At 39.1% G+C, this 57,671-nt stretch carries 51 protein-coding genes and 1 pseudogene (2 of these 52 only partly in view); 25 read left to right on the top strand and 27 right to left on the bottom strand.

Going from position 1 to position 57,671, the window contains the following annotated elements; translation table 11 throughout:
• A protein-coding gene (locus C3V44_RS04320) for a Rossmann-like and DUF2520 domain-containing protein (RefSeq protein WP_106095655.1) crosses the window boundary here: on the bottom strand, nucleotides 1-346 show its beginning. 425 nt of this gene lie to the left of the window's left edge; the window shows 346 of its 771 coding nt (coding positions 1-346); its start codon is at nucleotides 344-346; the stop codon falls past the left edge of the window.
• A 534-nt stretch (nucleotides 347-880) separates the two neighbouring features.
• Between C3V44_RS04320 and C3V44_RS04315 the strand changes: the two genes are divergently transcribed.
• From C3V44_RS04315 to C3V44_RS04245, 16 genes are all read left to right on the top strand, one after another.
• Nucleotides 881-1,483, top strand: a complete 603-nt coding sequence (locus C3V44_RS04315; RefSeq protein ID WP_106095654.1) for an LUD domain-containing protein — start codon at nucleotides 881-883, stop codon at nucleotides 1,481-1,483.
• A 6-nt stretch (nucleotides 1,484-1,489) separates the two neighbouring features.
• Nucleotides 1,490-2,332, top strand: a complete 843-nt coding sequence (locus tag C3V44_RS04310) for a phosphatidate cytidylyltransferase (protein ID WP_106095653.1) — start codon at nucleotides 1,490-1,492, stop codon at nucleotides 2,330-2,332.
• A complete protein-coding gene (gene dapF / locus C3V44_RS04305) occupies nucleotides 2,332-3,126 on the top strand; it encodes a diaminopimelate epimerase (protein WP_009417502.1) in 795 nt (264 codons plus the stop codon). Before C3V44_RS04310 ends, dapF begins: the two co-directional genes overlap by 1 nt.
• The gene (locus C3V44_RS04300) at nucleotides 3,123-3,623 is read left to right on the top strand and encodes a GNAT family N-acetyltransferase (RefSeq protein WP_016478876.1); all 501 of its coding nucleotides are present in this window, start codon (nucleotides 3,123-3,125) and stop codon (nucleotides 3,621-3,623) included. Before dapF ends, C3V44_RS04300 begins: the two co-directional genes overlap by 4 nt.
• Nucleotides 3,624-3,631: 8 nt before the next feature.
• Entirely contained in the window at nucleotides 3,632-4,450 is an 819-nt protein-coding gene (locus C3V44_RS04295) for a ZIP family metal transporter (RefSeq protein ID WP_016478875.1), read from the top strand.
• Between the two features lie 103 nt (nucleotides 4,451-4,553).
• Nucleotides 4,554-5,828, top strand: a complete 1,275-nt coding sequence (gene glyA, locus C3V44_RS04290; RefSeq protein WP_106095652.1) for a serine hydroxymethyltransferase — start codon at nucleotides 4,554-4,556, stop codon at nucleotides 5,826-5,828.
• Nucleotides 5,829-6,038: 210 nt separating this feature from the next.
• On the top strand, nucleotides 6,039-6,821 hold the full coding sequence (locus tag C3V44_RS12195; RefSeq protein WP_254425473.1) for a hypothetical protein: 783 nt from the start codon (nucleotides 6,039-6,041) through the stop codon (nucleotides 6,819-6,821).
• A gap of 1,601 nt (nucleotides 6,822-8,422) precedes the next feature.
• Nucleotides 8,423-12,835, top strand: a complete 4,413-nt coding sequence (locus C3V44_RS04285; RefSeq protein ID WP_371411829.1) for a gliding motility-associated C-terminal domain-containing protein — start codon at nucleotides 8,423-8,425, stop codon at nucleotides 12,833-12,835.
• A 550-nt stretch (nucleotides 12,836-13,385) separates the two neighbouring features.
• Nucleotides 13,386-14,195 (top strand): twin-arginine translocase subunit TatC, encoded by an 810-nt coding sequence (gene tatC, locus C3V44_RS04280; RefSeq protein ID WP_002671220.1) that lies wholly within the window; start codon nucleotides 13,386-13,388, stop codon nucleotides 14,193-14,195.
• A gap of 8 nt (nucleotides 14,196-14,203) precedes the next feature.
• Complete coding sequence (locus tag C3V44_RS04275) at nucleotides 14,204-14,857, top strand: hypothetical protein (protein WP_009410049.1); 654 nt, start codon at nucleotides 14,204-14,206, stop codon at nucleotides 14,855-14,857.
• A gap of 6 nt (nucleotides 14,858-14,863) precedes the next feature.
• Nucleotides 14,864-15,607, top strand: coding sequence for an LPS export ABC transporter ATP-binding protein (gene lptB, locus C3V44_RS04270; RefSeq protein ID WP_009410048.1), 744 nt, complete (start codon nucleotides 14,864-14,866; stop codon nucleotides 15,605-15,607).
• 41 nt (nucleotides 15,608-15,648) lie between these two features.
• A complete protein-coding gene (gene pepT / locus C3V44_RS04265) occupies nucleotides 15,649-16,872 on the top strand; it encodes a peptidase T (RefSeq protein ID WP_106095651.1) in 1,224 nt (407 codons plus the stop codon).
• A gap of 90 nt (nucleotides 16,873-16,962) precedes the next feature.
• Nucleotides 16,963-18,156: a pyridoxal phosphate-dependent aminotransferase gene (locus tag C3V44_RS04260; protein ID WP_106095650.1), complete on the top strand. Its 1,194-nt coding sequence runs from the start codon at nucleotides 16,963-16,965 to the stop codon at nucleotides 18,154-18,156.
• Between the two features lie 147 nt (nucleotides 18,157-18,303).
• Nucleotides 18,304-19,284, top strand: coding sequence for a 6-phosphofructokinase (gene pfkA / locus C3V44_RS04255; protein WP_106095649.1), 981 nt, complete (start codon nucleotides 18,304-18,306; stop codon nucleotides 19,282-19,284).
• A 53-nt stretch (nucleotides 19,285-19,337) separates the two neighbouring features.
• On the top strand, nucleotides 19,338-20,336 hold the full coding sequence (gene gap / locus C3V44_RS04250; RefSeq protein ID WP_009410045.1) for a type I glyceraldehyde-3-phosphate dehydrogenase: 999 nt from the start codon (nucleotides 19,338-19,340) through the stop codon (nucleotides 20,334-20,336).
• Between the two features lie 82 nt (nucleotides 20,337-20,418).
• Entirely contained in the window at nucleotides 20,419-21,273 is an 855-nt protein-coding gene (locus C3V44_RS04245; RefSeq protein ID WP_002671235.1) for a hypothetical protein, read from the top strand.
• Between the two features lie 57 nt (nucleotides 21,274-21,330).
• Here the strand turns inward: C3V44_RS04245 and C3V44_RS04240 are convergent, their stop codons facing one another.
• Entirely contained in the window at nucleotides 21,331-21,945 is a 615-nt protein-coding gene (locus tag C3V44_RS04240) for a deoxynucleoside kinase (protein ID WP_002671237.1), read from the bottom strand.
• Between the two features lie 6 nt (nucleotides 21,946-21,951).
• A complete protein-coding gene (locus tag C3V44_RS04235; protein ID WP_106095648.1) occupies nucleotides 21,952-22,437 on the bottom strand; it encodes an Lrp/AsnC family transcriptional regulator in 486 nt (161 codons plus the stop codon).
• 673 nt (nucleotides 22,438-23,110) lie between these two features.
• On the opposite strand from C3V44_RS04235, the gene C3V44_RS04220 reads away from it, so the two are divergent.
• The 4 genes from C3V44_RS04220 to C3V44_RS04205 all read left to right on the top strand — a co-directional run bounded on the left by C3V44_RS04220 (nucleotide 23,111) and on the right by C3V44_RS04205 (nucleotide 28,793).
• A complete protein-coding gene (locus C3V44_RS04220; protein WP_002671241.1) occupies nucleotides 23,111-24,193 on the top strand; it encodes an AMP-binding protein in 1,083 nt (360 codons plus the stop codon).
• 1 nt (nucleotide 24,194) lies between these two features.
• The gene (locus tag C3V44_RS04215) at nucleotides 24,195-26,021 is read left to right on the top strand and encodes an ABC transporter ATP-binding protein (RefSeq protein WP_106095646.1); all 1,827 of its coding nucleotides are present in this window, start codon (nucleotides 24,195-24,197) and stop codon (nucleotides 26,019-26,021) included.
• A 220-nt stretch (nucleotides 26,022-26,241) separates the two neighbouring features.
• Nucleotides 26,242-27,537: a tyrosine--tRNA ligase gene (tyrS, locus tag C3V44_RS04210; RefSeq protein ID WP_106095645.1), complete on the top strand. Its 1,296-nt coding sequence runs from the start codon at nucleotides 26,242-26,244 to the stop codon at nucleotides 27,535-27,537.
• A gap of 86 nt (nucleotides 27,538-27,623) precedes the next feature.
• Nucleotides 27,624-28,793: a WG repeat-containing protein gene (locus C3V44_RS04205; RefSeq protein ID WP_254425470.1), complete on the top strand. Its 1,170-nt coding sequence runs from the start codon at nucleotides 27,624-27,626 to the stop codon at nucleotides 28,791-28,793.
• Nucleotides 28,794-28,895: 102 nt separating this feature from the next.
• Here the strand turns inward: C3V44_RS04205 and C3V44_RS04200 are convergent, their stop codons facing one another.
• The 9 genes from C3V44_RS04200 to C3V44_RS04165 all read right to left on the bottom strand — a co-directional run bounded on the left by C3V44_RS04200 (nucleotide 28,896) and on the right by C3V44_RS04165 (nucleotide 41,391).
• The gene (locus tag C3V44_RS04200; protein WP_009410036.1) at nucleotides 28,896-29,501 is read right to left on the bottom strand and encodes a YigZ family protein; all 606 of its coding nucleotides are present in this window, start codon (nucleotides 29,499-29,501) and stop codon (nucleotides 28,896-28,898) included.
• A 9-nt stretch (nucleotides 29,502-29,510) separates the two neighbouring features.
• Nucleotides 29,511-36,593: a cell surface protein SprA gene (gene sprA / locus C3V44_RS04195; RefSeq protein ID WP_106095644.1), complete on the bottom strand. Its 7,083-nt coding sequence runs from the start codon at nucleotides 36,591-36,593 to the stop codon at nucleotides 29,511-29,513.
• Nucleotides 36,594-37,220: 627 nt separating this feature from the next.
• Nucleotides 37,221-37,703 (bottom strand): cytidine deaminase, encoded by a 483-nt coding sequence (gene cdd / locus C3V44_RS04190; RefSeq protein ID WP_002671252.1) that lies wholly within the window; start codon nucleotides 37,701-37,703, stop codon nucleotides 37,221-37,223.
• Nucleotides 37,704-37,771: 68 nt separating this feature from the next.
• Nucleotides 37,772-38,386, bottom strand: coding sequence for a DUF4230 domain-containing protein (locus C3V44_RS04185; RefSeq protein WP_002671253.1), 615 nt, complete (start codon nucleotides 38,384-38,386; stop codon nucleotides 37,772-37,774).
• Between the two features lie 264 nt (nucleotides 38,387-38,650).
• Complete coding sequence (gene crcB / locus C3V44_RS04180) at nucleotides 38,651-39,025, bottom strand: fluoride efflux transporter CrcB (protein WP_034567851.1); 375 nt, start codon at nucleotides 39,023-39,025, stop codon at nucleotides 38,651-38,653.
• Between the two features lie 24 nt (nucleotides 39,026-39,049).
• Nucleotides 39,050-39,190, bottom strand: a complete 141-nt coding sequence (locus tag C3V44_RS12050; protein WP_164996607.1) for a hypothetical protein — start codon at nucleotides 39,188-39,190, stop codon at nucleotides 39,050-39,052.
• Nucleotides 39,169-39,483, bottom strand: coding sequence for a hypothetical protein (locus C3V44_RS04175; protein ID WP_016478860.1), 315 nt, complete (start codon nucleotides 39,481-39,483; stop codon nucleotides 39,169-39,171). The genes C3V44_RS12050 and C3V44_RS04175 overlap by 22 nt, the downstream gene beginning before the upstream one ends.
• A 14-nt stretch (nucleotides 39,484-39,497) precedes the next feature.
• The gene (locus C3V44_RS04170; RefSeq protein ID WP_106095643.1) at nucleotides 39,498-40,112 is read right to left on the bottom strand and encodes an endonuclease III domain-containing protein; all 615 of its coding nucleotides are present in this window, start codon (nucleotides 40,110-40,112) and stop codon (nucleotides 39,498-39,500) included.
• Between the two features lie 301 nt (nucleotides 40,113-40,413).
• Nucleotides 40,414-41,391, bottom strand: coding sequence for a hypothetical protein (locus C3V44_RS04165; protein ID WP_106095642.1), 978 nt, complete (start codon nucleotides 41,389-41,391; stop codon nucleotides 40,414-40,416).
• A 118-nt stretch (nucleotides 41,392-41,509) separates the two neighbouring features.
• Here C3V44_RS04165 and C3V44_RS04160 point away from each other — a divergent pair, with 118 nt between their 5' ends.
• On the top strand, nucleotides 41,510-42,748 hold the full coding sequence (locus C3V44_RS04160) for a ketopantoate reductase family protein (protein WP_106095641.1): 1,239 nt from the start codon (nucleotides 41,510-41,512) through the stop codon (nucleotides 42,746-42,748).
• Nucleotides 42,749-42,817: 69 nt separating this feature from the next.
• Here C3V44_RS04160 and C3V44_RS04155 read toward each other — a convergent pair whose 3' ends face one another.
• A complete protein-coding gene (locus C3V44_RS04155) occupies nucleotides 42,818-43,234 on the bottom strand; it encodes a nuclear transport factor 2 family protein (RefSeq protein ID WP_106095640.1) in 417 nt (138 codons plus the stop codon).
• Between the two features lie 134 nt (nucleotides 43,235-43,368).
• Between C3V44_RS04155 and C3V44_RS04150 the strand changes: the two genes are divergently transcribed.
• Complete coding sequence (locus C3V44_RS04150) at nucleotides 43,369-43,692, top strand: helix-turn-helix domain-containing protein (protein WP_106095639.1); 324 nt, start codon at nucleotides 43,369-43,371, stop codon at nucleotides 43,690-43,692.
• A gap of 68 nt (nucleotides 43,693-43,760) precedes the next feature.
• Here the strand turns inward: C3V44_RS04150 and C3V44_RS04145 are convergent, their stop codons facing one another.
• Nucleotides 43,761-44,306, bottom strand: coding sequence for an NAD(P)H-dependent oxidoreductase (locus tag C3V44_RS04145; protein WP_106095638.1), 546 nt, complete (start codon nucleotides 44,304-44,306; stop codon nucleotides 43,761-43,763).
• Between the two features lie 94 nt (nucleotides 44,307-44,400).
• Here C3V44_RS04145 and C3V44_RS04140 point away from each other — a divergent pair.
• Nucleotides 44,401-44,777, top strand: a pseudogene (locus C3V44_RS04140) (winged helix-turn-helix transcriptional regulator).
• A gap of 129 nt (nucleotides 44,778-44,906) precedes the next feature.
• Here the strand turns inward: C3V44_RS04140 and C3V44_RS04135 are convergent.
• The 9 genes from C3V44_RS04135 to C3V44_RS04095 form a co-directional block, all read right to left on the bottom strand.
• Nucleotides 44,907-45,356 (bottom strand): MarR family winged helix-turn-helix transcriptional regulator, encoded by a 450-nt coding sequence (locus C3V44_RS04135; RefSeq protein ID WP_106095636.1) that lies wholly within the window; start codon nucleotides 45,354-45,356, stop codon nucleotides 44,907-44,909.
• Entirely contained in the window at nucleotides 45,331-45,783 is a 453-nt protein-coding gene (locus C3V44_RS04130) for an EVE domain-containing protein (RefSeq protein ID WP_106095635.1), read from the bottom strand. Before C3V44_RS04130 ends, C3V44_RS04135 begins: the two co-directional genes overlap by 26 nt.
• 62 nt (nucleotides 45,784-45,845) lie before the next feature.
• Nucleotides 45,846-46,400, bottom strand: a complete 555-nt coding sequence (locus tag C3V44_RS04125; RefSeq protein ID WP_106095634.1) for an NAD(P)H-dependent oxidoreductase — start codon at nucleotides 46,398-46,400, stop codon at nucleotides 45,846-45,848.
• A gap of 168 nt (nucleotides 46,401-46,568) precedes the next feature.
• Nucleotides 46,569-47,255 carry a LytTR family DNA-binding domain-containing protein gene (locus tag C3V44_RS04120; protein ID WP_106095633.1) on the bottom strand — a complete coding sequence of 229 codons (687 nt, stop codon included), beginning with the start codon at nucleotides 47,253-47,255 and terminating at the stop codon, nucleotides 46,569-46,571.
• Nucleotides 47,252-48,331 (bottom strand): sensor histidine kinase, encoded by a 1,080-nt coding sequence (locus C3V44_RS04115; protein WP_106095632.1) that lies wholly within the window; start codon nucleotides 48,329-48,331, stop codon nucleotides 47,252-47,254. Before C3V44_RS04115 ends, C3V44_RS04120 begins: the two co-directional genes overlap by 4 nt.
• A 49-nt stretch (nucleotides 48,332-48,380) precedes the next feature.
• A complete protein-coding gene (locus C3V44_RS04110) occupies nucleotides 48,381-49,322 on the bottom strand; it encodes a DUF6268 family outer membrane beta-barrel protein (RefSeq protein WP_106095631.1) in 942 nt (313 codons plus the stop codon).
• A 126-nt stretch (nucleotides 49,323-49,448) separates the two neighbouring features.
• Nucleotides 49,449-50,087 (bottom strand): NAD(P)H-binding protein, encoded by a 639-nt coding sequence (locus C3V44_RS04105; RefSeq protein WP_106095630.1) that lies wholly within the window; start codon nucleotides 50,085-50,087, stop codon nucleotides 49,449-49,451.
• Between the two features lie 46 nt (nucleotides 50,088-50,133).
• The gene (locus C3V44_RS04100) at nucleotides 50,134-50,481 is read right to left on the bottom strand and encodes a hypothetical protein (RefSeq protein WP_106095629.1); all 348 of its coding nucleotides are present in this window, start codon (nucleotides 50,479-50,481) and stop codon (nucleotides 50,134-50,136) included.
• Between the two features lie 554 nt (nucleotides 50,482-51,035).
• Nucleotides 51,036-51,620, bottom strand: coding sequence for an NUDIX hydrolase (locus C3V44_RS04095; RefSeq protein WP_106095628.1), 585 nt, complete (start codon nucleotides 51,618-51,620; stop codon nucleotides 51,036-51,038).
• Between the two features lie 5 nt (nucleotides 51,621-51,625).
• Here C3V44_RS04095 and pyrE point away from each other — a divergent pair, with 5 nt between their 5' ends.
• Both pyrE and C3V44_RS04085 read left to right on the top strand, forming a co-directional pair.
• Entirely contained in the window at nucleotides 51,626-52,267 is a 642-nt protein-coding gene (gene pyrE, locus C3V44_RS04090) for an orotate phosphoribosyltransferase (protein ID WP_106095627.1), read from the top strand.
• Between the two features lie 18 nt (nucleotides 52,268-52,285).
• Nucleotides 52,286-53,005, top strand: coding sequence for a carboxypeptidase-like regulatory domain-containing protein (locus C3V44_RS04085; RefSeq protein WP_106095626.1), 720 nt, complete (start codon nucleotides 52,286-52,288; stop codon nucleotides 53,003-53,005).
• 50 nt (nucleotides 53,006-53,055) lie between these two features.
• On the opposite strand, the gene ftsH is transcribed toward C3V44_RS04085, so the two are convergent.
• The 4 genes from ftsH to C3V44_RS04065 all read right to left on the bottom strand — a co-directional run.
• Complete coding sequence (ftsH, locus tag C3V44_RS04080; RefSeq protein WP_009419393.1) at nucleotides 53,056-55,011, bottom strand: ATP-dependent zinc metalloprotease FtsH; 1,956 nt, start codon at nucleotides 55,009-55,011, stop codon at nucleotides 53,056-53,058.
• A 4-nt stretch (nucleotides 55,012-55,015) separates the two neighbouring features.
• Nucleotides 55,016-55,387 (bottom strand): ribosome silencing factor, encoded by a 372-nt coding sequence (gene rsfS, locus C3V44_RS04075; RefSeq protein WP_106095625.1) that lies wholly within the window; start codon nucleotides 55,385-55,387, stop codon nucleotides 55,016-55,018.
• A gap of 385 nt (nucleotides 55,388-55,772) precedes the next feature.
• Nucleotides 55,773-57,638, bottom strand: coding sequence for a hypothetical protein (locus C3V44_RS04070; RefSeq protein ID WP_106095624.1), 1,866 nt, complete (start codon nucleotides 57,636-57,638; stop codon nucleotides 55,773-55,775).
• A protein-coding gene (locus tag C3V44_RS04065) for a nucleoside deaminase (RefSeq protein WP_106095623.1) crosses the window boundary here: on the bottom strand, nucleotides 57,635-57,671 show its 3' portion. Its footprint extends 398 nt past the window's final position; only the last 37 of its 435 coding nucleotides appear in the window; its start codon lies beyond the right edge, outside the window — the gene reads right to left on this strand; the stop codon is at nucleotides 57,635-57,637. Before C3V44_RS04065 ends, C3V44_RS04070 begins: the two co-directional genes overlap by 4 nt.

The raw sequence follows: 57,671 nt of genomic DNA, 5'->3' as shown, positions 1-57,671 counted from the left end.
TGCTTTTTGAAAAGGATTGTAAAGGGTAAAACACGCCACGTCGGTTTTTGGGTGAGAGTACCTCCATAGGGGTATTGCCAGAGGTGTGCACTACCAATTGCCCCTCGAAAGGAAGGAAGGCTGAAACTTCACTAATAGCTTCGTCTTTCACGGCTATAATACATATATCGGTGGGGCGCAAGTCGGTAAGGCTGTGAATTTTATCTATCTGAAAATCATTAAACTCAGGGCTAAATTCACTACGGTTATACAACTGCCGAAGGTGCACCTCAGGGAGCTGATAGAGGGCTTTGGTGAGGTGATAAGCCACATTGCCTCCTCCTATGATACTAATATTAATAGCCATATTGACTGCAAAAAAAATGTTAAAAATTGCTTTTTCGCCAATATTCTTCAAAAAAAGACAAGGTTCTGTTTTTTCACCTCAAAAATACAAAAGGTTGATAATCAATGAATGTTTTTAGTTCTTATCTTTTACTTTACCTCTACTTTACTCGAACCTAAGACGAAGGTAAGACGAACCTAAGACGAAGCTAAGGCGAAGGAAAGAGGGTATTAAGCTGAATATCAAACGGAAAAAAGCTGCTTTTAGTTTATTGAGAAAAAAATGTTAAAATTGCGTTTTTGGCGAAAAAAACGCAAAAAAATAAATATTATATATTCAGTAAGGGCACAAAGGTAGGAAAATAAAAGCAAATGACAAATTTTATAGAAAAAGTATATAGATTCATTTATTTTGTATATATTTGCAAAAAAATAGGGCTCATTGTATTATCTGCTGGGCAGATATGAATAGAATAAAATACTTCTTTTGTTGATTTTCAATGGATAAGAAGATTAAGTATTAGTTAGATTGCCAATTGTAAAAAACGGATTGTCAATGAATTTATTTAGAAGATTATTTAAAGGGAATGATATAAAAAGTGAAGATGAAGTACGCAAGTTAAATGAACAGCTTCCTGCTGATGAGCAATTTGCGATGAACTTTACTAAAAATGGCGGAAGGTTTATTTATTGCACTACCGAAATACAGGTGCAAGAGGTTTTTCGGCACATACTGAAAGAGTTGGGCGTATATGTGAAGATGAGTAGTAATGCTTCTCACACTATTAAAACGATGTTTGAAGAACACACGCCACTGTTTACTGCTGATATCGAAACTTCGAACGTGTATTTGACGGATTGTGAGTATCTTATCACTACTTTGGGCGGGATTATGCTCTCTTCGCATCAGTTGAGGCATAAGAATATCAATGAATTACCTGAAATATTTATTGTCTTTGCCAAAACGAGTCAGATGGTGAGAGATATTCCTGAAGGAATGAGGGGTATAAAGAACAAATACCCGCAACAATTTCCTACGGGGCTCATTACGCTACAAAGTTTTACCGATGACCCTGAGAAGAATAGTATCAACTATTACGGCACGAGTTCTAAGAGGACGTACCTGATACTCTTAGAAGATTTACCTATTGATAAATAATAATTTATGAACGAACTCTTCAAAAGAACCATTACAGGCTTTATTTATGTTTTTCTATTGCTATCGGCAATTATGCTCAACGCTGATGCTTTTGACTTCTTGTTTTTATCCTTTGGTATTATTTGTTTATTTGAGTTTAAAAGGCTTATCAGATTAAAGGAATTGCATATATTTTTACTTTTTTTGTTGGTTTGGTGGCTGTTTATTCACTTAAAAACTTATCCTTTCTCGGTTTATATACTGCTTTTGGCTACTTTGCTTGCCAATATATACCTCACGATGATGCTTTTCAACGAAAAAACGCCTATCCGCAAGCAAAGTAACAATACTAAACTGCTTATTAGTCTACTGTATATAGGAGGAGGTTGTATATTTATGCCTCTGATTTACAAATATGAGAATAACCCGAACCCTAATTATTTTTATCAGAATATATTCAACAACGAGTCGCAAATTACGATGATAGGACTGTTGTGTATTATATGGGCGAGTGATAGTTTTGCGTACCTTACAGGCAAAGCCTTTGGCAAACACAAGCTCTTTGAGCGCATTTCGCCTAAGAAAACTATTGAGGGTTTTGTGGGCGGACTCATAGGGGCGATGCTTATTGCTACGGCTATTTCGTATTACAGTGGCAGACCACTATGGCAATGGCTTATGTTGGCAGTGATTTTGGTGGTTACCGGTGCGGTAGGCGACCTGGTAGAGTCTAGCTTTAAACGAACTGCTAAGGTAAAGGACAGCGGGACGATACTGCCAGGACACGGGGGTTTACTCGACCGCTTGGATAGCCTTATTTTTGCCTCGCCTTTTGCGTACTTAACGCTACTAATTTTTGACCTTTTTTGATGATGAAATTCTACAAATATCAAGGAACAGGGAACGATTTTGTGATGATAGACAATCGCAAAGGGGTATTTCCTAAAAATAACGAAACGCTTGTGGCACAATTGTGTCATAGGCGTTTTGGCATTGGAGCCGATGGATTAATATTGCTTGAGAACGACCCGCAGTATGATTTCCGTATGGTGTATTACAATTCTGACGGGCGTGAAAGTACGATGTGTGGCAATGGCGGGCGCTGTGTGGTGGCTTTTGCGAAACAATTGGGTATTATAGAACACGAAACACTATTTATAGCTGTAGATGGGGAGCATCGTGCTACGATTGAAGGGGATAGCTACGTGCGCTTGCAAATGAAAAATGTAACTAAGGTGGAAGAACACAAAGGCTACGTATTCTTAAATACAGGGTCGCCTCACCACGTACAATGGGTGGAAGAGGTAGATACCGTAGACGTGAAAAGCGAAGGAGCTACTATACGCTATGGAGAACTTTATGCTACTCAGGGCGGTAGTAACGTGAATTTTGTGAGCAAAGGAGAGAAAGGCTTTAAAGTGCGCACTTATGAGCGTGGAGTGGAAGATGAAACTTACTCTTGCGGTACAGGGGTTACAGCCGTAGCGATTGCTCTTTATCACATAGGAGAAACCGATGCACAACAGATTACCCTGCACACTCGAGGAGGTGACTTGCAAGTGGCTTTCGATAGAGTAGGAGAGGGGTATGAGAATATCTATTTGAGTGGTAGTGCTCAATTCGTGTTTGAAGGAACAATAGAGGAGTTAAAAGGTAAAGAATGATAAAGTTAAGAGCGTTAGAACCTGAGGATATAGATTTCTTGTATCAGTTAGAAAACGAAGAAGCCTTGTGGGAGGTGAGTGACAACCAATTGCCTTTTGCTAAGCATTTGCTACAAGATTATATACGGAATGCCCAACAGGATATTTACGAAGCTAAGCAGTATCGCTATGTTATAGCGTTTGAAGAGGGAACGCCTATGGGCTGTGTAGATTTATACGATTTTAGTCCGAAGCACCGTAGAGCAGCTGTGGGGATAGCTCTTTTGCCCGTCTATCGAGGGAAAGGTTATGCCAAAGAAGCCTTGCGACAGTTGATAGCTCATACGCAACAATACTTAGACTTACACCAACTGATTGCTTATATCCCTGCGGATAATGAGGTGAGTATACGCCTTTTTGAGGGAGTAGGATTTAGTTGCAGTGGTGTACAAAAAGACTGGCTTTACAGTCAAGGAGTTTATAAAGATATGTTATTATACCAAAATATTTTCAGATAAGTCATAAAATGATACAAGATATTATTACTTATTTAGAGACCATAAACCCTATACTTGCTGCCTTATACGCTACCATTTTCACGTGGAGCGTAACAGCTTTGGGGGCTGCAGTGGTATTCTTTTTTAAGAAAGAAAACAAGACCGTGTTAGATGGTATGCTAGGCTTTACAGGAGGGGTGATGCTGGCAGCCAGTGTGTGGAGTTTGATAATACCCTCTATTAATATGACAGAAGGTGAAGGCTTTATAAAGGTTCTACCTGCTACGGTAGGGATATTTATGGGAGCATTTTTTCTTTATGTATTAGATAAGTTATTACCACACTTTCACGCCAACTTCAAACAAACAGAAGGTATTAAAACCGATTGGCAAAAAACTACTTTACTTATTTTAGCTATCACCTTGCACAACATTCCCGAAGGATTGGCGGTAGGGGTACTCTTTGGAGGGGTAGCCGCTGGTATTCCCGAAGCCTCTATTGCGGGAGCGGTAACTCTTGCCATCGGTATTGGGTTACAGAACTTTCCTGAAGGAATAGCTGTAGCGATGCCACTCAGACGTATGGGTGTGGGTAGATGTAAGAGCTTTTTTTATGGGCAGCTTTCGGCTATTGTAGAGCCCATAGCAGGGGTATTAGGAGCTTTTGCAGTACTCTTTTTTACTCCGATACTTCCTTATGCCCTTGCTTTTGCGGCAGGAGCTATGATTTATGTGGTCATAGAAGAGGTAATACCTGAAGCCCAGCAAAATGAGAACACCGATGTTTCTACCATAGGCTTTTTAATAGGTTTTGTAGTGATGATGGCAATGGACGTGGTATTGGGCTAACAAATATTTCTTTACGGATGTTTGTGTGATACTGAAAAAAAAACATATATTTGCCCAGAAATAGAAGCAATGAGAAGAGTATTAAACATTAAATAATTTTAAGATGCAAAGAGACATTGATATTTTTGAACTAATTGAAGACGAAAGAGAGCGCCAAGAGTTGGGAATTGAGCTCATCGCTTCAGAGAATTTTGTGAGTGACCAAGTAATGGAAGCAGCAGGTTCGGTACTGACTAACAAATATGCTGAAGGTTATCCAGGTAAGCGTTACTACGGCGGTTGTGAAGTAATTGATGAAATAGAGCAAATAGCTATTAACCGCGCTAAAGTGCTTTTTGGTGCTAAATATGCCAATGTACAACCTCATAGCGGTTCGCAAGCTAATGCGGCAGTTTATGCTACTTGTCTTAAACCAGGTGATAAAATTCTCGGTTTCGACCTCTCACACGGTGGTCACCTTACACACGGCTCACCTGTGAATTTTTCAGGTAGATTGTACGAACCTGTATTTTATGGGGTAGAAAAGGAAACAGGAAGACTCAATTACAACAATATATTAGAAATAGCGGAACGAGAGCGCCCTAAAATGATAGTAGCAGGAGCTTCGGCGTATTCTCGTGATATCGATTTTAAATGCTTTAGGGAAATAGCCGACAAGGTAGGTGCTATCCTCTTTGCTGATATTGCACACCCTGCGGGGCTTATAGCCAAAGGACTCTTGAACGACCCTATCCCGTATTGTCATATTGTAACTACTACTACTCATAAAACACTGCGAGGGCCTCGAGGAGGACTTATCTTGATGGGTAAAGATTTTGAGAACCCTTTTGGTATAAAGACTCCTAAGGGAGAAGTGCGAATGATGTCGTCACTTATAGACAGTGCGGTATTCCCAGGTAACCAAGGAGGTCCTTTGGAACATATCATCGCAGCAAAAGCGGTTGCCTTTGGTGAAGCACTCTCTGATGATTTTCTCTATTACGCTATACAAGTGCAAAAGAATGCGCGTAAATTAGCATCTGTTCTTTTAGCAAAAGGCTATGATATCATCTCAAAAGGAACTGACAATCACCTAATGCTTATTGATTTGCGCAATAAAGATGTAAGTGGTAAAGAAGTAGAGGAAGCCCTTGGTAAAGCAGATATTACTGTGAACAAGAATATGGTGCCTTTTGATACTCGCTCGCCTTTTGTAACCAGTGGTATTAGGGTGGGAGTATCAGCAATCACTACTCGTGGACTGAAAGAAGCTGATATGGAACGCATTGCCGACTTTATAGACCGTGCGATTACTAATCGAGATAATGATGAAGTTCTTGAAGAAATAGCAGAAGAAGTAAATATGTTTATGGAAGATAGACCTTTGTTTGCATATTAGTAAATTATAGGCTACTTATATAAAGTATAAACATAGGCTCTTACTAAGTTTTTAGGACTTAGTAAGAGCTTTTTTGTTGTACAGTTTCGTAGAAAAAGTAACAATAGTTGAGAAGAAAAAGAAAATATTACTCAAAATATTTTGTATGTGAAAAATTTTCCCTACTTTTGCACCCCGAAAATCACTAACGAAACAATTATAAAACTCAAAATGTACAAACATTTAACTATTAAGTTATCGCTATTTATTTTACTATTTCTATTTGTAAAAGGACAAGCACAGTCGTGTGATGAAAACGTATTAAAAGGGTTGGAAAGAACCCGTATTTATTACCATAAAGAAGTAACCAAAGACAGTAATGCTTCATTCTTCATTAAAAACCCTCTGAAAGGTACTACCTATTCATTTATAGATAAGGCAACTGGTGTTGCTTATAGCAAACTTTACACAGGTATGCCTGAGGAACTCACTATTGAGATTCCAGTAGGGAAGGTAGCTACTGAGCAGAGCTTTATATTTAGGGCTACCAACGGCGATTGTGCTTATCAATCGTTGGACAATCGCGATGTTAATAAGCGATATTATGTAATTACCCCCAATACTCAACTCAAACTTTCTCTCAGTGTCGAACATGAATGGTGTGCACACTCAGGAGCAGTGCATATGAATATGGTGGGTGATGATAATGCCAATTACAATTTCTTCTTCAAAAAGCCTAATGGCAAATTTGAGCAATTGGCAGGACATTCTTATACTAGTTTAGATGCAGGTACCTACGAAGTAAAAGCGGTAAACAAGAATGACAGTAGTAAAACCTATACACAAAAAGTAAAAATAGAGAAGCTTACCAAACATGTCGATTTTCAATTGAGTAGTGTAGCCGATGTGTGTACTGGCAAAATGGCTATTTATGTAGATACTAAAAAAGGAAAGGCAGGAGGTTCAGTTGATAACAGTTATCCCCTATTTTTTACTTTGCTCAAAATAATGTAGAGATAAAAAATCAAACTTCTCCTATATTTAAAGATGTAGAAGAAGGAGCTACCTATGAAGTGCGTGTGTACGATGCCTGTGGTACCAGTGGTGGTAACTTTTCTACTCAAACTTACAAAGTCACCAAAAGATTAGGGTTCTTCAAGGTTACTAATCACAGTGGCTTCTCGCCTAAAGCCGACTGTCCTTATATGGTTTCGTTTACCTCGGAACTCTACGTGAAAGATGCAAGAGAAATGGTTGAAAAGAACTTGATTCCTTATCCACTTGCTTTTACTTTTGAGATGACTTCTCCTTCTAATAAGGTGTATCACTTCTCTTTTGTGGTGAATAACCAGCAAGAGTTAGAAGATACTTTTAATGTGAGTAGCAATAGTTTCGCACTAAGACCTCTCAAACTTTCTAACAACAACATTCCTTATGAGGCGGGCAAATGGAAACTTAAAGGGACTTATACTATTTGTGGCAAACAGAATGTTATCCCTGAAACTGAAAAAGAGGTCTTTTTGCCTATTACAGGGGTAGGGATAGGTACTGCTCAAGACGATTTGGCTATTAATTGTAGAAACCAAAAACTCGTTCTTACTAATAGTAATTATGTACAAACTTTAAAGAACTTCTATACAGTGTTAGAAAATGCTCCTGCTGGATTTGATTATCAGGCGGCGGGTTTTTATAAAATAACGACTTCTAATCCTCATTTGCAAAACAAATGGGTGAAATTCTTTGAAAGTGCTGATGGTAAAAAAACATTATTGCCTGCAAAGTTTGTAGAAGAAGGTAGTAATTACAAATTTAAAGTGGTAGACGAATGTACGAATACTACTAATGACCTCAGTTATACAGGTTACGCTACTAGTCAAGGGCGTTTTACATTAGAGGCTAAAACCTATGCTACTTGTAGTAGTCCTTCGGGAACTCCCGATGATAATTCTCTTTGGAAAGAAGTTGTACTCCAAAGGGGAAGTATTGCCGATGGTACCATTACCAAAGTCGAAATTATTTCCTATGAAAAAGATAGTCGCTTTGCCGACTATAGTGCCTTAATGCCTGTTACATTGCCTATCGATATTACTGAAGCCTATAGATCGGGAGCACAACAGTGGAGAATAAAGCTCCCCGCAGGAGTTTACAATGTGCGATGGTCGGGGTCGTGTAATAAAACAGAAACTCTAAAAGTGCAAACCGGAGGTACTGAGAGCACTACCTTTGAATGGCAAGACGGTTGTAATCCTAAATTGATAGTGAAAAGAAATACTTCTTATTCGCTTACAGAGGGAATACAGTATATTTTAGAACGCTATGAGACTAAAGAAAACCGATGGGCATCGGTTACTTATGGTTATTATGGAGGAGATACTTTTCTTGATGCGAGAAGAGATAGATTTGAGTTCAATATCCCGAATCCTCAACAAGGTAAATATCGCGTCTTACGCATTATACAACCCGATAGTAGAAATAGATTTAAAGAATGTACCCGTGTGGTAGCTGAACACGAATTTACCGAAGGTGAAATGCAACAGCCTAAAGGAGTACGTATGGATTGCTCGGCAATAGGAGGGACTCAAAAATATCATATAGCCATTATTCTACAAGGGGGAGTGCCTCCTTATACTTTTGAACTATCGGAAGCTGAGATAGATGGTAGCACTACGAATGCTGTGTATCAAAATAATGCCGATAACAATTTCTTTATCAATATAGATGCTTCTAAACCTCAGGCTCGCTATAAGTTTTTGGTAAAAGATTCTTGTGGCAAAGGGAAAGTGTATGAAGAGACTCTTTCACAAATTGCACCTCTTGCTGTACAGAAAAGTCAAGACTACTATTGTGTGGGCTCTAAAGGAGTACTATCAGTGCCACAAATAAGTGGCGTTAGCTATCAGTGGTATCGCAACGATCAGCCTACAACGGTGTTGAGTACAAACAATGAACTTGTTATAAACAACCTTACTCAAGCCGATCTCGACAATACTTTTAGCTTGAAGCTAACACTTACTCAAATTACCGACCCTAATGTAAAAAACTGTATAGAGCAAAATCTCAATGGTTTTGACACTATTCGTTTCAATGCTCACGCTCCTTATAGCCAAACTTATAAAGCTCCTGTAGCGGTTAATAGAGTGGAGTGTTTAGACGAAACAAATAATAGTGTTAATAACATTTACGATGTAAATAAGCTGTTTAAAAACGTTCCTACTTCTTTTGAAAGTGGCATTTCTTACGATATAATTGATAAGGATGGATTGATTTCTACTACCAAAATGGATTATGTGGGTATAAAAGATATGATTAAAATGAGTCCGGCACTTGTAGGGAAACATACTTTTATATACCGCATAAAATCAGCTTGTGGTTCTGTGATTACACAAACGGAAGCTACTTTAGAAGTAAAAACTTATAAAGGAATTCCTGCTACAAGTATAAATGTTTGTGAAGCTACCAAAACATTGGCTGAACTCGAAACGATTATTAAAAATACAAACGCAGGTATAACAACATCTATATTTGGTAATAACTTTGAGTTTCAGTGGTATCCTACTTCCGCAGATGCAATTAATGAAACGAATAGAATTACCGCTCCATCGCTGTCTCTATCCGAAGGGAATAATCAGTATTACATAAAAGGGAAACACGTAGGCGATAGTTTCTGTTTTTCATCTCCTGCACAAGTGAATATCACGCGTCTTTCCTCATCTTCTAAAGGTGATAAAACCATAACACTTTGTGAAGGAACTATCGTAACCGACTTGAAGAAAGAAATTGCTAAGCCATCTACTTCCGATGTAAATAAAATAGCTGTTTATAAGGGTACAACCCTACTTTCTAACGATGATGTGTTGCAAACAGGCATTCAGTATACTTATACGTATAAAGTGGGCACTTGTGAAACACCTTCGGCTAACATAAATCTCACCCTCACCCCTATAACTCCCATACCTCCAGTAGAGAGTGTAACAGTTTGTGATTACGAGGTGGAAAATCTATCTTATTATACTACTTATGCTGTGGTAATGAATTACCTTCAAACGAAGTATGCGGGTAAGACAGTTAAATTGTATCGAAGTTTTGGACCTAATTATATTCCTCAGGTAAAACCTACTGATAAAATATATCTGAATAATGATAGTTTTTCGTATACTTTGCAAGAAGCAGGAAAATGTGAATCAGCTAAACAGAAAATCATCGTTGTAGCCGATATTAATCGTGCTATAGCTACTTCGGTAGCTATAAGTGTGTGTGAAGAAGATAAAGTATCGGCTATAAGAGCTAAATTAACAGGAAATAATATCAAAATTTATAAAAGATTAAAGACAAACTCTCAGCAGGCTGTTCTATCTATGGAAGTTAATGACAATGATAATATAGATTGGACAGCAGGTATGGAATATTTCTATACTATAAAAAACACAGGAGATACTTGTGAAAGTAGAAAAGAAAGGATATACCTTTCAAAATCATTAGGAGGTAAAACTTTAGCACAGCCAGTCTCTTTATCATTGTGCAATAGCAATGCTACTATAGGGGATTTGAAAGTAGCCTTGCAGGGTAATGAAGTGAAAATCTATACACTTAATGGTCAAAATAAATATGTAGAGGAAGCAGATGCTACAGCTCTTAATGCTGTTACCAATTATTACTACACCCTTCGCGATATTGGGAAATGTGTGAGTGAAAAGGCTCCTATTACCTTTACACTTTTGCAGCGTCCTGTCACTCCTACAGTTACCCAAACTACCCAATCTTTCTGTAGTAATGCCACCATAGCTTCCTTGCAACCGCAAGGTGCTAATATAGTATGGTATGCTACAGCTACCAGCACAACACCTCTAGCAAATACAACACCTTTGGTAGCGGGTAGTACTTACTATGTAGCTCAGAGAAATGGCAGTTGTGAAAGTCTCCGTACAGCAGTGAATGTAGTCTATAGCAATACATTAAGCCTTACTGTACCAGCACCTTTAACCATTGCTTGCGATGATGCTAACATAGCAACAACTGTAGGCAATTGGCTCAACCAAGCTACAGTTACCGATACTTGTGGTACGGCTACCCTTACCCACAACTACACTGCGGTGAAACCGACGGATTGGTGTAACACTTCGATAGTAACTATTACCTTTGTAGGTAAAGACCCATTAGGCAACACCGTTACCAAAACAAGCACTATCAAAGTATTGCAAATTGATGCTGTAGACGATACGCATACGGGTATCATCAATGGAGCCAATGGTGCTAATGATGTGATTGATGTATTGCAAAATGATAGAGTAGGAGGTACACAAGCTACTATAAGCAATGTCCAGCTTACGATAGTAACCCCTGCTACTGGAGGAACCAATATATCTGCCCTTAATACCGCTACAGGTAAAATATCAGTCCCTGCAGGCACTAAATCGGGTACTTATACTATTCAGTACAAAATCTGCCATACCGAAAATAGTATAACTGTTTGCGACACAGCCACAGCTACTGTAAAAGTAGGCAGTACGCCAATTGTTGCCAAAGCCGATACTTATACAGTAACCAATGGTACTAGCACCACTACTACCACTGGTACGGTATTAGATAACGATAAACTCGGCACTAAAATTCCAACCACCACCGATGTGATTCTTACCGTAGTAACTACCGCCACCGATGTAGTAGGAGCGACTAAAACGCCTACGCTCAACAACAATGGTACTGTTACGGTACCTTCGGGCACTAAATCGGGTACTTACCATATAGTATACAGCATTTGTGAGCGTTTGAATCCAAACAATTGTGCAACAGCCACAGCTACTGTAAAAGTAGGCAGTACGCCAATTGTTGCTAAAGCTGATACTTATACGATAACCAATGGTACTAGCACAACAATTACCACCGGTACGGTATTAGATAACGATAAACTCGGCACTAAAACTCCAACCACTGTCGATGTGATTCTTACCGTAGTAACTACCACCACCGATGTAGTAGGAGCGACTAAAACGCCTACGCTCAACAACAATGGTACTGTTACGGTACCTTCGGGTACTAAATCGGGTACTTATGAGATAGTATACAGCATCTGTGAGCGTTTGAACCCTGATAACTGTGCAACAGCCACAGCTACTGTAAAAGTGTTTGTTCCTACTGTAGTAACGCCAACGACTATTGAAGCAGTGAACGATGGGGTAACTACGATTACAAGCACTATAGGTGGCACTACGCCAAGCGTTCTTACTAACGATAAACTCAATGGTGTACCAAATCCAAGTATCAGTTCTGTAACACTTACTTGGAATACAGCAACTCCTACGGGCTTCACCTTGAACCCTAATGGAACGATTACGGTAGCACCAAACACCCCTGTGGGTATCCATACGATAAGCTACACTATATGCGCCGTAGCAAGTCCTACGGTATGTAGCACCGCAAGTATTGTGGTAACAGTGAGTGGTACAACCACAAGCACCACCCCAGTATTGCCAATAGCAGTAGATGATCGTTCTACAACCACTATCAATACTCCAGTAGTGGTGAATGTATTGGGTAACGATATCCCTAATGGAGCAACAACTCCTAATGTGGTAGCCACCCCTGCTAACGGTACAGTAGTTGTGAATGTAGATGGTTCTATAGAATATCGTCCAAATACTAATTTTGAGGGCACTGATACCTTTGTGTATAAACTTTGCAACACCGATGGTTGTGCTTCAGCTACTGTTACTGTCGATGTAGTGAACAAGATAGTGCCGTACAATGGTATGTCGGTAAATGGCGATGGCAAAAACGATTATTTTCATATCGGTGGCATTGAGCGTTACCCTAACAATGTGGTACGTATCTATAACCGTTGGGGTGTGAAAGTATTCGAGACCGAAGGTTATGACAATGTTACCCGCGTATTTAGAGGCATCTCTAACGGACGTGTAACTATCGAACAAGCCGATAAGCTCCCACAAGGAACGTATTACTACGTGATAGAGTATTATGATAGTAATAACAACAAAGAATCTTTAGTTGGTTGGTTATACATTAAGAAATAGCATTATATAAATAGAAGAACCTCAAAAAAGGCTGTTCAGCATTTCGCTGAACAGCCTTTTTTGCATAATATATTGTGTGGCTCACATTTCTGATGTAGCTCACATCTAATTTTTCTTCTCTTTTCTTTCGTTTTATTACCCTCGAAGCTACGTTTTTTTCTTCACTCTTAATTATTCAGTATCAATTTTTTATATACCCTTTGTATATCTATCTTCCAAGATTCGTTCAAGCTTCCTATAAGCTTTCTATAAGCTAAGCATACCCGATTTACCTCTCATCTTTTACCTTTTGACTGAATTCTCACTTCTGATATCCTTCATTTTTCTTCGATAGCACTGAGTCTTTCCGAATTTCCCCGAAAAGTCTAAAAAGTACAACTACTTTATTCACCTGCCCATCGTGCTACGACCTCTGGCAAAGATGATTATTGGTATTTTTGGTATTACTGGTAGTAAGTTAAAAAAGTTAGTTGCTAATTGTAAATTATGAATTATTTATTATCTTTGCACCATCAAATTTGTTATAAAAGATAAAAACAACAAAGCAACGATGGAATCATCACAAGATGAAATGTCCTTTTTAGACCATTTGGAAGCCTTGCGCTGGCACTTGATACGTGCTATTATAGCTGTTTTAGCAGTGGGTGTGGTAGCGTTTGTGTGTAAGGATTTTATTTTCCAAATCATCTTTGCTCCTAAGAATGGCGATTTCTTTACTTACAGAATGTTCTGTAAGATAGGTCATCTTTTTGGATTTGAAAGTGCTTTTTGTGCTGAACAATTGCCTTTTACAATTCAAAGCCGTACAATGGCAGGGCAGTTTTCAGCTCATATCTGGACGTCTATTTGGGCAGGAGTGATTCTCGCGTTTCCTTATGTGCTTTATGAAGTGTGGAAATTCATCAGTCCAGCACTCTATGAAAACGAGCGCAAGCTGGCTCGTGGCTTTATTCTCATTGCTTCTTTGCTGTTTTTTATAGGAGTTTTGTTTGGCTATTATCTCATTACCCCACTATCAGTGAATTTCTTAGGGTCTTATTCAGTAAGTCCCGAAGTGAGAAACCAAATAGATTTAAACTCTTATATTTCGGTAGTACGCTCGTCAGTCATTTCGTGTGGCATTATTTTTGAGCTACCTATTGTTGTTTATTTTCTTACCAAATTAGGAGTGATAACACCTGCTTTTATGCGAAAATATCGCCGGCACGCAGTCATTGTAGTGCTTATCATTGCAGCAATTATAACCCCTCCTGATGTAGTAAGCCAAATTATCGTGTCGATACCGATAATGCTCTTATACGAAATAAGTATTTTTATTTCAGCTTACGTTTTAAAAAAAGAACAAAACAAGGTAATTTAATATTTTTAATGGATTGTAATACCTACTTACAGCACCTACCCAACGTGAAAACGTTGAAACAGCTTTGCAAAGGCGAAGCCGTATTAGATTGGATTATTTGTGGTCACGAGTTTGAAGTTTATCACACCTACTACAAAGTAAATGAAGAAGAATATGAAGGCTATGAAGCCCAATGGGGGCACGGCTTTGAAGATGAAGACGGTTCGTCGCTGTCGTTTTATTTTATTGATAAAGCCTGCTTAATCGTTCCCTCTTCGAGCGCCGAAGATAGCAAAGGAGGCGATAATCACGACTTCGAGAAGCGTATCCCGAAGGTGTTCTTGCCGTACTATCGTAAAAACTTTTCAGAAAGTGATATTCCTTTCGTGATATACTCTTTAGATGGCGAAACGTGGCAATGTGTAGAGAACTTCCCTGTGGAAGAACATATCGATAAGTTTGAGTATATTTCTACTGACCCTATGAAATACAAAGAATGGGCAGTGGAATACTTGGGCGACGAAGGCTTCTTGCAAGAAGTAATGAGTGAACAAACCATTACCGACCTTTACGAAGGGAAAGTGCTTACCGAAGAGATGGTGTACAGTATCGTAACCGAAGTGCACGATTGGGTAGATTTAGAAACAGAACTCAACGAAATGCCTTATCGCTTTTCGTTTTAAGATTATATGAAATTAGTAGTAAATAACATCATCAAAATATACAAAGGAAGAAAAGTAGTAAAAGGCGTTTCGCTGGAAGTAAACCAAGGCGAAATTGTAGGACTCTTGGGGCCTAACGGAGCAGGAAAAACGACTTCCTTTTATATGATAGTGGGACTCATCAAGCCCAACGGTGGTACTATTTTTTTGGATAATACCGAAATCACCAGTTATCCAATGTACAAGCGTGCTCAAAGCGGTATTGGGTATTTGGCACAAGAGGCTTCGGTATTTAGAAAGCTGAGTATTGAGGACAATATCAAAAGTGTCCTACAACTTACCAAACTCTCTAAGGCAGAACAACAACGCAAAACCGATGAGCTGATAGAAGAGTTTGGCTTAGGACATATTCGTAAAAATCGTGGAGACTTGCTTTCAGGGGGAGAACGCCGTCGTACAGAAATTGCACGAGCTTTGGCTACTAGTCCGAAGTTTATCTTGCTCGACGAGCCTTTTGCAGGGGTAGACCCTATAGCGGTGGAAGATATCCAACGCATTGTAGCACAGCTCAAAGACAAGAATATAGGTATTCTCATCACCGACCACAATGTACAGGAAACACTAGCCATTACCGACCGCACTTATTTGATGTTCGAGGGAGGAATCCTCAAATCAGGAGTGCCTGAAGAATTAGCAGCTGATGAGATGGTAAGAAAAGTATACCTTGGAAGAAACTTTGAATTGAGACGCAAGAAAATATTAGAAGATTAGCCAATTAACAATAAGAAGAAATAACTAAAAACTATAATATAATGAAAAATTTAGTAGACCGTTTTATTAAGTATATAAAAATAGACTCTCAGTCCAACCCTGAGAGCGAAACAACTCCTAGCACCAAAAAACAATGGAATATGGCAAACCTATTGGTAGAAGAATTGAAAGCCATTGGTTTGCAAGACGTAACTGTAGATGAAAACGCCTACGTGATGGCTACGTTGCCATCGAATGTAGATTACCCAGTGCCTACCATTGGTTTTATTTCTCACTTCGATACATCACCTGACTTCTCTGGTGAAAACGTAAATCCACAGTTTATAGAAAATTATGATGGGGGAGATATCGTCCTCAATAAAGAACAAAACATAGTGTTATCACCTTCTTATTTTGAGGATTTGTTGCTCTACAAAGGCAATACCATTATCACAACCGATGGTACGACCCTCTTAGGAGCTGACGATAAGGCGGGGATTGCCGAAATTGTAACCGCTATGGAATACCTCGTACAACACCCCGAAATCAAACACGGCAAAATACGCGTAGGCTTTACCCCTGATGAGGAAATAGGACGTGGAGCACATAAATTCGATGTGAAAAAATTCGCAGCCGACTGGGCTTATACAATGGACGGCGGACAAATAGGCGAACTTGAATATGAGAGTTTCAATGCAGCTGGGGCTAAAATTCACTTCAAAGGAAAGAACGTGCATCCTGGTACTGCCAAAAACAAAATGATAAACTCAATGCTCGTAGCTACTCAGTTTATCAATGCATTACCAACCGATGAGATTCCAGCGCGCACCGAAGGTCGCGAAGGATTCTATCACATTACCGATATTTCTGGAGATGTAGAAAATACGGTAGTACAGCTTATCATCCGCGACCACGACCGAAACCTTTTCAACAAACGCAAAGCTGTAGTACAGCAAATTGTAGACGACCTTAACAAGCAAATCCCTAATGTGGCAGTAGCCGAAATAAAAGACCAATATTACAATATGGGTGAAAAAATCAAACCTGTGATGCATATTGTAGAAGTAGCCGAACGCGCGATGAAAGAATTAGGTATTACTCCTATTACTAAACCTATCCGCGGTGGTACCGATGGTTCTCAACTTAGCTTTATGGGCTTGCCTTGCCCTAATATCTTTGCAGGCGGACATAATTTCCACGGTAAATACGAATTTGTGCCCGTAGAAAACCTCGAAAAAGCTACCGAAGTGATTATTCGCATTGCTGAATTAGTAGCAAAAAAATAAGATAATTAGCCGATTTATCAATTAGCCAATGTGTTAATTGACAAATTGGCTAATTTGCTAATTTTTCATTAACCATTAATAATTAAAAAGATGCCTACAATATCACATAGAGCGCAAATATTGCCTCAGTCACCCATTAGAAAACTGACCCCTTACGCTGAAAAAGCAGCTAAGGAAGGGAAGACTATTTATCACCTCAATATCGGTCAGCCTGACATTAAAACCCCTGAAATAGCTATTCAAGCAGTCAAAGATTTTACCCCTAAGGTATTGGAATATACAAAAAGTGAGGGAATTGATTCTCTTAGAGAAAAGGTGGTGGAATACTACAAAAAACACGATATTAAGGTAGAAAGTAGTGATATTATCATCACTTGTGGAGGTTCTGAAGCTCTTACCTATGTAATTGCTACTGTTGCCAATGCCGATGATGAAATTATCATTCCAGAACCTTACTATGCGAACTATATTAGCTTCTCAGAAGCCTTTGATGCAGTGTGTGTGCCTATTACGTCTTCTTTTGATGATAACTTTGCCTTACCTCCTATAGAAGAGTTTGAGAAAAAGATAACTCCTAAAACCAAAGCTTTTCTCATTTGTAACCCCGGAAATCCTACAGGCTATTTGTATTCTAAAGAAGAAATTTTGCAATTGGCAGCAATAGCTAAAAAACACGATATTTTCCTCATTTTCGATGAGGTATACCGAGAGTTCGTATATGATGATGCTACCCATTATTCCATTATGCAAGTAGAAGGTATTGAACAAAATGCTATAATGATAGATTCGGTATCTAAACGTTTCAGTATGTGTGGAGCGCGCATCGGGTGGGTAGTTTCTAAGAATAAGGATGTGATGATGTCTGTTTTGAAGTTCGCTCAAGCACGCTTGTCTCCCCCTACTTATTCACAAATAGGAGCCGAACGCGCTTTTGATGTACCCGAAACTTATTTTGAAGAGGTACTAAAAGAATATACTCAGCGTAGGAACGTGCTCATTGAAGAACTTCGAAAAGTAGAAGGTGTGCGTGTATCGATGCCTAAGGGAGCTTTCTATTGTATAGCCGAATTGCCTGTAGAAAATGCAGAAGACTTCTGTATATGGCTTTTAGGCCATTTTTCAGTAAATAACGAAACGGTAATGTTGGCTCCTGCCGAAGGTTTTTATGCTACCAAAGGTTTAGGGTGCAACCAAGTGCGTATAGCTTATGTGCTCGAGAAGGAGAAGATAGTAAAAGCCATTCACATATTAGGTGAAGCTTTAAAGGAATACAACAAACATTAAGATTTTTATAAAACTAACTTTTAACACCTATTTTCTAATTCCTAATAAACTAAATAGTTATATTTTTTAGTGTTAAAAAAAACACATAAAATTATTGCTATATCAAAAATATTTTGTACTTTTGAGGCGGAAAATTAAAAACAGACAATGTCAGTAAAAAAAATAGCAGTATTAACATCAGGAGGAGACGCTCCTGGTATGAACGCCGCCATTCGTTCAGTGGTACGTACTTGTGCATACCACAACATCGAAGTGGTAGGTGTATATCGTGGTTATCAGGGAATGATAGAAGGCGATTTTGAAGAAATGAACGCACGTAGCGTTCGAGATATTATCAATAGAGGAGGTACTATCTTGAAATCAGCCCGCTCTAAAGATTTTAAAACTCCTGAAGGGCGCAAGACAGCTTATGAAAAATTAAAAGCTGCAGGGGTAGATTCTTTGATAGTAATAGGAGGTGATGGCTCTTTCACTGGGGCACTCTTGTTCAACAAAGAATTTGGTTTCCCCGTAATGGGAATCCCTGGTACTATCGATAACGATATCTATGGTACTGATTTTACTTTGGGATATGATACCGCTCTCAACACTGTAATTGAGGCTATCGACAAGATTAGAGATACCGCAAGCTCCCACAACCGCTTGTTTTTCATAGAAGTAATGGGGCGTGATGCGGGACACATCGCCTTGAACTCTGGAGTAGGGGCAGGTGCTGAAGAAATCTTGATTCCAGAAGAGAATATAGGACTTAAAAAGCTACTTGAATCTTTGGAAAAAAGTCGTAGGACTGGTAAAACTTCCAGCTTGGTAGTGGTTGCTGAAGGCGATAAAATAGGTAAAAACGTATTCGAACTTAAAGAATATGTAGAACAACACCACCCCGATTACGATGTGCGTGTATCAGTATTAGGGCATATGCAACGTGGAGGTGCTCCTTCTTGCTTCGACCGCGTATTGGCAAGCCGTATGGGGGTAAAAGCAGTAGAATCACTCCTTGAAGGAAAATCTAACTATATGGTAGGAATCCGTAACAACAAAATGGAACTCACTCCGCTTGAAAAAGCTATCAAAGGCAGTTCTAAAATAGATACAGAACTCCTCCGTGTAGCCGAAATAATGGCAACTTAGTAACGTAACAAACTTAAAATTAAATAACGAATAAATTAAATTAAAAGAGAATTATGTCAGTAAAAATTGGAATTAACGGTTTCGGACGTATTGGACGTCTCGTATTCCGTGCTGCTTATGAAAGAGCCGACGTAGAAATCGTTGGTATTAACGACCTTTTGGATGTAGATTACATCGCTTATCTTTTGAAATACGATTCAGTTCACGGAACCTTTAAAGGTGATGTGAAAGTAGAAAATGGTCACTTAGTAGTAGATGGCAAAAAAGTGCGTATCACTGCTGAAAAAGATCCTAACAACCTTAAATGGAACGAAGTACACGCCGATGTAGTTGCTGAATGTACTGGTATCTTCACTACCTTAGAAAAAGCACAAGCTCATATTAATGCAGGAGCTAAAAAAGTAGTTATTTCTGCTCCATCAGCTGATGCTCCTATGTTTGTAATGGGTGTGAACCACAAATCAGTAAAACCTACTGATACTATCGTGTCTAACGCTTCTTGTACAACTAACTGCTTGGCGCCTATCGCTAAAGTATTGAATGATAACTTCGGTATCGAAGAAGCTTTGATGACTACAGTTCACGCTACAACCGCTACACAATTAACTGTAGACGGTCCTTCTAAAAAGGATTGGAGAGGTGGACGTTCAGCACTTTGCAACACCATTCCTTCTACTACCGGTGCTGCTAAAGCTGTAGGTAAAGTAATCCCTGAATTGAATGGTAAACTTACAGGTATGGCATTCCGCGTACCTACTGCCGATGTTTCAGTAGTAGATTTGACTTTTCGCACTAAAAAATCAACTACTTTAGAGGAAATCAACGCTGCTATGAAAAAAGCATCAGAAGGTGAATTGAAAGGTATACTTGGATACACTGAAGACCTTGTAGTTTCTCAAGACTTCGTAGGTTGCAAAAACACTTCTATTTTCGATGCAAAAGCTGGTATCGGTTTGAGTGCTAACTTCTTCAAAGTAGTTTCTTGGTACGATAACGAGACTGGTTATTCAAACAAATTGGTAGATTTAGCACAGCACATTGCTAAATTGTAATTCATAAAGAAAAAAGGTGAGTTGCCTATGGAGGCATACTCACCTTTTTTAATAGTAAACAACTTAATAAAACCGAAACGATATGATTTTAATTGTAGACAGTGGAGCTACTAAGGCCGATTGGACAGCCTTAAATAGCAAAGGTGAAAAAATATTTTTTACTCAAACTTTAGGGTTAAATCCTGAAGTTCTTACAGAAGAAATTCTCGTAGAGCGTATTACCACCAATTATCAATTGTTTGAGAACAGAAATTCAGTATCAGAAGTTTATTTCTATGGTGCTGGTTGTGGTACTGAACGCATTCGTTACTTTGTAGAACGCAGTTTGGCAACTATCTTCAAAAACGCTAAAATAGATGTGAAAGAAGATACTTATGCAGCTGTGTTTGCCACTACAGCTCCCACCGATAAAGCTATCGTATGTATCTTAGGTACAGGTGCTAACTGCTCTTATTGGAATGGTAAAGAATTATACCAAGCAGTAGATTCATTAGGCTATATTTTGATGGACGAATCAAGTGGGAACTTTTATGGCAAGCGATTGATTATCGACTATTACTTTAAGAAAATGCCATCAGACCTTGTACAAAAATTTGAAAACCAATATGAATTGGGCTCAGATGTGATTAAAAATCATTTGTACAAGATGCCAAACCCTAACAGTTACTTGGCTACTTTTGCGAAATTCGTAGTAGAAAATAAGAATCACGAATATTGCCGTGAGATGGTGAGAAAAGGTATGCAACTATTTGTAGACCACTGGATTTCTCAGTATGAAGACCGTTACGAAGTGCCTATCAACTTTGTAGGTAGTATTGCTTTCTTCCTCCAAGATATTTTGGAAGAAATATTGACAGAAAACAATCTTAAATTGGGTACAGTGCTAAGAAAACCAATCGATGGTTTGGTTGCTTTCCACGTAAACAAATTCTTTTAATAACGAATAAAAGATAAAATAAAAAAGACACTCACTATTGTGGGTGTCTTTTTTATTTTAGAACAATCCGTAGAGGAGAGCATCTATTTTATTGATGATTTCACCTAAATCTTCAGGGTTGTTTACGAAATCAATATTATCTACTTCTATAATGAGTAGTTTCCCCTTGTCGTAACTTTTTATCCACTGTTCGTATCGCTGGTTGAGGCGGTTAAGATAGTCTATCGAGATTGTATTTTCGTAATCTCGACCGCGCTTTTGTATTTGGTTTACTAAGTTAGGTACTGAGCTTCTGAGGTAAATCAGTAGGTCTGGTGGGAGAACAAGGCGCTCCATCAGAGCGAATAGAGACTTGTAATTATCGAAATCACGAGAGCTCATCAGTCCCATTTCGTGTAAGTTAGGGGCAAAGATGTGAGCATCTTCGTAAATAGTGCGGTCTTGAATGATGTTATTCCCTTTCTCTCTAAAATCCAAAATCTGTCGGAAGCGACTGTTTAGAAAGTATATTTGTAAATTAAAACTCCAGCGCTCCATTTGGTGATAAAAATCATCTAAATAAGGGTTATCTACCACATCTTCGAAATGGGCTTCCCATTGGTAGTGTTTGGCTAATAGAGAGGTAAGGGTAGTTTTGCCAGCTCCTATATTTCCTGCAATTGCTATGTGCATTTTTAATTAGTTTTTTTCAGCTTCCTCACGTAGACATTTAATCATAGAGGTGTTCTTGATTTCTTGTATTACGAAAGAGCTTTGAATGTTAGAGATAATTTCTAATTTAGATATTTTGTGTACTACAAATCTCTGATAATCTTCCATATCGTTGAGCATAACTTTTAGCAGGAAGTCGTAGCCTCCTGCCATATACGAGGCTTCTAACACTTCATCTAAAGTGCTTATATATTTTTCGAACTCATTAAATAATTCGGCACTATGCTTAAGAAGTTTTACTTGACAATAAGCTACCAATTTTTTTCCGAGAGCTTTAGGATTGGCTACCGCTACATATCTTTGAATTATTCCTAGTGATTCTAATCGTTTGATACGTTCGTGAACTGGAGTGATTGATAGGCTTACTTTTTCGGATAATTTTTTAATAGATTGTTTGCTATCTTGTTGTAATTCATCTAAAAGTGCTAAATCAATACGGTCTAATGCATACATACTTTTATAAATTTATTGGGGGTAAAATTAGAAAATATTTTTGATATAGAAGGGGAAAAGACAAAATATTTTTTCTGTTTTTTTATAAAAGGCTCATAATCATTATTATTTTTAGATGAATAATTGGGTTGCAAAAGGCTAAAACTATAGAAATATTTTCTGAGTAAAGTATATTTTACAGAATAGGTTATTTTCAATAATAGTTTGTATTGTCTTTAAATTGATTATCAATTGAATCAGCTTTGCCAAAGTGTGTGTCGCAAAAAGGACACATTAGAGTTTTTGGAGAGACACAGAATCATCGAAGGGAAACGAAGAATATCAAAAGATGATTAGAGGGGTTTTTGATGAAAAAAGGGTGTAAGGAGGGTGGGGTTAGCTTATAGAGAGCTTATAGGAAGCTTATACGAATCTTGGACGATTGGTATAGAAAGGGTATATAAGTAGTTGATTTATACTGTAATATAGCAAGGTTAAAAGTGCTAAAAACGAGGTTTCGAGGCGAAAGTAATAGAAAGATAAAATGAGAATAGAGCGATGGTTTGGTAATTGCCGACAATCCCAATGAGGGCGAATTGTAACGATGAAAATATAAGATTTTACATTTAATTTTGCTCATTTCGTTTAATTATTGTAGCTTTGCCACTGCTATTAAAACAATATTACATTTAAGATGAACGAAATAGACTACAAATTTGTACATAAAGATTTTAGAATCAATGGATTTCCTATAGATAGAGAACGACTTATTATCTTGGCGGTAGCCTACGTGAAAGATGGTCTGCCTTACCGCAAATCGGTGGGGAGGTTTCTTTTGGATTGGCTTGACGACAGGGATTATATAGAAGCGACAACCTCAGGTTCTACCGGTATTCCTAAGCAAATTCACCTCAAGAAACAAGGGATGGTTAATTCGGCTTTGGCTACGGGTGAATACCTTAATCTTTCACCTAAGAATCGTGCTTTGTTGTGTTTGCCAGCTGACTTTATTGCAGGTAAGATGATGCTTATTCGTGCCATTATTTTAGGTTTACACCTTGATATCATTCGCCCTTCGTCTATGCCTTTATCGCTTACCAGTAAGGATTATGATTTTTGTGCAATGATACCTTTGCAAGCGGCGAAATCTCTTACTGATTTGCCTCGTGTGAAGAAGGTAATATTAGGAGGAGCTTCTATTGATGGAGAATTAGAGGCTAAATTGCAGAATATTCCCACAGAAGTGTATTCGTCTTACGGAATGACTGAAACCATTTCGCATATTGCGATGCGCAGGGTAAATCACACGATGGAGCACGAAACTACCTATAAAGCAATGCCTAATGTTACGTTTACCCAAGACGACCGCAATTGTTTGGTAATAAATGCACCTTTGATTGCCGACCACCCTGTGATTACTAATGATATTGTAAATCTCATATCGCATAGCGAATTTGAGTGGTTAGGGCGTTTTGACAATATTATCAATTCGGGAGGCTTTAAAGTCTTTCCAGAAAGTGTAGAGCACAAGATTAAGAAGTACATCAAAGGTGATTACTTTATTACTAAAGAACCTGATGATGAGTTAGGGCAACGTGCAGTGCTTTACGTACAGGGAGAGGAGAAGGATTACCCTACTTTGGCACACGATATTTATATGGATAAAGATATACTGAAATACGAAGTGCCTCGCCAAATCTATTTCGTTCCTAAGTTTGTGTATACCGATAATCAAAAGCTAAGAAGGGACGAAACGGTTAAGAAATACAAGAAATAAGATGAAACTCAAGAGATTTATCCCTTATATATTGCCTTATAAGAAACAGGCAATACTGAACATATTTTTCAATATTCTTTATTCACTCTTTAGTGCACTTTCGTTTGTGGCACTTATCCCGATGCTTGATGTACTTTTTGGCAAAGCGCAAACAGTAGCTGAAGCTCCTGTATATTCGGGTAATTTGTTGGATTTAGGGAGTTATGGTAAAGCCTACTTAAACTACAAAGTAGGAATCCTTGCGGGAGAAAATACTATTTGGGCTCTTGGAATAGTGATTGCTTTGGTAATTTCACTCTTCTTGCTGAAGAATATGTTTAGCTATTTAGCTTCTTTTTTCATCACTTACCTTCGCAATGGTGTATTACGCGATTTGCGTGATGCACTTTATAAAAAAGTTGTAAGCCAACCGATAGCATTTTTCTCAGAACAGCGTAAAGGCGATATTATGTCGCGTATGGTAGGTGATGTAAACGAAGTACAATACTCATTGCTCTCGGGATTGGAGGCTTTTGTGAGAGAACCTCTTACTATTCTTTTTTCTATTTTGGTTATGCTAGGTATTAGCGTGAAGCTCACGGTATTTACCTTTGTATTTATTCCTATTGCAGCGGCAGTAATTTCGAGGATAGGCAAATCACTAAAAAAGAATTCAATAGCTTTACAACAAGAGCAAGGACGATTTCTTTCGCTCATAGAAGAGACTATAGGCGGATTGCGCGTTATAAAGGCATTTAATGCTGAGGGTATTTTCTCTAAGAAATTTAAGGAATCTAGCAATACTTTTAACCGATTGAGCAATAAGGTAATGAACCGTCAGAACTTAGGGTCGCCAATGAGTGAGTTTCTCGGTATCCTGATGATTGCTATTTTGCTGTGGTTTGGAGGCTCGTTAGTGTTGGTAGATAAAACATTAGAGGGCACTCAATTCATTGCCTTTATGGGATTGGCGTACAATATTCTCACCCCCGCAAAGGCTATCAGTAAGGCATCATACGATATGCGAAAAGGGAATGCAGCAGCCGAACGTATTTTGGAAATTCTTGATTACGAGAATCCTATTAAAGAGTGTGAAAATCCTGTTGTAATTTCTGATTTTACCACTGCTGTAGCTCTGAAAGATATTACTTTTGCGTATGCTGAACTGCCAGTACTCAGTCATTTTTCTTTGGAAATACCTAAAGGAAAGACAATTGCCTTAGTAGGACAATCGGGGAGTGGCAAGAGCACTATTGCGAATCTTATTACTCGTTTTTACGATGTAAATCAGGGAGAGGTACTTATTGATGGGGTGAATGTAAAAGATATGCAAACTGCCTCCTTGCGAAAGCTCATAGGGATGGTATCGCAGGATTCTATTCTTTTTAATGATACGGTAAAGAACAATCTGCTGATAGGAAAGCCCGATGCTACTGATGAAGAACTAGTGACAGCGGCTAAGATAGCTAATGCTTATGAATTTATAAAAGACCTTCCCAAGGGTTTCGATACCAACATAGGCGATGCAGGTAGTAAACTGAGTGGCGGACAAAAACAACGTCTTAGTATTGCTCGTGCAGTGCTGAAAAATCCACCTATAATGGTACTCGATGAGGCAACTTCGGCACTTGATACTGAAAGCGAGCGTTTGGTACAGAATGCCTTAGAAAATATGATGAAGAACCGCACTTCGGTAGTGATTGCACATCGCCTTTCAACAATCCAAAATGCTGACCAAATAGTAGTAATGCAAAAAGGGCAAATAGTAGAGCAGGGTACCCATACTGAACTGATACAAAAGAACGGTATGTATAAAAAGTTAGTGGAAATGCAATCGTTTGAGCAATAAGCTTAGGGTATAGGAGTGAGCCACACAGGCAGGTGCGAGCCGCACAGGCAGATAAACAAAAGACGAACAAAGAACGAACAAAGAACGAACCTAAACCGAAGAAAAATCAACTACATACAGATATTTATACTTACTTATTTAGAACTTTAGCAAGAAGAAAAGAGTGTTTTTACTTTTTTCGTACCTTTGCACCCAAATAGATTATAAACGAACAAAACTAATGAAGAATTTTATAGAAGAATTGCGTTGGCGCGGTATGATTCAGGATATAATGCCTGAAACGGAACAACACCTTATGGAGGGCTTACGCGCCGCTTATGTGGGAATAGACCCTACTGCTGACTCACTGCATATTGGTCACTTGGTGGGTGTGATGATGTTGCGCCATTTTCAAAATTGCGGTCATAAACCTTATGCACTTGTAGGAGGTGCAACAGGTATGATAGGCGACCCTTCAGGTAAATCGGTAGAACGCAATTTGCTCACTGAAGAAGTATTAGTACACAATATAGCGGGTATCAAAAAGCAGTTAGCTAAGTTTCTCGACTTTGAAAGCACTGCGCCTAATCGTGCTGAACTCGTGAATAACTACGATTGGATGAAAGAGTTCTCATTCCTTTCATTCATTCGCGACATTGGTAAGCACATCACCGTAAACTATATGATGGCTAAGGATTCGGTAAAAAAACGTTTCGACCCCAATGAGAATACCGATGGGATGTCGTTTACTGAGTTCTCATACCAACTCTTGCAAGGTTATGACTTTTTGCATCTCTACCGTGAGAAAAACCTCACTTTGCAAATGGGCGGCTCTGACCAATGGGGAAACATTACCACTGGTACCGAGCTCATTCGCCGTATTGCTGGAGGAAAGGCGTATGCCCTTACTTGTCCGCTGATTACTAAAGCCGATGGTACTAAATTCGGTAAGAGTGAAGGCGGTAACGTATGGCTTGACCCTGAGAAAACTTCGCCTTATAAGTTCTTCCAATATTGGATTAATACTTCCGATGCCGATGCAGAACGTTATATTAAAATCTTTACAATGCTCAGCAAAGAGGAAATCAATACTCTCATCGCACAGCACACCGAGGCACCTCACTTGCGCATATTGCAAAACAAATTAGCTGAAGAACTCACCCTATTAGTACACGGACGCGAAGAGCTTGAGAAAGCTAAAAAAGCATCACAAATCCTCTTTGGTAACTTTACTTCTGCCGATTTACGCACTTTAGACGAGAAAACTTTCTTAGAAGTGTTTGACGGCGTACCTCAAGCCGAAGTAAGTGCCGCCGATATTACTGGTGGACTTGATATGATTGCCATTCTTTCAGCAAAAACGGGCTTCATTAGTTCTAACTCCGAAGCACGTCGTGCCTTGAAAGAGAACTCTATTTCCGTAAATAAAGAGAAAGTAGGTGAAGACTATCAAATAGGGGAAAAAGACCTTGTAGATGAGAAATTTATCTTATTACAACGCGGAAAGAAAAACTACTTTATAGTGAAGAAAGTGTAGCTCTCTATAATATTCAACTTTGTCAAGGGAGCGCGCCGTGCAGATAGAAAAACTTTGGCAAAGTTTTTAACTTCTAGTTCTTAACAATGAAACTCCTCTTACCCTTTATTTTATGTTTCTTACTTATCGCTTGTAAAACAGTAGATATGACGGTGCTAAATGATGTGCCCTTTTATGCTTTTTCTAAAGAAAAGGAAGGAGATAATGAACGTAAATTTCCTTTTGTACCTTTGGAATATCAACAGCAAAAGGCAGTAGTGAACAGCTTTCGGTTGCATTTTAAAAAAGATTCTTTGTTTGTAACTTACGACTCAATTGCTAATGACTCAACTATTCCTGTAGTAAGAGGCTTTAAAGGTAAGCAAAAACGGCGCTTTTGGCGCTATTATGCTGCTCGTGAAATAGAACCTTATTTTCCTATTTATATGAGGATTTATATTCACCGGTTGCGTTTGCGCCCTACTGAAGAAGGAAATTTGAGAGTGGATACTTATGTAGATAATGAGGGGGTTGTATTAGTTATATTAGGAACAGGTTATTCCTATAAACTGAAGCATATTTATAAGCGTATCAATGATGAAGAGCTGATGATTCCTTTTTTTGAAAATGGTAAATATGGTATCAACAAGGGAGGAAAATTGTTCATACCTGCTCAATATGATTATATCAGTGCCTATACCGATGGTTTCTTTATCGTAGAACAAGGAGGCAAGTGGGGAACGATTGATAAAAATGGTCAGATGATCATTCCTTTAGAATACGATGCTTTGCAGTATGATAAATCAGTAGACAGTCACCCTTTGTTTATAGCACAAAAAGAAAGATGCTACGGGTTTTTAGAACCTTCAGGAGTACCTATCTTACCTCTTATTTATAGTTATATTGAAAAACGATGTAGTGGAAAAAGTTATAATTTAGGGATAGGTGATAAAGTAGGCTATTTTACCTATGATATTAACTCTTCGTCAAAAAAGCCTTATTTATTTATTCCTGCTGTATACAGCAAAATAGAAATGCGTACCCTCTATTGGGATTATATATTAGTGTACGAAGGACTTACGCCTTTGTTCATAGACCACAAAGGTAATGAATACAACTTACAGACAGTTCATCTGAGTAAGTGGGAAGCTTTTATGGGAGGAGAGTCAGAGCAGGAATGTATAGTAAAGATTGATAATAGTTTTTATAAACCCAACTTAGAGACCAAGCGCCCTGCAATGCGCTCTGAAAACCCTATACTTGTATTAGAAAAATGAAAACTCTGATTTCTTTCTTGTTATTCTTAAAGAGGAAATACAAATAGGCAATCAATATTACCATCCTCATATAGAAAGTAAGCACCCAAGAAAAGAAACACCCTAATCTTCTTCTATTATATGTACCCCAAAGAGATTACTAAAAATCTCTTTTACTTTTATAAAATCACTTTGTCGTACGGCTAAATGTAGCACACAGTTTTCAGTGAGCAGTTGATGACTGATAGTGAGGTTTTGCTCTTTTACTACCCGCATTACTTTGTTCATCAGTGGATATTCAAAACTGATGATGAGTTCCTCGGTAATGCGCTTTTCTACAATTTCTACTTCTTGCAAGGTGAGTTGAGCAGTAGTTTTGTAAGCCTGCACCAATCCGCCTACCCCTAATTTAATCCCTCCGAAATAGCGCACTATTACCACCAGTACGTTAGTAAGCTCAAATGACTGTATTTGTCCATAAATAGGAATCCCTGCTGTATTGTTAGGTTCACCGTCGTCGTTAGTGCGATAACGCTGGGTAGTGCCATATCCCAACTGCCACGCATAACACCAATGCCGTGCCGAGAAATGTTCTTTCTTCACAGCTTCGAGATGCACCTTTATCTCCTCTTCAGAAGTAATTGGGAAAGCATAGCCTAAAAACTTACTGCTTTTCTTCTTAAAAATCACCTCTTCTACCGAGGTAGCTATGGTTTTGTAGGTATCCAAATTAGCTAATTATTGAAAGGTATATTTCACTGAAAGTCCTGTGCGAATAGTCGTCATTGGGAAGGCAGTTGAGATAGCTGATTTAGAGAAATTGTATTGGAAATAATACGATGCCAAAAGGTTACGAGTAAGAGCATATTCGGCAGTGAGGTTACCCAACCACGAGGTTTGTCCTGCCGTTACTTGGTTGTTGAATATTTCCATATTGCGTATTACCGTAAACTCATTGAGGTAGGAAAGAGTGCCTTTCAGTACCAAATCGCTCTTTAAGGTAGTGAGATTACCATTTACTCGGGTAACGAAACGCAAATCTTTAAATCGGTATCCTACCCCGAATTTGTATTCGCGTTTGAGAATCTCAGTCAGGTAATCATTGTCCAAACTGATAGAAATAGTACGGTCTCGGTTGAATTCTGCCAAGAAGCTCATAGAGTTTTTGAATTCCATATCTGCCCTAATAAGCGGATTGAACTGCTCAGCGAGAGTAACAGTAGAATAGAGTTTCTCATTGAGAAAATCGCCTGCTACGTTCGTTTTATTAGGGTTAGCTGGTTCATATTCTAAGTTAGTGCGGAACTCACTAAGCGAGTAACTGGCACGATAACCGTGTGCCAATGAGAAACGACGGAAAGTATTCTTGATAAACTCTACGCGCATTAGTCCGGTATAGCGTATATTCCACTCAGGGATAGGAATATTCTTGAAAGCATCAAGCGATACGCCACTGGCACTACTTCCTGAATAGGCTGCAAAGAAAGCAGGTATCATCACTGCTTGGCTCTTTTTGCTATAACCTATAGGGTAACCTTCTGCATCTACGCTGGCTGGATTCAAACCGCGCGCCTCAGCCAAACGACGTGCTACGGTAAGTCGGTTTTCTTTGAAACGTTCAAAGGCTTCCGACTTGTATTCATCAATCTTATTAAAGGTAGTAGCTATCAAGTTGGTAGAAATATTAAATCTACCCACTTGGTTGCCTACTAATGGATTATAAACAAAGTTGCGCACTTCAAAGGTTTCAGTATAGTTCTCGGTATACTGACGATTAGCTTTTAAATTGATTTGCAAATCAGGGATAGGTTGCAAGTTAGCCGTAAGCAACAGCTGTTTCTCTTGTGATTTGATGTATTGGTCGTTGAAATCAGGGAATTCAGTAAGGTAACCGCGTTTTGCCATCTCATAACGTAAGTCAGTTTGGTCACCAAACATAAAGCCTGCCGATGGTTTAAAGGTGCCTAAGAAGCCTACTTGTTGCGTATATCCTGGTATGGTGCGAGCATTGGTAACTGAGTAGTTCACTCCTACTGTTTTGAGCATTGTCAAGAAAGTTTTAGCTACACTGGCTTTTTCTCCTCTTGGAGTAGCTTTTACGCCTAAGTAACGATACAGCTGGTCGAAAGTAAGGTTTGCTGTAAAGTTATGCGTATTGCCGTTTTGCAAGGTGTTTACTTCTTGGCGTGCCAACTGTAAGAGAGTTTGTGAACCGCGCTGATAGTCGAAATCACCAGAATAAGTATAGTTAGCTTTCATAAATTCAAAGAAAGGAAACTTACTAAAAGGCAAATCGTAGTTCACTTGGAACTTCGAGAAGAAGTGGTCTGGAGTTCCTAAATCCCAGAAATCTGACCAAAGTGATACTTCTTTATTAATGCCTGATATATCCCCATTGCCATCGTACACATAGTAGTTGCGAATGATACTGTTATTAGTAGCATTGAAGTTCAATCGCAATGATTTAGTCAAATTGTAGTTGATAGCGTATTGGTGATTCATCTGGTAATTGCGCTGTTGTAGCTCAGGGAGTGCTTTTTGCTGATTTGCATTCACACCATCAAAATGTACATCGCGGAACAATTGCTTAGTAAAAGAACGATTGATATCAGTAGTGAACATAATGCTGGTAGGCAGAATGTTCAAGTTTACATCTGCTAACCATTGCCAATAGCGCTTATTAGCAAACTTACTACTTTTCTTGAAAGGCTCTACGGCAGTAGGTTTGAAAGTATAGTTGTACATAAAGCCTGCGCGCACTTGTTGTTCATCTTCGTAACGCAACTCGTAATCGCGGTGGTTCTTCTCGTTGTAAGCATAGTTAAAAGTAAAGTTCTCTATGTTGTAAATACGGTTTTTCTGTCCTTCGCCTAAGTTTTTCTTCACCCCGATGAGGTTAATACCGCGTCTTAGTGTATAATCTTCTGCTTGTTCTTTAATAATTTCTCGCTCGCGTGCGTTTTGTGCTACGTCCAATCGGTCTTCTAATTTGATGTCTTGATATACGGGGTCGTACTCTGGGGTCGAGAGTTTCTGCGAGTGATTCAAGCCTACCGGTATTTGCATATTCCACTTAGGAGGGAGCAGTTTCCCCGCATTGATGTTCATCATTACATCGTATTCGCGGGTACTTTCTAAGGCGCGCTGATTAGGAGCTTGGTCTACCGCTCCAAAACCTACGGTATGCATACGTCCTGTAGCCGAGATGTTCATTAGTTCAGAGGCATTCGCATCAAGAGAGCCTACGGCTGCCCAACCGCCGTGGTTTTCCAATTCGGCTACACGCAATTCGTTGAACCAATATTCCCCACTCAGTCCATTACTGCCCGATACGTTTTTCACCCCTATCATTACGGCTCTTACACTACCGAGCGACGGATTCCCTTTGATTACATAACGGTTTTGTCCCGCTACGTGTGGCGCACTCTCAGGTACTACATTGAAGTTTGCATCGTAGTATACCGCATCACTCATTGTTTGGTTGCGTATGCTTATAGCTTTTAACTTGGTGAGCACGTCCATTGGGATAACCAATTGGTTGTTTTGTGGCCATATCAGTTGCTCTGTCGAAGCACCCGCAGGCGTTACCTGTAAGGGTACTTCCACTTGGTAATAGTTGTCGTTAAAGTCAGTACCTACCCGCAAGAAAGCCACTGCCTGATTATCGCTCAGCGGTTTGTTCTTATAGGCTTCAGCGTGTACAAACATCTTGATATACTTGTATTGTCGAAGGTCAAAGCGCATTGCCTTGTATACCGCCCTACTATCGTTGTTTTCAAGGTTATCCACTATGTAAGATAAAGCCTGCTCGTTTTGTTCTACCAAGGTGTTGTTGGTATTAATACGCTCACGGCGTACCCCTGGTGGCATACGGTAAGGAATAGGCTGACGGGTTTCGTTCTCAATTAAGTTTACTGAATTGATTTCTACTTTGGTGCCGTCATCACTTGGGTCGTCCTTATCAGTGCTGAGGGTGTAGTTGTAATAACGCCAATCACCGCGAATAAGGTCAAGTGTACCAAAGCGTAATAGCATTTCTTGAGGGAAGCCTGTAAGGTACATACGCATATGGGTCATCGAGTTGATGATATCCATCTTGTCGTTGTTGTTCAATGGGTATTGGAACCCTTCTCGCCACATCTCACCGCTGGCAATCGGTATTTTAAACTGTATCCAGCGGGCACTTACTTGTTGCCCGTTAGGTGCTTCTACCGATACCACGCGAATATCATTCACATAAGGGTCAGCAGTGGTAATATTAGGTTTAATACGCACTCTGTATTCAAGGTAGTTGTTGGCGGTGTTCATCGTATAATCACCGTTGATATCTTCATAATCAGGAATTGTGGTCGAACCTCTGTTCGTATTAGTCACTGCCACAGGCGAGTTTCCTTGCGTACCATTGTAGTTGTAATAACGGTTTAAGATACCACCACTACGCGCCAAAAAGTATTCGTAGTTATCCATCGCAGGGTCGTTAGGTGAGGTAGCTACGTTATTGTTGTATATTCTCGATTCTTCGGCGTCGTTGAGTCCATCTAATCCTATATCTTGCAGAGCACGGTTAGATGAGTTGTCATCAAAAGCATATATCAGCGATTGTGCCGCAGGTACTTTACCCCAAGAAGAGGTATTAACACTTGAGGTAGAAGAAAGTCCTGGTAAGCCGTTTTCATACTGTTTCCTACCGTCTTTAAGTACGTCTTCTGATATATTTCCCAAGTTGAACACCAATTCTCCATCACCACTGTATTCACCTGAATAATAAGGATCCATTACCCAGAACTGCAAGAACTCTATGTTACTTTCTTGAAAATCCGAATAGCTCATACCGCGCATAATCCCTGCCCATTTGTCGTTTTTAGTACGAGAAGTAAAACTTGGGTCGTTGTTATAAGGACCTTTTACATTAGGGTAATAAGCTAAGTCTAAGGTAGTTTGTACTAACGATTGTCCTTGGGCTAATTGCTGTTGTGGGAAGATTTCTTCTATAAAAATACGACGCGTACTATTCTTAGAGATTTCGCTACTACTTATCTCCGAAGGCTTTTGGTTTGAATAGAACACAGGGTCTATGGTATACCACGACAGTTTGGCACGCCCATAACCATTGCGTAAGTTATTGGGGTCATCAGGCCCATTACCGTATAGGGTGCGTGAAGCTGTACCACTGCCTTGTCCAAATTCCAAAGGCGTGCTCGCCAATTTCCACGCAAGAGGCGAACGCATATCAATAGTGGCTTGCGCTGCCTCAAAGTCGTCTAAGTACACGGTAGTTTCTCCGTCAAAATCATCTGCCTTAGGGGTACCGGCTCTTAGGTAAGCAAATTCACCTCGTATAGATAGATTCGACGGCGCATCGCTCTTAATCGTAGGAATACGGTTTACCCAGCGAGTTAGGAAAGGTAGCTCAGTAGAGTAAGTTCCTCCAAAACCGAAGATAGTATTGTTTACGGCTTCTTGCCCGTAGCTGGTCTTTTGGGTATAAGGTCGTTCGCGTAGGTTCACGATAGAACCTCCAATGATAAACTTATCGTTGAATTTGTGTTCTACATTCACGCCCATAAAGCGGGTGGTTTGCCCTCCAAAAATCAGATTGTTCTCTACTGAAACCTGTATAGGCAAGTTGCTCGCTTCAAGACTCGGATTGATAATCTCCACAATTCCTGATTGATAGTCTACTAAATAGTCTAATCCTTCAACCAGTATACGCCCACCGGCTGTTACCGTTACTGAACCACGAGGTATGTTGAAGGCTCCTAAGGATATACCTCTTCTACCCGATGACTTATAGCGTCCTTTCATTTGGAACTTATTCTTATCACCGTCCATCTGGGCTTGGGTTTTCGTATTTTTGTATAGTGAAGTATAAACGTATTTTCGTTGGTTGTCATTATAAGTTGCAGGGTCGTCGTAATTTGCACCACCACCTAAGGTGTTGTAGAGGTATTCACCAAAAGGCTCTACTTTGGTAAAGAATATTTTTCCGTATTGTTCGTCTACGGTAATGCCCGGAACAAAATCAAAGAACCCGTCACCACCTGGCTGAGGGTCGTTGTATTTGTTGAGGCGGTCGAAGTTGAAGAGATTTAACAAAATGCGGTCTTCCAATCCTGTAGGCCAACCGTTATTGTTTACTTTTTCGATATAGTTAATAGGGGAGGGGTTGGAGTAGAAGATATTCATACGGAAATCTTCTGGTGAAAGCTGTGCTGAACCTACTGAATACACGTTCTTCATCATCAAATCCCAAATAGGGTCTTTCACATTCAGGCGGTTACTTTTAAGCATCTTCAACACCAAAAGGTTGTTGGTAATCGCATTGTTACCACCTCCGTAAAACTGATTGGTAGTTGCCGAGATACCGTCGTTGGCAAACTCACCCACTTGATACACTTGGCTACCGTAGGTATATTGATAAGCTACCGCCAATACCTCATCGCTACTAAGGGCTGTGTTCAGCGATATATAACCGAGTTTGGTATCTACTTTATAGTCCACTCCCTCTTCAAGTTTACGAGCGTTCTCTATAACGGCGTAGTCGTAACCCTGACTTACGTAGGAGCTGTTCGTGCCAAAACCTTGTTGTACCGTAGCCACATCGCGAATAGCGCTGGTAAGTACCGAATTTGGTGTGCCCAAACGTGTAGGGTCGTATTTGTTAGCCCCATTGGCAGGCATATTATTGGTGGTAGCATTAAAGAAGCTGGCTCCTGCTTTATTTCCCAAACGTGTATTCTCCATTTTGGGTTCACCTAAGTCTTGTACAGCCAAGATATTGCGGATATTCCCCATACGGCTATTGCGGTTGGTTACCCACACCTCCAAACGGGTAATTTGCACTTTACTATTGATAAATGGGTAGTTTTCTAAAGCGCGGTCGTAGTTATCACGGAAGAACTGTGCGAGGAAGTAGTTGCGGTTTTCGTCGTAGTCAAGAGCCGAAAATTCAAACTCTGTAATAGTGCCACTGCCTTGGGCACTTACGGTCTTTCGCTCCGATTTCTGTTCAGAGAAAACACCCGTGATAGTAGTACGCCCAAATTTAAGTTCTGTCTTCACCCCGAAAAGGCTCTGCGAACCTGTGATGAGTGAGTTAGACATCGGCATTGAGATATTACCCAATTCTATTTTTTGTACGATATCGTCTTCATCAGGGGTATATTCTAATTTAAATACATTTTGGAAATCAAAGGAGGCTTGTGTGTCGTATTGAGCGTTAAGTGTTAGGCGTGTACCTATCTTACCGGTAAGCCCTAAGCTGATGCGCTGTTCAAAATCTAAGCCCCACGAACTGCGGTAACGCGGACTCACTACGGGGTTGTCGTTGCGCGTATAGCGTACGCCTAAATCTACCCCTACACTTCCCTGCGGAATCAGTTCTATATTGCGCCCCCCGAACACGCTTTCAAAAAAGTCAGAATTTACGTATAATTCGGGCAAGAGGTCGCGTTGCGTTTTTTTCTTATCGGCAGTATTGCTTTGGGTATCGCCTATGGCGTCCAATTTAGTTCGGTAGTATTCCTTCATACGCTCACGCAACACCAAGTTTTCATATTGTTGTACCGTGAGAAACATAGGGGTAGAAAGGTCGTAATTTCCTAATTTCTCAGTGTATACATAGCGGTCGAGCGTCGGGTTATAGGTATACTGATGCACAATGCTTTTAGGTTGCTCTAACCCTATACGCCCAATGCCATTCCGCACAGTCGTCTCAGTTTGAGTACTCGTAGCGGTTTGGGTCGTAGGGGTTACTTGTGCTTGAACACTGAATCCTGCTAAAAGTAGTAGAAATAAGGTTAAACGTTGCTTTACTGACATCTTATAAGAAATAATTAAACACCTATAAACCAAATTATTGCTATAACGTTATAACCTCTTTTTTGGCAGATAGGTACATTATGAGATAATGTAATTTGGTGCAAAAATATAAAATAAAGTATAATTAGCAAAGGATATCACTTTTTTTCTACACCAAATGTGTAAATTATTTTTTTAAATATACTTCACCTTCACCCTATCTTATCATTATCCTACCTTCGCCTTTTAAACGGATAACCACCCCAGTTGAAATCACCTTCCTCCTCCTAACTCGCTCTTCACTTTCGTTTTTCCCCTCTTTACTCTTCGTTTAATTAACATTTTTTAACTTTTTAATATCTGCTCTTACCCTCTCATTATTAACTACTTATATACCCTTTCTATACCAATCGTCCAAGATTCGTATAAGCTTCCTATAAGCTTTCTATAAGCTAACTATACCATAACCCTATCTTCGATATCTTCCGTGTATATCCGAAATACTCCGATAATGCACTTTTGTAAATCCCTCTCTTTTGCAAAAAATAAGGCAATGGTTTTTCATACCATTGCCTTATAGCAGTTACTCTTTATATTTCTTTTTTACGTTTATCTATTAACTCTCACCTGCCCTTGTAGCTCGCACTTTTACATCAAACTACCGTCAAAGAGGAAAGGTAGTAAATCTTTGATAGAAGCTGTTCTGATGATATTCCCTTCTGCTCCCATAAAATAAACAGGTATTAGCTTTTTCTGCTTAGTCTCGTATTCTGAAAGTGATTGCCTACACGCTCCACACGGAGAAACAGGGTAACAAGTAGGGTCTTCGGCAGTGCCCGAAATAGCAATCATCTCTATTTCTTCATCAGGACATTGGGTAGAAGCCTGATAAATAGCCACTCTTTCAGCACACAACCCCGACGGATAAGCAGCATTCTCTTGATTAGAACCTATGAAAATTTGTCCGTTTTTAAGACGAACCGCCGCTCCTACCTTAAATTTGGAGTAAGGAGCATAAGCATTTTCTCTAGCCATAATCGCTTGTTGCATTAGTTCTTGTGCTTTTTTTGGCAGGTCAGTAACCCCCTCAAAAACGCTATATTTAATATTTAATTGTTTTTCCGTTTTCATAAGTGAATATTCAATATTTGATTTATGGGGCAAATATACAGAAAATAATCAAAACTAATACACTTTTGTTATGGTTTCAGCATTTTAAAATCTTCTCTACTCTCAATAGGCGTATTTTGGTACTCTAACGTCCAGCCCACAGCTCGGGTAGCAAAAATAAGATTAGAAAGTTCGGTAAGCAATCGATTTTCGGCATTGCTCCTTAGGGTTGAAGCATTCACTTTGCGTTCCAACTCGGCTTTTACCTTCTTTTGTATCTTCTCTACATCGGTAGGAGTAAAAGGGTTCACCTGACTCTGGCTCACGTCGTAATATTTCATCGTTGGGTATATCTTTACCTCTGCCTCTGGCAGTGATTTAATGATGACTTTCTTTTGCTCTTCGTTTACCTCATAGCTGATTTTGTGCAGGTCGTAAGCTACCGTTACATCAGCATTTACTACTGTAAGGATTTTCTTATCAAACGAAAGCAAATCCATAAAGTACTTTTGAGTATCGGTATACGAGAGTACTTCTGCAAAATGTCCTTCAGTAACAACCAACTTGCTTACGTTGGCTATTTGCGTTTGTATCAGAGCCGTATCAGCCTCCAATCTCTCTTTGTCTTCTTTCTTATCAGTAAAATACTTTATTAATAGCAAGGCTACTACAGCCACAGCTACTCCTAACAAAAATTTCTTCATTGTTGTATATATTTTTTAATGTAAAAATTTTTAATTTACAGTCTATCAGAATTGGTTTGCAAATTTTGCGTCGCTACACTTTGCCAAAGTTTTGCTTGTGCGGCTCGCACCTTTGGCAAAGTTGATACACTGATAATCAGTCTCTTTTTCAGTATATTGTAGGGGCGACTTGCAAATCGCCCTCTAAGAACAAGCCTATTGAGTTGCAATCTATTTTTGTTTGACTATAAAAAAACAGCTATTGCTAGCTTAATCTATTACCTTTTACCTGTTGCCTATAATGTATCCCAAAAAGCACGCCAAAATTCCTAATCCTACACTTCCTACTACATAAAAAGTAGCTTTTAGTAGTTCATTTTGCTGAAATAATTGCAGTACTTCCAATGAAAAAGTAGAAAACGTGGTGAAGCCTCCCAAAACGCCTGTCATTAGTAATAAAACTAAATAGCTATCTACTTCTTTATTCTTGAAATAACCGTAGAGTATTCCTATCAAGAAACACCCCAATATATTTACCATAAAAATACTTATGGGGAAGGACAATATTTTACCCCATCTGCTCAATCCTACTGAAAGCACATAACGAAAAACTCCGCCCATAAAGCTCCCAAGTCCTACTATTAAAACTGATTTTATCATACTTACAATTGTTTGGTAATACTGTTAGATTTGTTTATCGCCTGCCCAACTCACAAAAACCGTCATTAAATGAGTTTCGAGGGCTTCGCAATAGCCTACAAAGATGAAATCTTCTTTTGATAGTTCGCTGTGATGTTGTTTGTTTACTTGTAATAATAATACCAATTTCCGTTCCACTCCTTGTCGCAATCTTCCTGAGAGGCAAAAGTACAATCTTTTATACCTTCCTCAGGGTATTGTTGATCACGCAATAGTTTTTGGTGATAGTCGTTTATCTTTTGCAGTAAGCCAGTTTCCTTTGCTTTGCTCAGTTCCTCTTCTGTTTTAAAGATGTAAGACACAAAGTAATCTTGCGGGGCTATATAAGCTCCGAAATCCACAGAAGCGTATAATTCTTGAAAAGTTGCCTTTACCTCTTCTTGTGTTTGGGCAATGATATTTTTCCATATTTTGCTCATAATTTTTTTATTTATTATTCTAATAACCATTGTTCATCGGTAAAACCTTTGCGGTAAGCCTTGCCGTGTACATCAATCACAGCGTGCCATTCTTGGCAGGTTTCTAAGGGAATTTCAGTCACTAAGGGCATACATTCTTCACGTAGGGCTTTATAGGTTTGTGCGGTAGAAAGGTTCAGGCGGTTCAAAAGTCGTATAGCATACTGGTCAGCTATGAACACCTTTCGCTCAAAGATGTACAACAACATTGCATCGGCAGTTTCTTCGCCCACACCTTTGATAGAGAGCAATTCTTTGCGAAGCTCCTCAGTAGGGATAGCTTCAAACTTTTGTAAGGAAGCTCCGTGCGACACATACCATTCCATCAGGGCTTTGATGTAAGTGCTTTTTTGCTTGTAGAAGCCTGCCGGACGTATATATTCCTGTAAAGTGTTCAGTTCCATAGCGTGTAAAGCCTCTACTGATAAGTTACCCTCTAAGTTAGCAAGGGCTTTTTCGGTATTCTGTTGGGTAGTTTGCTGAATGAGAATCATCGAAATCCAATCAGTGATGCGATTGGGGTCATTCCACCAATATTGCTTGCCGTAATGGGCTAATAATTTATTGAAAACTTTGATTTTTTGAGACATAAAATGCCTAAGGTGTTTTTATAAGTTAATGTCAATTCGATATATATAATACTGATTTACAGTTGCATTTATATTGTAATCTGTGAAATCCAGCAACGCAGTTGCCAATTCGTGCCCATCACATTTGTCAATTATCAATTGTCAATTGAAAGACTATCCGTGCAATCCGTGTAATCTGTGTGTAGTCTGCGAGCTGGCATAGCAGAGTATGTGTCTGAAGGCAACTTGTTGCCTATTTGTTTGATTTTTTTAAGATTTGTAAGATTTCTGTAGCGTAAGCTACACTTTTCTTACGTCGAACTCACGTTAAGTTATTGTAATTAAACAAGGATATTTCTTTTAAACCTCTATCGAAAAAAGAGGTCAAGCAAAGGTTACCTGTGATATTTTGGAGTTTGTGTTTTGTCATTCCTTTAGGTAAGAAAATATTGCCATATTCGCGTGTGGTGAGCGAAAAGACTTTTTGATTGCCCTTCCATTCATCGGTTTTAAAAACAGGTGTTAGTATCACATATTCTGAGTCCGTGAAACAGCCATTAACACCGCGTTTTTTATAATCGGTATGCAAATTGTCCGATTCAATAATTTTCTCGATGACCTTCCCTTCGGCAGAGATTTGTGCGAGCGCATAATAATCCATTCCCCATTTATTGACCGATGAAGCGCTTTCACCCGGAATGAAGGCGTAGATTTTTTTATCCGATATTTTAAGACTGTCTATTTTTGGGGTGTCGGTGGTTCTGTTGTCACGATGTGTAAATGCTTTTTTATCTATGTAAGAAAAGGATTTCCATTTGGCAGTTTTGGCTGTATCATCAAATTCTAAAAGGGCAAAACATCTTGCATTGCCGTAATAAACTTCATTTTCAAAGCAAACGGGAATTATTTGGCTATCGGATATATTTTGAAAATACCGCTGTTCAGCTTTCTCTGGTACAATGTTATACCTGAGTAATGATTTATTTTTTATCGGAATGAGTGCTGGAGACGAATGCATATCTGAGTAATACCGCACTTCTTTTGCCGAGATGATGATGCCAAACCCTTCTTTATATCTGAAAAGCACAGGATAATCTCTGTTGGATGTTGGGCTATATTCAATAGGAATCTTTTTGACGCCTTCGGTTGAAAGGACAAGGGCGTAATATTTATGCCAATCGGTATGATCGGAAGTTAAAATTACAGCAGTGCCATTGGGTAGTAAAATCGAAGCATAAACAAATGAGAATTCATTGTCAAATTCCCATTTTCTCAAAAGTGTTAGTTTAAAATCGCTCATATCCTTTTCTTTTTTTGCTGACTGTTTACTCGGCAAAGGTAGTAAATAATTTGCTAATTAGCTAATTAGCAAATTGACTAATTATTATTATCTTTGTGCCTTAAAAAAACATATTATTATGGAATTGCAAGTAGGAAAGAGCTATCGGGTGAAAAATGATATTTTCAACTTTAAATCGGGTGAAGTTTGGTCGTTAGTAAGAGAAGGATACCAAGCTTACTATGGCGAACACAATTTTGTATTCGTTAATTCCGAGAAAAATTGTCAGTTTATGGTATTACGAGATACTTCCGATGAAGATATGGAAATAGGATGCCATTTGGATAGGTATTTTGAGGAAATTGAAGGGTATAATAATAATAATTTTATATCTTTGTCCTTAGATAAAAAAGACACTATGAAAATCTTAGTAATAGGCATAGGCGTTATAGGTTCTATTTACGGCTATGTATTTTCTAAAGCAGGACACACGGTAGCACATTATCTTAGAAAAGACAGTAAAAAGAATAACATACACACTTTAAACGTTCATATCTTGGACGGACGTGGACACAAGAAAGGACTTTCGTATACCGATAGCTATTCTATTGAGCACGCCACAGAAAAGGAGTATGATTTTATCTTCATTGCGGTACCTTCTGGAAAATTGGCAAGTGTAATAGAAGAACTCAATAGAGAGCATATTACAGGAACACTGCTCATTGCTTGTGGTATTTGGGAAGATAAGAATTATCTGGAAAAACTCTTAGGTAATCGTCCTTATGTATTGGGTTATCCCGTAGCAGGAGGCAACTTAGAAGGTGAGACCCTCAATGCTTGTCTATTTGACCATTTTATGCTGGAGAGCAAAGCAAAAACTACTATTGATAATTATGACGATTTAGTAAAGCTATTTAGCGACTGCCACATAGCCTTAGAACACCCTTACGATATGCTCGAATGGATATGGTTGCATCTGGCTATTAATGCAGGAGTTATTTCGGTAGCAAGTACTACAATGGAAAATTATAGCAATAATGCACAAACTACTGAGGCAGCCGAGAAGCTAATACAGTCTGCCAAACTACTGAAGCAAGCCGTAAAATCGGTACGTGAAACGGTGAAGATAGTAGCCTCACGAGGAGTGGTACTAAAACACTACAACAACGAGTTACTACCTTACAAATTGCCTACTTTCCTTTCAGCACCTTTGATGAAAAGAATGTTTGCCAACAATATCCTTACCCCAAAAATAATGACTCTCCACAACAACCTCCCCGACTTATTATATGTATGCAAGTGCGTGTATGAAGAAGGTAAGAAAAAAGGTATAGAAGCACCTTTGTTCTATAAAAATTGCAGCAAGTTACCAATGTAATGGAAATACCTAAGGTCTAGTATAACATAAAAATCCCCGCTCATAGTATGCTCTACGAGCGGGGAAATATTATTTTTGTTGGTTAGATAACCTGAGGGCTTCTGTCCAAAAAGCGTCTTCTTCGTCTATGTGTTCAGAGAATAACCAAACCTCTTGTATTTTGTCGTTCTCTACCCGATAGAGATCAATACCTCTCATTCGCATACTTTTGTCAAAAGCAAAGACCTCAAAAGCGACGGCAGCAGCTACCAAAGGGTCGTTTTCGGTGATATAATCGATTTGGTCAATAGCAAAAGTGCCTCCACTGAGTTGCGACATTCTTCCCAAATGAGAGAATACAGCCTCTTTACCTTTGTAACTACCTGAAAGAGCCCCTTTCCCTGGTTGATGCCATACTAAGTCATCGGCTAATAAACTGCCTACTTTCTCAAAATCTCCTTTAGCTAAGGAGATATAAAACTGATGTACAATTTCTGTTTTTGTCATTTTTATATGAATTTTTCTTTGTTATTTCACCGCAAAATTATACCTTTGTATCCAAGCACACAAGTACTTACGAGAAAGTAAGCACCTTACAAAAAAGTTAGAATTACTCAGTATCAAATAGAAAAAATATTGCGATGGACGAAAAAAATATTAACAAAGACTGTCCTGTATGGCGAACAATGCAAATAATGGGAAGCAAATGGGCAATGCTTATACTGTTTCATCTCAGTCAGCACACACATCGTTATGGAGAACTAAAGCGTGCCATTCCACAAGTGAGTGAAAAAGTACTCAATGAAGAACTAAAAACGCTCTGTACTCATCAATTGGTAGCAAAAGTAAGTTATCCAGAAGTACCCCCGCGAGTGGAGTATTCCCTTACAGATTTAGGTAAAGAAGCCTTGCCTATCATAGAAGCGATTATCCGTTTTGGAAATGACCACTTGAAGAGTAACTAATAAAAACCCTCCCCACTCGTAGTATTTCCTACTAATGGGGAGGGTGTTTTCTTATCCTAATTTGCGTGTTATTTCAGCGAAGAAAGAAATGCTAACAATCGTTGGGCTTGCGCTTTGGCTTTTGCTTCTATATCTTCTTTGGTATAGCCTGCATTTACTGATGTCCCGTGAAAATATAGAGGCTCTACATACTTCATCTGCGCATAATAAGCCGTTTGTGCTAAATTCTTACAGAACTCGTATACTTTGAAATGGTGTTCTCCCAAAGTGTGATATTCACTTTCGGGTGCCCCAACGGTAAAACTTGGGATAAAATATTTCCCTTTGAGCTTATCTCCTTGTGAACCATAAGCAAACTGATACGTGAAAACCTCATCAAACCAATGCTTGAGTATCGCTGGCATATTATACCAATAAAAAGGATATTGAAAGATAACCTCTCGATGCTTGAGTAAGGCTTCTTGCTCCGCTTTTACATCTATTTGAAAGGTAGGGTATAGCGCTGATAAATTTCTGATTTCAAAATCTATATCGCTACGAGAAAGCTCCTCTATGATAGCCTTATTGGCTATCGATTGGTCAAAATGGGGGTGTGCTAAAATTACTAATGCCATATCGAAATTATTTTTTAATTTTGGCGCAAAATTATAGTACAACTTTCAATCTGGCAATAACTATCTAAATAGATACTTTATAATTTCAACTATTATGGAAACAAAAATAGAGTGTACTGCCCCAGCGTTCGCTTAGGAGAAAAAACCTATCCTTGCACCATTGCCGTAGCGATGGATTTGATAGAAGGAAAATGGAAAGCTGTGATTTTGTACCACCTTAAAGAAGGTGAAAAACGATTTAGCGAACTGAGAAAAGACCTCTATTCGGTAACCGAAACTACGCTGAGTATCCAGCTAAAACAATTGGAAAACAACGAGCTTATTTCTAAAGTTGTCTATGGCGAAAAACCTCCTTTGGTGGCTATCTATTCACTCACCGACTTAGGGAAATCTTTTTTGCCTATACTCGATGCCCTTACCCAATGGGGAAATAAAATTGTACTTGAAAAAGGAACTTTCCTAATGGAATAAAACACAATTATTAATTTCCAAATTTTCTAATTGCTCAATTGTTCTCCGCTCCCTTCTTCAAAGCATTCACTCCATTAATACCCAAAGGGGAAACCTATATAAAGGATAGCAAGGAGCAAAACAATTCTGCTAATTCGTCAAAAGTTTGTGCAGTTGAACGTTGAACGAGGGCTGTTCGGTTGCCAAAATACTGAAAAATTCATCGTCGAAAGCCTCGACCTTAGCGACAGCTTGTGCGATGAGTTCTGCACCTTTATCGGTGATAGCAACTACTTTGGCGCGGGTGTCGGTCTTGTGCTCTTCCCTTGTGATGAAGTCTTTGCTCTGCAAAGTGCGCACCACTTGCGAGGTAGTCATTGGGTCTATCTTGGTGAAATTTGCCAAAGATACCTGCGTTATTTCCTTTCCTTGTTGGGCAAACCACTGGGCACTCGCCAAGAGTACAAACTGAGGGTGTGTGAGGTCAAAAGGTTGCAACACTTTTTTGATTCCGCGTTGCCATAACATACTTACCTGCCAAAGTAAAAGCCCTGAGCTTTCTTCGGCTCTTAAACTAAAAATTGAGGGCTGAGAGGTCATTGTGTAACATTTTAGAGGCTATAAGTTTAAAATCGTTCTCGGATATTTCCAAAATACCAAATCGAAAAGGATATCCCCACGCTTTTTTGTTGGGGATAAATTCCAATAGCTCAATAAGGTCGGCTATGGGCGTTTCTTCGCAGTCTACAAAAGTAATATTTCTCCTAAACGGACAGAAATTTTCACTCATCTGAAAGGCATAGACTTCCTCGTCTTTTACTCTGCCAATAGCTGTGAAGGCTTGGCATTTGTCTTCTTTTCCAAAATAGCGTTTGGAAGAGTAATAGAGAATACCGTCTCCCTCCTGCATACGCTTCAAAGGCTGTGCTTTGCCGTGGCAGGCTTGGGCAAAGCCTCCCGCAACGCCCATTTGTACGTGGTCTTTGCTCGCCACGATAATCCAATATTTGATAGGTCTCTTTTTCATTTATAAATGGAATAAAAACCGTGTGACACACTGCCACACGGCGATTTTTGTCAATTGCAAATTTAGCTTAATTCTTTGATTTGCGCAACCAATTGAGCGGCGTGATCTTTGGCTCTTTGTTGTAGGGTTGTAAGCACTTCTTCGGGCATTACTTCTGGGATGTACTTCATTCCGTAAGAGATTACAGGCTCTTGGAATAGCAGTTTGCAGTGATTGGCAGTTTGGCGGTGAATGTTGAGAAAATCGGTAAACGGATAGTTCTGTGCGCCACCGTGTTGATAAGCCTCTTCAGGTGCTCCGGTGGTGAAAGAAAGGATGAGTTTCTTGCCCATCAGCTTGTTGTTGCCATAAGCAAAGCCGTGTGAAAATACGTTGTCTAACCATTTTTTCAACAAGGCGGGAAGTGAATACCAATTCACAGGGAACTGCCATACAATTACATCTGCTTTTACAAGTTTAGCTTGTTCGGCAGTTACATCAATTTGATAGTTAGGATAAAGGGCTTGCAAGTTACTTACTTCAGCCTCAGGGAGCAAGCGTTTTACTTCTTCTAAAATAGCCTTATTGGCGTTAGACGTTTCCATAGTAGGATGCCCGTTGATAATTAAAACTTTCATATATAATTTAAATTTACTTCTTTATTCGGGCGCAAAGGTAATATGTTTTTACATAATAAGCAAACTTACTATATATTATTTTATAAATATTTTTTTAAGGTGTAGGTATTACGATGAGTTGGGGATATAAAAAATCCCCGCCGGTAGATTTCTCTACTAATGGGGAAGTTATAATTTGCTCATCACCTCATACGCCCTGCCAATAGGAATTTCTGTCTCACCTATATACACAAATTGGTGGGTGTAAGAAGTAATGTGCTGGATATTCACTACATAACTCTTATTAACGCGTACAAATACCGAATCGGGGAGCTGGCTGTGTATGTTTTTGAGATTAATCCACGTGATGTAGCGGTCGGTGAAGGTGTGGATAATCACGTAATCTTTCAATGCTTCTATATATAGGATATCGTTATGAGGAATGCGGTAATTGCGTCTATTGGCGCGGATACTGATGTATTGCGTATCGGTAGCTTCAAAGTCGGTTTTCTGCTGCGAGAGCAGTTGGAGATAACTTTCGGCTTTGGCAACGGCTTTTTTAAATCGTTCGGGAGTAATAGGCTTTACTAAATAGTCGAGGGCATCTACTTCATAGCTGTCTAAGGCATATTGGCTGTAGGCGGTAGTAAAGATAACCAAAGTATGTTCAGGTAAGGTTTTGGCAAACTCCAAGCCGTTTACCCCAGGCATCTCTATATCCAAAAAGAGTAAGTGCACTTCGTTCTTTTTCAGAAAGTCGGCGATGCCTACAGTGTTTTTGAAGGTGCCCACTACATTCAAATGGCTGTATTGCCTGATGAGGCGCTCCATACCGATACGCGCTAAGGGTTCATCGTCTATTATCAAACAATTCATAGTTGTAGAACTAAGGTTACTATATATTCTTGTGGTAGAGCTTCTTGCAACAGCTTAAAACGGTCGCCATAGAGCAGTTCTAACCGCCGGCGGAGGTTAGTTAATCCTATACCGCTGAATTTTTGTTGAGGATTAGGTTGCAAAGATACGGAATTGCGCACAGAAAAGTGTAACCATCCCTCTTTTTGTTCACATTTCATATAGATATAAGTAGGTGCAAGGGCATCAATACTGTGTTTTACTGCATTTTCAGCTAAGATAAGCAGTATATTAGGAGGCAGTTGTATGCCTTGTATATTCTTTTCGTTGTAGGTAATCTCATAAGTAAAATCATCACGGCGCATTGCTTCCAAAGAGAGAAAATCGGTGAGAAAACGCAATTCAGAAGAGAGAAAAACTCGTTCTTCGTGCGATTGGTAGAGCAAATGCCGCAGGAAATCGGATAATTTTGTGAGGGTGTACGAAGCTTTTTCGGGGTCGATATACAACAATGTGTTGATACTATTGAGCATATTGAACAAAAAGTGTGGTTGTATCTGGCTACGGAGGGCTTGTAGCTCACTTTTGGCAGCTTGTTGTTCTAATTCTTGCATCTTTTCGGTGCTCTTTATCCACAATTGGAATATTTTTATGAGTGTGGATAGCATTATAAAGGGCAATAAACTCAATAATGAAAAGATAAATAGGGTAGGAATGGGCAGTGCCATTGCTTTTTTTAGGTCTTCACTGATAATATACTCTCTCCATATAACGGCATTTAGGTAGTAGGTAATCACTTGACAGATGAAAAGTATTCCTATAAGGCTAAAGGTGTAAGTAACAAGTTTTCCTCTAAACAAAAAGCGCGGAATAAGCACATAGATATTTAAGTAAAAAGCTGCTGTGATAATCATACATCTCTCTATCCAATCCAAGTGGTCAACAAAGCCTTTGTACGCTCCCCATTCTTTAGTGATTAGGAAAAACAATAGCAATGATACACAGGCAGTTATATGCCTATAGATACGATATCTATCGGCAATAAGGAACTGTAAGAAGAGATTGTTTTTTAGAAAAATATAGGGATTTTCGTTCATAGTTTCTATTTGGTAAAGTCTTACCTTTTTAGATTTTTGAAGCCTGTTATTAGTTTCCTCCGATTGTAATCCCTGCCGAAAGGTAAAAAGCAGGGTTAAACTGACTGGAGCGAGAAGTGCCATCTTCATTTTTGGCTTCAGACTTGAACATCGCAGAGAGTTTACGCTCTTGGTATACACCCGAACGCAAAAAGTTAGCCCCTACTATAATAGGAATACTTAGGTGTTTACCAATTTTAAATTCAGGTTGCAAGCCTGTGATGATATTCTGTTGGGTGAAAGTTTCCTTTCGTCCGTTACGTTTTAAGTAAGCGGCATAACCTCCCACATTAGCAACTAATTTCAGATTGAAGCGCTCGCTAAAGTTATACCCAAAAGCAATTTTTGCACCATCGATAGAAGCAGCTTCTATGGTGAATTTGTCGGCAAAACCGCCTTTATATTTAACATAAAGGGCAGGGAACACCATAGGGTAGCCAAAGGTGTTATTAAGGGCAGCACCTCCCCCTATTTCTAAGTTGGATTTCCAGTGCCATATAAACACTACAGCGCCATTTGCTACTACATTTTCACCTATATAAATAGACGAAAGACGATTTTCGGGGGTATAGCTTCCTGCACCAAGTGCCATAAGCATAGACCAACGTGTTTTTAAAGGGCGGAGATGAATAGCGCTCACGCCGAGGTTCATTACCTCTGAAGGTAGTTCTTTCCCGATAGGAAAGTTGTGGTTGTTCATCTTTACAAAAGTGCCGTTAAGCCCTACACCCCATACGGTAGGTCGCTGGTAAGGGTCGTCTTCCTCAGGGAGTTTCATCGAGAGGGGCACCAAAGCTCCCACAGAGTAAATCATAGCCGAGCCATCGCCTATATTGCTGTCGCTTACTGCATCGTAGAACTTGGAATTGCTTATATACTCCGTTTTTACACTGATTTGCGCTGAAACACCTGCTACAAAGAGCAGTGCTATAAAAGTTATCGTCTCTTTCACTATAATAAAAATTTAAGTATTACAGTGGCAAAAGTACAGAAAAAAGAATTGTTAGAAGAAAAAGAATTGTTTTTCTATACCAAAAGCGGGAATTGTTAGACTAATTTGAGGCTGTTGACCAATTTATTATAGCTCAAAAATTTTATTTAAAGCAAAGGTAAAAGTTCCTTTAGGGGAGTTGTATACCGCTGATAGCATTTTTTCGGCTAATATTTCGGTAGGCATAGGGCGATACCGCTTGAAAAGTCCTATTTTGTTGAGGAAATGAATAGCTTTTACTGAGAAGTTCTCAGCGCCTCTATCGCTATTAGAGCGGATGAGTATAGAGGGTTGGAAGATGAGCAGGCTTGGGAAACCAAGTGCCTTGATAGCGTCCTCTAACTGTCCTTTCATACGGTTGTAGAACACTTTAGACTGTGCATTAGCCATTGCTGCCGAGACGAGTACAAAAGTAGGTACTCCATTGGCTTTACACTGCTGTGCGAAGTGATATTGATAATCGTAATCCACGCGCCATTGAGCTTCTTTGCTACCTGCAACGGCTAAGGTGGTACCCAAACAAGAGAAAGCTACATCGCCGTGCAACAAATCTGCCCACGCCTCAGGGGTATCGAAATTGACCACGTGAGCGTGTAGCTTGGGGTGAGTGAGGGCTAAAGGTTTGCGCACGAAGCAATGCACCTCGCTATAAGTGTCGTCAGCTAAAAGTTGTGTTACTAAATCTTTTCCAGTGGCGCCTGTAGCGCCGATGATAAGGGCTTTCATTATTTTTTTGTCTGTTAAGTCTTTTTTATAATGAGTTATTAATCTATTAATTAGTTTCTTTTTCGTATTTGCCTCCGTGAAAGTATTCGTAAGCACTCACTTCCAATTCCCCGCAATCAGAAATAAGGCACCCTTCTTCATCGTATATACTATAAACTTGCTGTATGTTGCCTATGGGGCATTCACCGTCTAAGCCTAATAGCACGCTATAAAACACATCGTTCAACAATAGGTCAATCACTGCTTCTAATTGTTCTTTTTGAGTACTGCTCAGTGCCATTTCTTTTATTTTGGTATTTACAGCTGAAGGATAGTCTGGTTGTACCTGAAAGCACGACTTTAAAAAATTTAGCTTTTCAATATAAAAATTCTTTGCAAATTCGTCTGAGGTCATAATGTTAATTTGTTAATTAGCTGATATGTCTATTTGTTCGGTTTCTCCAAAAATGTATTTAGCAAAGTGTCGTTGTAAAGTCATAAAAATTGATTAATAAAATTAAATGACGCAAAGATGCCAAAATTGTGTGTGATGTTATTATTATACCATATAGAAATTGTCTTTTACTCTTAGCAGTTGGTAATCTTATTCCCCACTTGACGGAAGAAGAATTGGTTACCGACTTTTCCCGAAAACCCTTTTGTTAGGGAGTCGTTCTTTGTTTTCGCCATAGTTTTCTTAGAGTTTAGAGGTCAGGTTTTAGAATTTAGATTAGTGATACAAAGGTAAGGATAAATTTTCAATTAACCATTAACAATTAACTGTTTGATATAGTGATTGTATTCCAGTGGTATTCGCTATAACTTCGCTTAGTGTTCTGGGTAGAGCCACTGTAGAGCCACTGTAGAGCCACTAAAGATTCGGTATAGCTTCGGTGTAGCTTCGGTGTAGGTAGTAATAAAAAGGACACGAGCGTTTTGCTCACACCAGCTTGTGAGAGAGATTCTTTGCTAATTGAATAGCTTCTGAATATTCTTATACGAATCCTTCACCAACTCGCGTACCTCTGCCTCGTCTTTCCAACACGCTTTTTCTATATCTTCTTCGGTTTGAGGTACCAATTTCTTCTTAAAGGTAGTAGTCATATCATACCAATAGGTCTCTTTCAAAAAATATTGTCCATCGCGTTTGAATATGTGATAAGTAATCATTCGGAAGCGCTGGATAAGCAGTTTTTTAACACCTGTTTCTTCCTCTACCTCACGCAAAGCACAAGTAGCGATATTTTCGCCTTTTTCTTTCTTTCCTTTGGGCAAATCCCACTTGCCGTGACGCTTAATCATCAGTACTTTTCCATCTTGATTATACACAATGCCACCCCCTGCTTTTATGGTAGGAATAAGTTGCTTAAATTTCTTCATAAGTTTTTCTTCCTTAGGGTGATATAAGTAGATTTTTTCTACCTCTTTTCGCTTGAGTTCCTCCAAGATAACATCAAGAGTAACATCTTTTATTGGAAAACATTTGACGTTCTCAATATTTTCTCGTACATTTGTCAAAATAATCGACTTTTCGTCTAAAAATATTTCATACATAACCTATGATTTTAGATAGTATTACGGCACAAAATACCGCTGAATTTTTATTGCAAATTAACGCAATTAAATTGAATTCTGAAAATTATTTTACTTGGGCGAGCGGTTGGAAGTCACCAATTTATTGCGATAACCGTATAATTCTCTCATTTCCAGAGGTTCGTTCGTACTTTGCAAGCGTATTGGCAAGAGGCATAAAAGAGAAATTTCCCGAAGTACAAGTTATTGCAGGGGTAGCTACGGGGGCTATTGGCATCGGTATGTTGGTAGCTAATGCACTCCAATTGCCTTTCGTGTATGTGCGTCCTGAACCTAAAAAACACGGCAGACAAAACCAAATTGAAGGTTTTTTGCGCCCTGAACAAAAGGTAGTAGTGGTAGAAGACCTGATAAGTACCGGAATGAGTAGCCTTAATGCGGTAAAAGCCCTACGCGATAGTGGTGCTGAGGTATTGGGAATGATAGCCCTTTTCTCTTACAATTTTGATGTAGCCAATGAGCGTTTTACCAAGGAAAAGGTACCGCTTTACACTGCTGGCGATTACGACAGTCTATTAGAAAAAGCCCTACTTTTTGGTCGTATCAAAAAAGAAGATTTAGAGATGCTCCAGCAATGGCGCAAAAGTCCGGATACTTGGAAACAGTAAAATATTCATAGTAATTTTATGAAATATCTAACAATTATATGGTTGTTTTTTAGTGTAGGAGTCTTTGCACAAAAACAAGTGCGTGGTAGAGTGGTGCGTGATACAATACCTTTGTCAGGAGCTCACGTGATGAATCTTTATACCAATGCTGTTACTACTACTGATGCCAATGGTTATTTTACACTAAAAGCAAGTGAACGTAATACTTTGCAAATTACTTTTGTAGGAATGCAAACTGTTTATCACACTCTTACAAAAGCTGATTTTGGTTTCGGAGGAGTTTTAATACATATGAAAGAACAGGTCAATCAGCTTGATGAAGTTGAAGTATCAAAATATCAAGGGGTTTCTGCTCAAAGGTTAGGTATTTTACAACATACTCCTGTAGAGCGTACTTTTGCTGAAAAACGGTTGTATAGTGCTACTCATAGTGCAGGAGGAAATTTATTAAGCATTGATTTACTCATTAATACTATAAGTGGACGAAAGAAGCTCTTAAAGAAAATTGTAGCTAATGAACAGAACTTAGCTGTCGCTAACTATATACGTGAAAATATGAAAGTCTTTCTACAAAAAGAACTCAAACTAAACGAAGAGGAAATAGACGTTTTAGCCTATTATGTAATGGAGAGAAGCGAGTTCCACGATCTTGTAAGGAAGAAGGAAAATAAGCAAATGGAGTTTATGCTTATAGAGGCGTGGGGTGAGTACCAAAGATTAGCAAAAGCAGAAAAATAAAGAATAAAAAAGATGTATCAAAGAGAATTGATACATCTTTTTTATTGTAATTACGATACAACTTCTGAGGATTTATCTTCTTCCTCAATAATATCGTGAGGGTCTTTAAACTTACGCTTACCAAAGATATTTTCAAGATCTTCGCGGAAGATTACTTCACGTTCTAAGAGCAAGTTTGCCAAAGTAGTAAGCTTATCCTTATTCTCAGTGAGAATATCAATAGCACGCTGATATTGTTCTTCTATAATCTTGGAAATCTCTTCATCTATTAGGTGTGCTGTTTTCTCACTATAAGGTTTGGTAAAACTATAATCAGCTTGGGCTGAATCGTAATAAGTAAGGTTACCTATCTTGTCATTAAGCCCATAAATGGTTACCATTGCACGCGCTTGTTTGGTTACCTTCTCAAGGTCGCTGAGAGCACCTGTAGAAATCTTATCGAATATCACTTTCTCTGCAGCTCTACCGCCAAGGGCAGCACACATTTCATCGAGTATCTGTTCAGTACGCACTATTTGGCGTTCTTCTGGCAAATACCAAGCTGCGCCTAACGACTGTCCGCGAGGCACGATAGTTACTTTTACAAGTGGTGCGGCGTGTTCTAAGAGCCAACTTACAGTAGCGTGACCTGCTTCGTGGAAGGCTATCGTCTTGCGTTCTTCGGGAGTAAGGATTTTAGTTTTCTTCTCCAAACCACCTACAATTCTATCCACTGCATCAAGGAATTCTTGTTTGCTTACTGCTGTTTTACCTTTGCGCGCTGCAATAAGGGCTGCTTCATTACATACATTAGCAATATCAGCGCCAGAGAATCCTGGGGTCTGTTTTGCTAAGAAGTCTATATCTAATGTTTCTGCTGTTTTGATAGGACGCAAATGTACTTCAAATATCTGTTTGCGCTCATTTAAGTTAGGAAGCTCCACATAAATCTGACGGTCGAAACGTCCTGCGCGCATTAGTGCTTTATCGAGGATATCAGCGCGGTTAGTGGCTGCCAATACAATAACATTAGTATGTGAACCAAAACCGTCCATCTCGGTAAGGAGTTGGTTGAGAGTATTCTCACGCTCATCATTAGCTCCCGTCATTACATTTTTACCACGAGCACGACCTATAGCATCAATTTCATCAATAAAGATAATACAAGGAGACTTTTCTTTAGCTTGTTTGAAAAGGTCGCGCACACGAGAGGCACCTACCCCTACGAACATCTCTACAAAGTCTGAACCAGAGAGTGAGAAGAAAGGTACTTGGGCTTCACCTGCTACAGCTTTCGCAAGAAGAGTTTTACCTGTACCAGGAGGACCTACTAATAGGGCTCCACGCGGTATTTTACCTCCTAATGAAGTGTATTTATCGGGGTTTTTGAGAAAGTCTACAATCTCTTGTACTTCTTCTTTTGCTCCCTCTAAGCCTGCTACATCTTGAAAAGTTACACGCGTTTCTTTCTTTTCATCGAATACACGCGCCTTAGATTTACCAATGCTGAAGATACCACCAGCTCCTCCGCCTCCTGCCATACGACGCATTACGTAAATCCATAAGCCTATGATGACTATAAAAGGCAAAATAGAGAACAGCAAATCGCCGAAGATGTTTTGCTGGGTTTTGTTCTCACGAGTAGTGCTGAGATTGTTATCTTTTACAATTTGGTCGAATCGGTTTTCGAAATTACTCAAATCGCCTAATTCAAAACGGTATTGGGGTACGTCACCTGCGTTAGCACCTTGCATAAAGGTATTTCCCGTAGGTTTTACCTCTTTGTGCTCTTCTTTTTTAAGAGCATCGGGGGTGAGATATACATTAGCTTCTTTATGGTTTAAGATGATGATTTTGGATACATCACCATTGCTAAGGTATTCTTCAAATTTAGATTGCGGAATCTCTTTGGGTTGTGACCAAAAACTGGCTCCTGAATAATAATTAAAACCTATAAGTATCAGCAGTAATATGGCATATAACCAATAGGCTGAAAAACGAGACCCGTTGCTTTTATTGTCCGACATATTTTTAATAGTTAGTTTCTAAGTTGATAATTTTAGCGTCTCCCCAAAGTCCTTCGAGGTCGTAATGCTCACGTATTTTTGTTTGGAAGATATGCACCACTACATCCACATAATCGATGAGTACCCACTCGGCATTAGCTTCACCTTCTACGTGCCACGGGTGTTGATGACCTTCGGCTTGACTCACTACCTTTTGGATAGCACCAGAGATAGCCGACACTTGGGTATTAGAAGATCCATTGCACAAAATAAAATAATCGCACACGGTATTCTCTACCTCGCGCAAATCCATAATGGTAATATCGGTTCCTTTTACTTTTTCTATACCAGCTATAATATTACTAATAAGCTGATTTGATGATGTTTCCTTATTCAATGTTCTTTATTTTTACAGTTTAAACTTGTTGTATCTCTCTTGAAAGCGCGCAAAGATAAGACATTCCTTTTAGAAAAGCAAAAACATTGCCATTATTCTTCTGTCAGTTAGTTTCAGACATTTTGTCACGTAGTTAAAAATGTGGAGGTGCGAGCCGCACAAGCAAGTGTAATTAGCAAATTAGTAAATTTGATAATTAGCAAATGAGAAATGAAGGGTGAAAAGTTTTTAGAGAAGGGGAATAAGATTGAAAATCAAAGACTATTTGAAGCTAAGACGAATAAAAGACGGTGTGAGTTGCACGGGCAGATGAACGAAGGAAAAACGAACAATCAACGAAGAAATGACGAACAATCAACGAAGAAATGACGAAGAAATGACGAAGTTATCTAAACGATACGATATTAGGTAAGCGTTGAGAAAAGCTGTGTAGCCTGAAATCGTCGTTAGTAACGCCTGTAAATTTGAAGATATTGTTACCTGTACCTGGGATATTAGGATAATACCCAAAGGAGAATTGTATGGCTCCAAAGGGAAAATAGTCGTTGGAGATATAAAAACCTATGGAAACCTTAGAGTATACTTCTGTTTTTAGAAAGGCAGTGTTTTCCCTACCTATAAAACCTATATCGGCTGAGAGAAACGGGCTAAACCTAAAACCTATCAGCTGAAAAGGAGCATATACTTGCGTTTGTGAGGTGAGAATAAGTTTGCGTGTGCCGTATACTTCACGACTATTGAAGCCTAAGATACCATTAGATTCATTTAAGTTGATCCTATCGCGCTGGTATACATTTCGGTTAAAACCTACTACAAATGAGGAGCGCAAGAACTGACGAAAATGCCAATCGCCTATGTCGAACAATTTACTGAAATAGGTACCTTCACCTCTTAGCACAGTTTCTTTGTTCGTGCCATCCTTAAAGAATGTGCCTACCTCAAAGTTGATAGAATGGTAACCACGCTTGGTATAGTTTGCTTCAGCAAAGCCTATACCGAGATAGGGCAAAGTAGCGTAGTTCTTCCGCAGTATCCCTGAGGTGAGAAACAAAGAACGCCCTATTCCTACGTCCTCGATATCGCCGTTGCGAAATATATAGCGGTCTTTCACAAAACCTGTACTATTGAGACTGAATTGGGTGAGATATAGGTTCTCGTTGCCGTAATATTGCTCGGGGTCTATCTCGGGAGAAGGTTTCTCGTAATAATTTATATTGCGAAAACGTCCAGCTATGATAAAGTTATTGATGCGCTTATTTTCTACTTTTCTGAGGGGCTTTACCCAACTACCAAAAGCATCGAAGGTGCGTGTCATTAGGATAGGAATATAGATAGAGTCGCGATAACTAATGCCTTCGTCTTCATATCGATATTCGTAGTACCCTAAGCGCCCCGACCAGCGTGCCAAAGGTGAATACAGCGGTCGCTCTACCTGTATGCTCTTTGAAAAATAGTTCTCGTAATCGGAATAATAACCGGTTCGCACATTGATGTAAGTGTTTTTGATGTTTCTCACCACATAATTAAAGCCTTTACCATTGTTTCCGATTCCTGAAAAGTATTGTTGATAGGTGAGCGAGAGTTCGTGTCCTATCCCAAAGAGATTTTGCTCGGTAAGTCGTGTCCAGCCTCTACTGCCTGCCAAGTCGCCGTCGACGTATATAGACCAGCTATCGAGCACATTCACTTGCACATCTACTGAATCGGAGGTTTGACTCACAGGGATAGCACACACTTGTGCCCTACGGATATACCGCTGATTGCGCAATATACGTTCGGTTTCACTCAGCAAAAGGGTATCTAAGGGCTTGTCTTTTTTAAACAGAAGAAACTTTCGTACCGTGCTTTCGCGGGTTTTCACGTGAAGTGCATTACCCAAACGCTCCAAACGAGTGTTTGGTACTTTGCTTAAATCTCTTTCGTCAAACCCAAAAGGGTCTAAGGTAGTAATAACGATATTTCTAATGATTTTCCCTTGATAAGAAGGGGCTTTTTTAGGAGTAACGGTAGAGGTGCTTGTACCTTCGGATGTCTTTTCCTCAATTATAATAAAGTTATTGAGATTTTTAGTGAGCTTATATTTGCTAAAGAAGTTTTTGATTCTCTCATAAAATACTCTGTTTTTAGCTTCTCTTTCAGGTGAAATGCCTCCCAGTACAGAGTCTCTTACCCTTAAAGTATCTATTTCTTGAGAAAGAAGATAATTCATTCCCAAGAGAAAGAGTGCTATAAGAGTAAAGGTTTTTCTCATTTCCTTTTTTGCTGAAAGAACTGTTTTAACAAG

Source organism: Capnocytophaga sp. oral taxon 864, from assembly GCF_002998835.1.
Classification (GTDB): Bacteria; Bacteroidota; Bacteroidia; order Flavobacteriales; family Flavobacteriaceae; genus Capnocytophaga; species Capnocytophaga ochracea.
This window is presented reverse-complemented; position numbering and strand designations above follow the sequence as displayed.

Excerpts from the sequence above, each read along its gene's own strand:
- tatC (WP_002671220.1), top strand. The coding sequence starts at position 13,386 with ATGGAATCATCACAAGATGAAATGTCCTTTTTAGACCATTTGGAAGCC.
- C3V44_RS04300 (WP_016478876.1), top strand. The coding sequence starts at position 3,123 with ATGATAAAGTTAAGAGCGTTAGAACCTGAGGATATAGATTTCTTGTAT.
- C3V44_RS04310 (WP_106095653.1), top strand. The coding sequence starts at position 1,490 with ATGAACGAACTCTTCAAAAGAACCATTACAGGCTTTATTTATGTTTTT.
- C3V44_RS04295 (WP_016478875.1), top strand. The coding sequence starts at position 3,632 with ATGATACAAGATATTATTACTTATTTAGAGACCATAAACCCTATACTT.
- C3V44_RS04145 (WP_106095638.1), bottom strand. The coding sequence starts at position 44,306 with ATGGCATTAGTAATTTTAGCACACCCCCATTTTGACCAATCGATAGCC.
- C3V44_RS04240 (WP_002671237.1), bottom strand. The coding sequence starts at position 21,945 with ATGCACATAGCAATTGCAGGAAATATAGGAGCTGGCAAAACTACCCTT.
- glyA (WP_106095652.1), top strand. The coding sequence starts at position 4,554 with ATGCAAAGAGACATTGATATTTTTGAACTAATTGAAGACGAAAGAGAG.
- C3V44_RS04100 (WP_106095629.1), bottom strand. The coding sequence starts at position 50,481 with ATGACCTCAGACGAATTTGCAAAGAATTTTTATATTGAAAAGCTAAAT.
- C3V44_RS04105 (WP_106095630.1), bottom strand. The coding sequence starts at position 50,087 with ATGAAAGCCCTTATCATCGGCGCTACAGGCGCCACTGGAAAAGATTTA.
- C3V44_RS04155 (WP_106095640.1), bottom strand. The coding sequence starts at position 43,234 with ATGACAAAAACAGAAATTGTACATCAGTTTTATATCTCCTTAGCTAAA.
- C3V44_RS04160 (WP_106095641.1), top strand. The coding sequence starts at position 41,510 with ATGGAATTGCAAGTAGGAAAGAGCTATCGGGTGAAAAATGATATTTTC.
- C3V44_RS04120 (WP_106095633.1), bottom strand. The coding sequence starts at position 47,255 with ATGAATTGTTTGATAATAGACGATGAACCCTTAGCGCGTATCGGTATG.
- C3V44_RS04245 (WP_002671235.1), top strand. The coding sequence starts at position 20,419 with ATGATTTTAATTGTAGACAGTGGAGCTACTAAGGCCGATTGGACAGCC.
- pyrE (WP_106095627.1), top strand. The coding sequence starts at position 51,626 with ATGATTTTAGATAGTATTACGGCACAAAATACCGCTGAATTTTTATTG.
- dapF (WP_009417502.1), top strand. The coding sequence starts at position 2,332 with ATGATGAAATTCTACAAATATCAAGGAACAGGGAACGATTTTGTGATG.
- C3V44_RS04085 (WP_106095626.1), top strand. The coding sequence starts at position 52,286 with ATGAAATATCTAACAATTATATGGTTGTTTTTTAGTGTAGGAGTCTTT.
- C3V44_RS04130 (WP_106095635.1), bottom strand. The coding sequence starts at position 45,783 with ATGAAAAAGAGACCTATCAAATATTGGATTATCGTGGCGAGCAAAGAC.
- C3V44_RS04125 (WP_106095634.1), bottom strand. The coding sequence starts at position 46,400 with ATGAAAGTTTTAATTATCAACGGGCATCCTACTATGGAAACGTCTAAC.
- C3V44_RS04215 (WP_106095646.1), top strand. The coding sequence starts at position 24,195 with ATGAAACTCAAGAGATTTATCCCTTATATATTGCCTTATAAGAAACAG.
- C3V44_RS04150 (WP_106095639.1), top strand. The coding sequence starts at position 43,369 with ATGGACGAAAAAAATATTAACAAAGACTGTCCTGTATGGCGAACAATG.
- C3V44_RS04135 (WP_106095636.1), bottom strand. The coding sequence starts at position 45,356 with ATGACCTCTCAGCCCTCAATTTTTAGTTTAAGAGCCGAAGAAAGCTCA.
- C3V44_RS04220 (WP_002671241.1), top strand. The coding sequence starts at position 23,111 with ATGAACGAAATAGACTACAAATTTGTACATAAAGATTTTAGAATCAAT.
- crcB (WP_034567851.1), bottom strand. The coding sequence starts at position 39,025 with ATGATAAAATCAGTTTTAATAGTAGGACTTGGGAGCTTTATGGGCGGA.
- ftsH (WP_009419393.1), bottom strand. The coding sequence starts at position 55,011 with ATGTCGGACAATAAAAGCAACGGGTCTCGTTTTTCAGCCTATTGGTTA.
- pepT (WP_106095651.1), top strand. The coding sequence starts at position 15,649 with ATGAAAAATTTAGTAGACCGTTTTATTAAGTATATAAAAATAGACTCT.
- C3V44_RS04165 (WP_106095642.1), bottom strand. The coding sequence starts at position 41,391 with ATGAGCGATTTTAAACTAACACTTTTGAGAAAATGGGAATTTGACAAT.
- C3V44_RS04115 (WP_106095632.1), bottom strand. The coding sequence starts at position 48,331 with ATGAACGAAAATCCCTATATTTTTCTAAAAAACAATCTCTTCTTACAG.
- C3V44_RS04235 (WP_106095648.1), bottom strand. The coding sequence starts at position 22,437 with ATGTATGCATTAGACCGTATTGATTTAGCACTTTTAGATGAATTACAA.
- gap (WP_009410045.1), top strand. The coding sequence starts at position 19,338 with ATGTCAGTAAAAATTGGAATTAACGGTTTCGGACGTATTGGACGTCTC.
- C3V44_RS04170 (WP_106095643.1), bottom strand. The coding sequence starts at position 40,112 with ATGTCTCAAAAAATCAAAGTTTTCAATAAATTATTAGCCCATTACGGC.
- cdd (WP_002671252.1), bottom strand. The coding sequence starts at position 37,703 with ATGAAAACGGAAAAACAATTAAATATTAAATATAGCGTTTTTGAGGGG.
- C3V44_RS04070 (WP_106095624.1), bottom strand. The coding sequence starts at position 57,638 with ATGAGAAAAACCTTTACTCTTATAGCACTCTTTCTCTTGGGAATGAAT.
- C3V44_RS04315 (WP_106095654.1), top strand. The coding sequence starts at position 881 with ATGAATTTATTTAGAAGATTATTTAAAGGGAATGATATAAAAAGTGAA.
- C3V44_RS04095 (WP_106095628.1), bottom strand. The coding sequence starts at position 51,620 with ATGTATGAAATATTTTTAGACGAAAAGTCGATTATTTTGACAAATGTA.
- pfkA (WP_106095649.1), top strand. The coding sequence starts at position 18,304 with ATGTCAGTAAAAAAAATAGCAGTATTAACATCAGGAGGAGACGCTCCT.
- C3V44_RS04175 (WP_016478860.1), bottom strand. The coding sequence starts at position 39,483 with ATGAGCAAAATATGGAAAAATATCATTGCCCAAACACAAGAAGAGGTA.
- sprA (WP_106095644.1), bottom strand. The coding sequence starts at position 36,593 with ATGTCAGTAAAGCAACGTTTAACCTTATTTCTACTACTTTTAGCAGGA.
- C3V44_RS12195 (WP_254425473.1), top strand. The coding sequence starts at position 6,039 with ATGTACAAACATTTAACTATTAAGTTATCGCTATTTATTTTACTATTT.
- C3V44_RS04260 (WP_106095650.1), top strand. The coding sequence starts at position 16,963 with ATGCCTACAATATCACATAGAGCGCAAATATTGCCTCAGTCACCCATT.
- C3V44_RS04275 (WP_009410049.1), top strand. The coding sequence starts at position 14,204 with ATGGATTGTAATACCTACTTACAGCACCTACCCAACGTGAAAACGTTG.
- lptB (WP_009410048.1), top strand. The coding sequence starts at position 14,864 with ATGAAATTAGTAGTAAATAACATCATCAAAATATACAAAGGAAGAAAA.
- tyrS (WP_106095645.1), top strand. The coding sequence starts at position 26,242 with ATGAAGAATTTTATAGAAGAATTGCGTTGGCGCGGTATGATTCAGGAT.
- C3V44_RS04205 (WP_254425470.1), top strand. The coding sequence starts at position 27,624 with ATGAAACTCCTCTTACCCTTTATTTTATGTTTCTTACTTATCGCTTGT.
- C3V44_RS04185 (WP_002671253.1), bottom strand. The coding sequence starts at position 38,386 with ATGAAGAAATTTTTGTTAGGAGTAGCTGTGGCTGTAGTAGCCTTGCTA.